Genomic DNA, 55603 nt, shown 5'->3' on the forward strand with positions numbered 1-55603 from the left:
CGGCGCCGCGCACTTCGCACGGGCGCGCCACCCTGCCCTCGCCAGGAGCCCGGCGCCACCACGGGGTGGCCCGGCCGACCGGGACCCACACCACCGGCGGACCGCGTCAGGGGAACGCCGGGCGCGAAGACGGACGCGCCCCGCCCCGGGAGTCAAGTCGTGTGGGGCGGAGCGTGGTTGGGCGGGTCAGGCCACGGAGGCGATCCGCATCTTGATGTCGTCCGGGGACAGGGTGCCCTTCGCCGTGACGTGGTCGCCCGAGGACTCGCCGCGCAGGCGGCGGCCGATCCACGGGACGAGGTACTCACGGGCCCAGTGGACGTCGTCGCGGCGGATGTCCAGGGTGCCCCGGGGCGGCAGCGGCGGCCACGGCTGCTCCGGGTCGGCCGGCACCTCCAGGCCGAGGGCCTGACCCGCGCGCAGCGCCACGCGCGTGTGCCCCTCGGGCGAGAGGTGGAGCCGGTCGTCGTCCCAGGCCCTGCGGTCCTGCACGGACTTCAGGGACCACAGGTCGAGCACGGGGCAGCCGTACCGGTCGGCGATGGCGCGGACGTGCCCGTTGTACGTGGCGATCTTGCCCCGCAGATGCTTGAGCACGGGGACGCCACGGGTGTCGAAGCCGGTCGTCACCATCACCGTGCCGGCCACCTCGGCCAGCCGCGACACGGCCCGCTCGAAGCGCTCGGCCACCTCGTCCGGGTCGGTGCCGGGGCGGATGATGTCGTTGCCGCCCGCGCAGAAGGAGACCAGGTCCGGGGCCAGTTCGACGGCCCGTGGGAGCTGGTCCTGCACGATCTGGTCGAGCAGCTTCCCGCGGACCGCGAGATTGGTGTACTTGAAGTCGCCCTCGGGACGCCGGTCGGCGAGCAGGACCGCGAAACGGTCGGCCCAGCCGACGAAGGCTCCGTCGGGCCCGGGGTCGCCGACGCCCTCGGTGAAGCTGTCCCCCACCGCCACGTACGACCCGATCATTGATCTGTTGTCATTCTTCGAATCGTCTGCCACGTCGGACCATGATTCACCTTTGGATGTGACCTACGCGACCGTAAGGCGGGGTTGACGAACGGTGAGAAGTGACACTCCTAAATAATTTGCCATTCGGGAATACGGCGCTTTCGGAGATCGACGCTCAGACGCGGCGCAGCCGGAGGACCGTCGCGTCCAGGTCGCCCTGGAGTCGCGTGCGCAGCCCGTGGTGCAGCAGGACGGCACCCCGGTGCACTTCACCCGTTTCACGGCATTCGTAGGACGCCGTCGGGTCGAGTCCGCGCAGCCGCAGCGCCGGCACCGGCTCACCGTAGCTCTGCGCCTGGAGCCAGGCGAGGACCACCGTCTCGTCACCCCGGACGTACTGGACGGCACTCAGCCCGCCGGCCGGGGGCCGCAGCCGGTACAGGTCGCCGTGCTGGACGACGGGGCGGATCTCCTTGTAGAGGGCGACCCACTCACGCGCCTCGGCCAGCTCCTCGGCGGTCCACCCGGTGAGGTCGCCGCCGACCCCGAGCACGCCCGCCATGGCGCTGACGAAGCGGAACCGCAGGGAGCTGACCCGGCCGTTGAGCTGGGTGTTCGGACTGTCGGTGACCCAGGCGGCCATGACCCGGGCGGGGTGGATCTGGGTGAAGCCGTGCTGGATGGCGAGCCGGTCGAGCGGGTCGGTGTTGTCGGAGGTCCACACCTGGTCGGTGCGGCTCAGCACGCCGAGGTCGATCCGGCCGCCGCCGCCCGAGCAGGACTCGAAGGCGACCTGCGGGTGGGCCGCGCGCAGCCGGTCCAGCAGCGCGTACAGGGCGCGGACGTGGTCCACCCACAGGCGCTGCGGGTACGGCTCGCCGGGCCAGCCCGCGTCGGTGAAGCAGCGGTTGAAGTCCCACTTCACATAGTCGATCGGCGCGCTGGAGAGCAGCGTGTCCAACTGCTCCCAGAGGTAGTCCTGGACGTCCTCGCGGGCGAGGTTGAGCACGAGCTGGTTGCGCAGCTCCGTCCGCTTCCGCCCCGGCTGGAACTGCACCCAGTCGGGGTGCGCGCGGTACAGGTCGCTGTCGGCGTTGACCATCTCCGGCTCGACCCAGATGCCGAACTGCATACCGAGGCCGTGCACCCGGTCGGCCAGCGGCTTCAGGCCCCGCGGGAAGCGGTCGGGGTTCGGGGTCCAGTCGCCGAGCCCGGCGTGGTCGCTGGTGCGGGCGCCGAACCAGCCGTCGTCCACCACGAACAGCTCCACGCCGATCTCGGCGGCCCGGTGGGCGAGCGCGAGCTGCTGCTCCTCGGAGATGTCGAAGTTCGTCGCCTCCCAGGAGTTGAACAGCACCGGCCGGTCCCGGCCGGCGTCCGGGACGACGTGCGCGCGCTGGTAGGCGTGCCAGGTGCGGCTGGCACCGCCGAAGCCTCCGTCGCTCCACAGGCCGGCGAAGACCGGGGTGGTGTACGACTCCCCCGGCTGGAGGAGCAGCAGGCCCGAGTCGTCGTGGCCGGCACCGCCCGTGATCTGCACGCGTGCGTCCGGAAGTTGGGCGACCGCGATGCGCCAGGAGCCGGACCAGCCGAGCGCGCAGCCGTAGACCTCGCCGTGCTCCTCGGTGGCGTCGGTGTCGAGCGCGACCCAGGGCAGGTGCTGGTGACCGGTGTGGCCGCGGCGGCTGCCGATGACCTTCTCGCCGTAGGTGAGGGGGGCCGCGGTGAGCAGGGACTCGGCGGCCCAGCGGCCGTGCAGCTGCGACAGCCGCCAGCCCTCGCGGTCGGGCAGGGTCCAGGTGGCCGCGTCGGCGCGCAGCAGCTCCACGCGCGCGTGCGAGCCGTTCGCCACGGTGACCCACCGCTCGACGACGTCACCGCGCATCCGGTAGTGCAGGGTGACGGCGATGCCGTCGTCGTCGAAGCGCAGCCGCAGTTCGTCGCCCTCGGTCTCGTGCGCCCGGAACCTCCACTCCGTGCCGCGACGCTCGTCGGTCCGCAGGGACAGGGCGGGGCGGACGAAGCGCGGGCCGCCCTCGACGGGGTACTCCTCGCGCCCGTCGAGCGGGGACTCGAAGGGCCAGTAGCCGGGCAGCGGGTCCTGGGCCAGGGCCACCGCGTCCGCGAGGGTGACGCGCGGCCCCCAGTGCAGGTGGAGCAGTTCGTCCGCGTCGGTGAGATGCAGGGCGTAGCTACTGGTGGGCCCCGACAGGAGCCAGGTACGACCGTCTTCGGCGATGTCCACCACGTGTGACCTCACAGGTGCCAACAGATCCGCTCAAGTGCCAACATCATCAGGGGACGCAGCCCCTGGTGACAATGCCTGTGGACAACTCCTTGCCCGAGGAAACCGATGTCGTATGGTCGACGGAGCGCCCGCCGCGAACAGCGACGGCGGGGTCCTACCGGGAGGAGCCCCCGTGACGCAGCAGATCCCGTCGACCGAGCCGGAGCTGGCCGGAGTGCGCAATTTCCGCGACGTGGGCGGGCTGCCGGCCGCGGACGGACGGCGGGTGCGCCACGGGGTGCTGTTCCGCAGCGGGCATCTGGCGCACGCGACGGAGGACGACGCGGCCTTCCTCGCCTCCCTGGGCCTGCACACGATCTTCGACTTCCGCAACGCCGCCGACCACAAGCTGGAGGGCCCGGACGTCGAGCTCCCCGGCGTGCGGAACGTGAACCTGCCGCTGAGCGATCCTGCGGACGGCGCCGAGTTCTGGAAGATGGTCCGCGACGGCGACCTCGACCAGTTGCGCGGCATCCTCGCCGACGGCAAGGGTGCGGCCCGGATGATCGCCTCGTACCGGTCGATCGTCAAGGAGCGCACCGCCGAGCACTCCCGGGTGCTGCACGCGCTCGCCGAGGACAGCGTGCCCGCCCTGATGCACTGCGCGGCGGGCAAGGACCGCGCGGGCATCTCCATAGCCGTGACACTCCTCGCGGTGGGCGTGGAGCGTGAGGCGATCGTCACGGACTACCTGGAGTCCAACGCCAAGCACCGGCGCTACAAGGTCCGCCGCAGCGGCAGCGCGGAGACCGCGTACACCCCGGAGATCATGGAACTGCTCAGCCCGCTCTTCGACGCCCGGGCCGAGTACCTCCAGGCGGCGTTCGAGACCATCGAGCAGACCTGGGGCGGGGTGGACACCTACCTGACGCAGGGCCTGGGGCTCACTGCCGCGGCCAGGGACCGGCTCCGCGAGCGCCTGCTGGACTGAACGGCCACGGCCCTCCCCGGCGGGATCCCGGTCAGCTCTTCGCCCCTACCGCGAACAGCAGGTAGAGGAAGCCGGCCAGGACATGGCCGAGGGCGATGTAGATGATCAGGCGAACCCACAGGGCACGGGGGAACTTGGTCTCGAGGTTGCTCATGGCAGCTCTCCGGTCAGCGGCCCCAGGCACAGCGTGGCCGTGGGACTCTGCAGCAGGGTGTGGACGAACAGCAGCTCGACGCCGTCCTGGTTCTCGGCGGCGAGGCGGTGCGGGGTGAGCGAGTCGAAGTGCGCGCTGTCACCGGGCGCGAGCAGGTGCACGGTGTCCCCGAGGCGCAGCCGCAGCCGGCCACTGAGGACGTGGAGCCACTCCTCGCCCGGGTGGACCCGCACGATGTCGCCCTGCGAGCCGTACGGCACGCGCACGCGCAGGGCCTGCATGCCGCGGCCGGGCGCCCCCGCCTGGAAGTATGTCCAGCCGCCCGCACGGGTCGGCTCCATGTCGCCGGCCCTGATGACCGCGTCCCGGTCGGCGACCGTCTCACCCAGCAGTTCGGATACGGTCGTACCGTAGATGCGGGCGAGGGACAGCAGCATCGGCAGCGACGGCTGCCGCTGTCCCGTCTCCAGCCGGGACAGATGGGCCGGTGAGAGTCCGGCGGCGCGGGCCGCGGCCTCCAGGGTGAGGCCGGTGCGTCGGCGCAGTCCGCGCAGCTGTGGCGCCACGGCGGGCAGCTCGTCGCCCGGGCCCGCCGGTGGCGCGGCGTCTGAGGCGTTCATGCCTCCATTCAGCCCGAATCTTGCCTGGTTGGCAATTTTCTTGCCCGTGAGGCAAAAAGCAAGGTCCCGACTCCTGGCCTGCTACGATCGAACCCAAGTTTTGAACGCGTTCAAAATAGGGGGATGTCATGCAGCACGGCGCCACACCCGACGGAGCCGACACACCCGCCGCCCTGCTCGGTCCCGTCTCGTTCGGGCTGGGTCTCGCCGCCGCGGCCGGCCTGTGGCCGCCGCTCACGTTCTACCTGTTCCCCGTGATGCTCATCTGCGGCGCACTCGCCTTCGCCCTCGGCCTGGCGGGGATCCACTACGCCTTCCGCGGCATCGGCAGGATGTGGATGGCCGCCACCGGGGCACTCCTGGGGGCGCTCGGCTTCGCCTGGCCCGTCTTCCTGTTCACACAGGTCTACTGGATGTGACCGCCTGACGGGCCCGCGTCCCGCCCCGAGCCGTGCCGGTGCGGGACCCGGGCGCGGGCGGCCGGGTCAGCGATTGGCCACGGCCTGTTTGATGAGGGTCTTGCCGAAGTCCCACATCAGGCCGCCGCCGCTGTGCGCGTCGTCCATCACCGCGGTGAAGGCGTCCACGAACCGGTCGACGTCCGCCTCGTCGATGATCAGCGGCGGGATCAGCTTGATCACCTCCAGGTGGTCGCCGGAGACCTGGGTGAGGATCCGGTGCTTCTGCAGCAGCGGTACGACGACCATCTGGGCGAACAGCCCCTTGCGGGCGGCCTGGAGCATGGTCCAGCGGCTGCGCAGCTTCAGCGAGGACGGCCTGCCGAACTCGATGCCGATCATCAGACCCCGGCCGCGGACGTCGGCGAGCAGCTCGTACCTGGCGATCAGCGCGGTCAGCCGGGACTTCAGCAGCTCGCCGGTCCTGCGTACGCCCGCGACGATCTGCTCGTTCTCCATGACCGACAGGACGGCGAGTCCGCACGCCATCGCCTGGGCGTTGGAACCGAAGCTCGCCGAGTGGACCAGTACGCGGTCCATGGACGAGTAGACCTTCCTGAAGATCCAGTCCTTGCCGAGCGTGGCGCCGACGGGGACGTAGCCGCCGGACAGGGCCTTGGCCACGCACACCAGGTCGGGTTCTACGCCTTCCTCGTGCTGGTAGGCGTAGAAGTCACCGGTGCGGCCGAGACCGGTCTGCACCTCGTCGGCGATGAGCAGCGCCCTGTGCTTGTGCAACAGCTCCTGGGCGGACCGCAGATAGCCGGGCGGGGCCTCGTGCACCCCCTTGCCCTGGATCGGCTCCACGATCAGGGCGGCCACGTCGCCCTTCATCAACTCCCGCGCCAGGGCGTCGAGATCACCGAGCGGTACGGCGGTGTCCGGCAGCAGCGGGGCGAAGCCGTCGCGGAAGCCGCTCTCCCCGTTGACCGACAGGGAGCCGGTGGTCAGGCCGTGGAAGGCGTGGTCGCAGTAGAGGACACGGGGCTTGCCGGTGGCGTACCGGGCGAACTTCAGGGCCGTCTCGACGGCCTCCGTACCGCTGTTGCCGAAGAACACCCGGTCCAGGTGCGGGCTGTGGGCGAGGAGCCGTTCGGCGAGCAGACCGGGCAGCGGCTGGCAGTCGAAGCGGGTGAGGTCGGCGAGGTCCAGGTCGAGGACGTCGTGCAGCGCCTTGCGGACGACCGGGTGGTGGCGGCCCAGGCCCATCACCCCGAACCCGGCGAGCATGTCCAGGTGGTCGTTGCCGTCCGCGTCGAAGAAGTGGGCGCCCTCGGCCCGCTCGTAGACCTTGTCGAAGCCGATGGTGTGCAGCATGCGCGGGAGCTGCGGGTTGAGGTACCTGGTGTGCAGCTCGTAGCGTTCGGCTCCGCGCTCGGCGAGCAGGGCGCCGAGGTCGAACTCCGTGGTCATTCACTCTCCTTGGCTGTGCCGTCCGCATCCTTGACGGCCAGGCTTGCGCTGATCCGCCCCGCGATCTCGACGGGCGTGAGACCGATGTCGGCCAGCACCTCGCTCCGCTTGGCGTGTGCGAGGAACTGCTCCGGAATGCCGAACCGGCGTACCGGCACGTCCACGTCGGCGTCGCCCAGGGCCAGCGCCACGGCCGAACCGACGCCCGCGGAGCGGCTGTTGTCCTCCACCACGGCCACCAGCCGGTGCTCGGCGGCGAGGCCCGGCAGCGAGGGGTCGACGGGCTTGACCCAACGGGGGTCCACCACCGTGCAGTTGATGCCGCGCGCCTCGAGGAGGTCGGCGGCCTGCAGGCACACCGGCGCCATCACGCCGACGGCGACCAGCAGCACCTCGGGGAGTTCGGCCCGGTGCAGCACGTCCATTCCGCCGACCCGGTCGAGCGCCGGGACCGCGGGGCCGACCGACTCCTTCGGGAAGCGGACCAGGGTGGGCGCGTCGTCCACGGCGACGGCCTCGCGCAGCTCGGCACGCAGCTGGTCGGCGTCGCGCGGCGCGGCGATCCTGAGGCCGGGGACGACCTGCAGCACCGACATGTCCCACATGCCGTTGTGGGAGGCTCCGTCGGCGCCGGTGACGCCGGCCCGGTCGAGGACGAAGGTGACCCCGCAGCGGTGCAGGGCGACGTCCATCAGCAGCTGGTCGAAGGCACGGTTGAGGAAGGTGGCGTAGACGGCGACGACCGGGTGCAGCCCGCCGGTGGCGAGGCCGGCCGCGGAGACGGCCGCGTGCTGCTCGGCGATGCCCACGTCCCACACCCGGTCCGGGAAACGCTCGGCGAACTTGCCGAGACCGACCGGATGGAGCATGGCCGCGGTGATGGCGACGACGTCGTCCCGTTCCTCGCCGATCGACACGATCTCGTCGCCGAACACCGAAGTCCAGGACGGGCCGCCTGCGGGGGCGAGGGGCTCGCAGGTCAGCGGGTCCATCGCGCCGACGGTGTGGAAGTGGTCCTCCTCGTCGGCGAGGGCGGGCTCGTAGCCGCGGCCCTTCTCGGTGAGGCAGTGGACCAGGACGGGGCCGTGGAAGCGTTTCGCGCGGCGCAGCGCCGACTCGACGGCCCTGATGTCGTGGCCGTCGATCGGGCCGACGTACTTCAGGCCCAGGTCCTCGAACATGCCCTGCGGGGCGAAGGCGTCCTTGAAGCCCTTCTTCGCGCCGTGCAGGGACTCGTAGACCGTGTTCCCGACGACCGGGGTGCGCAGCAGCACACCCTTGCCCCAGGCGAGGACCTTCTCGTAGCCGTCGGTGGTGCGCAGGGTGGCCAGGTGGTTGGCGAGACCGCCGATGGTCGGGGCGTAGGAGCGTTCGTTGTCGTTGACGACGATGATCAGCGGGCGGTCCTTGGCGGCCGCGATGTTGTTCAGCGCCTCCCAGGCCATGCCGCCGGTCAGGGCGCCGTCGCCGATGACGGCGACCACATGGCCCTTCTCCCCCTGCACCTGGTTGGCCTTGGCGAGACCGTCGGCCCAGCCGAGCGCGGTGGAGGCGTGGCTGTTCTCGATGACGTCGTGCTCGGACTCCTCGCGCGAGGGGTAGCCGGACAGCCCGCCCTTGCCGCGCAGCTTGGAGAAGTCCTGACGCCCGGTCAGCAGCTTGTGGACGTACGACTGGTGGCCGGTGTCCCACAGGATGCGGTCGACGGGGGACTCGAAGACCCGGTGGAGCGCGACCGTCAGTTCCACCACCCCCAGATTGGGCCCGAGGTGACCACCGGTCCTCGCCACCGCGTGCACCAGGAACTCACGTATTTCCTCGGACAGTTCACCGAGTTCCGCCTCGGACAGCGCCTTCAGGTCGCGTGGTCCCCGGATGCTCTCCAGAATGGTCACGCTGGGCCCCCTCTCGGTCCGTGCCGTGCTTGATCAACTCACTTCGTCTGCGGGACTCGTCCGCTCGGCGAGCTTCATGGCCTCCTCGATCAGGGTCTCGACGATCTTCGACTCGGGCACGGTCTTGATGACCTCGCCCTTCACGAAGATCTGCCCCTTTCCGTTGCCCGAGGCAACTCCGAGGTCGGCTTCGCGGGCCTCGCCCGGGCCGTTCACCACGCACCCCATCACCGCGACCCTGAGCGGCACCTCCATGCCGTCCAGGCCCGCCGTGACCTCCTCGGCGAGCTTGTAGACGTCGACCTGGGCCCGGCCGCAGGACGGACAGGAGACGATCTCCAGCCGCCGCTGCCTGAGGCCGAGCGACTGAAGGATCTGGATGCCGACCTTGACCTCCTCCACGGGCGGCGCGCTCAGGGAGACGCGGATCGTGTCGCCGATGCCCCGGGACAGCAGGGCCCCGAAGGCCACGGCCGACTTGATCGTGCCCTGGAACGCGGGACCGGCCTCCGTCACACCGAGGTGGAGCGGGTAGTCGCAGGCGTCGGCGAGCTGCCGGTAGGCCTCGATCATCACGACCGGGTCGTTGTGCTTGACGGAGATCTTGATGTCGCGGAAGTCGTGCTCCTCGAAGAGCGACGCCTCCCACAGCGCGGACTCGACCAGCGCCTCCGGGGTGGCCCTGCCGTACTTCTGGAGCAACCGCCGGTCCAGGGAACCGGCGTTGACCCCGATCCGGATCGGCGTGCCGTGGTCCTTGGCGGCGCGCGCGATCTCCTTCACCTGGTCGTCGAACTTCTTGATGTTGCCCGGGTTGACCCGGACCGCGGCGCAGCCGGCCTCGATCGCCGCGAAGACGTACTTCGGCTGGAAGTGGATGTCCGCGATCACCGGGATCTGCGACTTGCGGGCGATGGTGGCGAGGGCGTCCGCGTCGTCCTGCGTGGGGCAGGCGACACGGACGATCTGGCAGCCGGACGCGGTGAGTTCGGCGATCTGCTGCAGGGTGGCGCCGATGTCCGACGTACGGGTCGTGGTCATCGACTGCACCGACACCGGGGCTCCGCCCCCGACCGCCACCGGCCCGACGTGGATCTGCCGCGACCGCCGTCGCGGTGCGACCGGCCGGGCCGGTACCTCGGGAACGCCCAAGGGAACGGCGGTCATCGCGTCACTCCCGGTTTCCGGAGACGGTCTCGCGCATGGCCCGCAGCGACTCCTTCAGGGAGCCCATGGTGGCGAGGACCGCGGTGGGCTCGTAGCCGCAGTGCGCCATGCAGTTGGCGCAGCGCGGGTCCTTGCCGCGGCCGTACTTGTCCCAGTCCGTCTTCTCGATGAGTTCCCGGTACGTCGGCACGTACCCGTCGCTCATCAGGTAGCAGGGGCGCTGCCAGCCGAAGAGCGAGTAGTTCGGGATCGCCCACGCGGTGCACGGGAAGTCGACCTTGCCCTCGAGGAAGTCCAGGAAGAGCGGGGAGTGGTTGAGCCGCCACTTCCTGCGGTTGCCGCCCGCGAAGGCCTTCTTGAACAGCTCCCGGGTCTGCTCCACGCCGAGGAAGTGCTCCTGGTCGGGAGCCTTCTCGTAGGCGTAGGCGGGCGAGATCATCATCTCGTCGACCTTCAGGTCGTCGTTGAGGAAGTTGAGCACCTCGATGATGGTCTGCGGGGTGTCGGTGTTGAAGAAGGTGGAGTTGGTGGTCACCCGGAAGCCGCGCCGCTTGGCCTCCTTGATGGCCTCCACCGCCTCGTCGAACACCCCCTCCTTGGCGACGGACTCGTCGTGCCGTTCACGCAGCCCGTCGATGTGCACGGCGAAGGCGAAGTAGGGAGAGGGCTTGAATTTGTCCATCTTCTTGCGCAACAGCATCGCGTTGGTGCACAGGAAGACGTACTTCCGCCTGGCCACCAACTGGCGCACGATCTCGTCGATCTGAGGATGCATCAGAGGCTCGCCGCCGGCGATGGAGACCATCGGCGCACCGGACTCCAGCACCGCGCCCACGGCCTGGGCGACGGGCATGCGCTGCTTGAGCACGCCGGCCGGGTGCTGGATCTTGCCGCAGCCCTCGCACTTGAGGTTGCAGGCGAAGAGCGGTTCCAGCTCGACGATCAGCGGAAACTTGTCGCGCCTGCGGAGCTTTTGTTCCGCGAGGTACGTAGCGACCTTGATGGACTGACGCAACGGCATGGCCATCTGGCTCACCTCCGGGGGAGCAGCAAAGAACGGTGCCATTCAAAAAATGCGGGAAGAACGGATCGAAGAACGCGGAGGGCAGATATTCCACCGCGCACCGTGCCGATCCGGACGAGTTCGTGTTCCGGGGCGTCCACGACCACCCGTACGGCGGCGACCGGGCGCTCACCGGCGCGGACGGCGGTCAGCAGCGTGGCCGCCGACTCCATGTCGACCGCGATCGCGCCGGTCGCGAGCAGGTCGGACCGCTCATGGCCGCGCACGACGTGGTCGGAGCCGGTGAGCGGGCCGGTGTGGACGGTGCGTCCGGGCAGCAGGCGCACGAGTTCCTTGACGAGCAGTTCGGTGCCCACGCAGGGCACGGCGCCGGGCGGATACCGGGTCTCCTCGGCGACCACCAGGTCACCGGGGTGCATGCCGGGGGCGAGCCCGGCGCAGAAGCCGGTGGCCAGCACGGCCGCGTCGGCGAGCGCCGGGACCGCGAGCCGCCGGGTGACGGAGCGTTCCGCCGCGCGGGGGCCCATGCCCGTGCGGAGGAAGGTGACCGGCCCGTCCGCCCCGCTCCTGTCACCCGTGCGCAGGGCGAGGTGCTCGATGCCGAGCGCGCAGGCGATCAGCAGCGGGGCCGGTGCGGGCTGGGTGCTCAAGTCAGCGCCCCTTCCCCTCGGCGGCGCGCTTCCCGGCGAGGAGGCCGCGTTCGAAGGGATCACCGTGCAGGTACCGGCCGAGCGCTGTGAGCGGGAACACCTGCCGGTACAGGTGGTAGTTGATGGAGAAGTCCCAGGGGAAGCCGGTGCCGGTGAAGTACGGCTCGTCCCAGGTGCCGTCCTCCCGCTGGGTCTCGGCCAGCCACTGGACGCCGCGCTCCACGGCCTTGGAGTCCTGCTCCCCCGCCGCCAGCAGTGCCATCAGCGCCCACGCGGTCTGTGAGGCGGTGGAGGCGCCGCGGCCGCTCCACTCCTTGACGTACTTGTAGGAGCGCAGGTCCTCGCCCCAGCCGCCGTCGTCGTTCTGCACGCTCTCCAGCCAGGCCACGGCACGCCGGATCGCCGGGTGCGAGCCGGGCAGCCCGGCCGCGGTGAGCGCGGGGACCACCGAACCGGTGCCGTAGACGTAGTTGACGCCCCAGCGGCCGAACCACGAGCCGTCCGGCTCCTGTTCGGCGAGCAGCCAGTCGATGCCGCGCCGGGTCCGCGGGTCGTGCGCCAGGCCCTCGGCGGCGAGCATCTCCACGACGTGCGCGGTGACGTCGGCCGACGGCGGGTCGATGACCTCGCCGAAGTCGCAGAACGGCAGCCGGTTCGGGAACGGGCTGGTGTTGTCGACGTCGAAGGCACCCCACGCGCCGTTCTTCGACTGCATCCCCAGGTTCCAGCGCACGGCACGGCCGATCGCGTGGTCCACCCGTTCGGGGTCGTGGTGCCTGATCCGGCGCAGCGCGAGGGAGACCTCGGCGGTGTCGTCGATGTCGGGGTAGTTGTCGTTGTGGAACTCGAACGCCCAGCCGCCCGGCGGGAGTCCGGGACGGCGTACGGCCCAGTCGCCGGGACGGACGATCTCCTCGCCGAGCATCCAGTCGGCCGCCTTGACCAGTTGCGGATGGTCCACGGGGAGCCCCGCGTCCACGAGGGCGATGGCGGCGAGGCAGGTGTCCCACACTGGCGACTGGCAGGCCTCGATCATCCGGGCGCCGTCCTCACGCCACACGGCGAAACGGTCCAGCGAGGCAAGTCCCTCACGCATCACGGGATGTTCGAGGTCGTAGCCGAGCAGGTGCAGGGCGATGACCGAGTACACGGCCGGGGGCTGGATGCCGCCCCAGCAGCCGTCGTTCTCCTGCCGCTCGATGATCCAGCGGGCGGCGGAGTTCATCGCGGCCCTGCGCAGCCGCCGCGGGACGACCTTGCGCAACTGGTGCAGGGCCCGGTCCAGCCGCTGGAAGGCGCCGTCCCAACTCGCCACCGGGGCGAACGGCTTGGGCGGGTTGGGGTGCGCGGGGTCGGTGTGCAGCTCGTCGAGCGGGAAGGGCGCCGGGCGCACCGGGCGCTTGGCCGAGACGACGGTCAGCGGGACGATGGTCTGGCGGGCCCAGCATCCGAAGTCGTAGATGTTGAGCGGCATCCAGGTCGGGAAGTAGATGAGCTCCGGCGGGAGTTCGGGCAGGTCCTCCCACTTCCACCAGCCGAACAGGGCGAGCCAGATCCGGGTGAAGACACGGGAGGCGGCGATACCGCCGCGCTCGCGGATCCAGGTCGAGGCCTTCTCCATGTGCGCCGCGTCGGGCGCGTCGCCGGCCAGCCGCAGGGCGACGTACGCCTCGATGGTCGTGGACAGTTCGCCGGGCCCGCCGTAGAAGGTGGCCCAGGTGCCGTCCTCGCGCTGCTCGCCCCGGATGAACTTCGCGGCGGCCTGCGTGGTCCGCTCGTCCCGGATGCCCAGGAACTGGCGCAGCAGCAGGTCCTCGGCGTCCATGGTGACGTTGGTCTCCAGGTCGCCCTTCCACCAGCCCTGGGCGTCCTGCCGCGCGAGCAGGAAGTCGGTGGCGCGCCGTGCGGCGCGTGCGGCGGCTTCTTGAACTACCCCGGCCGTCTCGGGGGTGGTGATGGTGGTGTCGCTGGCCGCGGCAGCGCGGGACGGCACAGTCGCCCCGGTACTTCCGTCGGTCGTCGCTGTCATGGCTTCCCCTTCGTGCAGTCGTGCGAGTCGTGCTGCTGTGGGTCCGCCGTCGGCCGGTGTCCTCAGGTCGATCCTCGGACACCGGCCGGCGACTACGCGAGGCGTGTTCGGCCGATAGTGATCATCTCTTCCGTACGACGACGAAGTCGGCGAGCGCCGTGAAGGAGTCGCGCACCCGCCCGGGCATGTCGACGGCGTCGAGGGCCTCGATGGCGACGGTGTGCTGACGGCGCGCCTCCTCGGCCGTCCACTCGCGGCCGCCGGCCTGCTCGATGAGAGCCGCACGGGCCGCGAACTCCTCCTCGGAGAAGTTCTCGAAGTCGCTGCTCTTGGCGTCCGCGGCGAGGATCTCGCCCAGCTGCTCGGAGGCGGCGCCGCCGGCCGCGAGCGCGGCCACGACCGGCAGGGACTTCTTGCGCTGGCGCAGGTCGCTCCAGGTCTGCTTGCCGGTGGCCTCCGGGTCGCCCCAGATGCCGAGCAGGTCGTCGATCGCCTGGAAGGCGAGGCCGAGGTGGTAGCCGTACTTCTCCAGCGCGTCGGCGGTGGCGTCGTCCGCGCCGCCGAGGACCGCGCCGATGGAGCTGGAGGCAGCGAGCAGCGCGCCGGTCTTGTTGCCCTCCATCTCCAGGCACTCCTCGACGCTGACCCGGTCGCGGTGCTCGTAGGAGATGTCCTGCGCCTGACCGTCGATCAGGGCGCGGGTGGCGGTGGTGAGCCGGCGGGTGGCGCGGCCGGCCTCGACGGTGCCGAGCTCCAGCAGGATCTCGTTGGCGAGGGCGAACAGGGCGTCGCCGACCAGGATGGCCTGGGCGGGGCCGTGCACCTTCCAGACGGTGTCGCGGTGCCGGCGCTGCTCGTCGCCGTCCATCAGGTCGTCGTGCAGCAGGGAGAAGTTGTGGACGAGTTCGACGGCGACGGCGCCGGGGACGCCCACCTCGGGCCCGGCACCGGTGACCTCTGCGGAGAGCACCGCGAGCGCGGGACGCACCGCCTTGCCGCCGTCCCCGTCGGCCGGGTTGCCGGCGGCGTCGATCCAGCCGAAGTGGTAGGCGGCGACGGTGTCCATCGGAGACGCCAGCCGGTCGACGGCCGCACGCAGGACCGGAGTGGCCAGGGTGCGGCCGCGCTCCAGCAACGCGGTCACGTCCACCGCGGCCCGTGGAGCGGGCGTCGAGGCCGGGGGCACAGTGGGCACAGTCTCTCCTCTTGTTGCGGTACCGGGGGTGCGGGGGCCTGCCACCGGCTCCTGGTCGAGCATCAGGCCGCCTCCTCGAACTCGAAGAGATGGCGGGGGCGGGGCCGGCCCAGGGCGCTGAGCGCGGCGTCGGCCGCGCTCACTCCACTGCGGACCGCACTCTCCATGGTCGCGGGCCACCCGGTGGCGGTCCACGCTCCGGCCAGGTACAGGCCGGGTGCCTTGGTGCGGGCGCCGGGCCGCAGCCGTCCGACGCCGGGGGTGGGGGCGAACGTGGCCGTGCGCTCCCGGGTCACGAAGAAGTCCTTCACCACGGCGCCGCGGGTACCCGGGATCAGCCGCTCCAGCTCGGGCAGATAGCGCTCGCGGAGGTCGGCGACCGGGAGGTCGATCTCCTCCTGCGCGGCCGACTGGGACAGCGCGAGGTACTGGCCCTCGCCGAGCCCGGAGGCGTGGGTACGGTCGAAGACCCACTGCACGGGCGTGCCGAGGGCCGCGAAGAAGGGGCGGGCGAGCACCGTGCGGTCGTAGACGACATGGACGTTGAGGATCGGCGCGGTGCCGATCCCGAGCAGCTGCTCGGGCGCGTCGAGGGCGCCGGGCGGCAGCAGGTCGTGGGCCTCGCGCTGGGGTACGGCGAGGACGACGGCGTCCGTGTCGATGCGCTCGCCGGGAACCTGAACGCTCCAGGTGCCGTTCTCGTTTATGAAGACGGAGGTGACGCGTGTACGGACCTCGGTACGCACGCCCGCGGAGTCGAGCGCCTTGCGGGCCAGCCGGTCGTGCAGTTCGCCCAGCGGGACGCGGGCCCAGCCGATGTCGGCCGCGCCCGGGTCGGACAGCAGACCGGTCTTGAACACCATCGCGGCGAGCCCCAGCGAGGCGTCGCCCGCGACCGCGTTGAGGGTGGCGACCCCGACCAGGTCCCACAGGGCCTCGACGGCGCGCGCCGACTGGCCGTGCGCGGCCAGCCAGCTGCCGAAGTCCTGGGTGTCCAGGGCCGGATCGGCGAGGTCGAGCCCCTTCAGCGCGAGCGCGGCACGCCCGACCGCGGCGCGCTCGGCGAGCGAGAGGTGCGGATAGGCGGCCAGGCTGCGCCCCAGGTGGAGGGGGACGGGCAGCGGGTCGCGCCGCAGCCGGCCGAGCCGTCTGCCCTCGGGCTTGGCGACGTCGACGACGGGCACGTCCAGGCGGTCCTGCAGCGGTGCCAGCGCGGCTCCCTGGATCCGGTCGAGGAACCAGCGGTAGGCGGTGCAGCAGCGCAGGTACACGTGCTGGCCGTTGTCGACGGTCAGTTCGCCGCGCTGGAAGGAGAAGGCGAGGCCGCCCAGCCTGGGCCTGCCTTCGAGCAGGGTGACGCGGACGCCCGCGTCGGCGAGCGCGAGCGCCGTGGTGATCCCGGCGAGTCCGCCGCCGACGACGACGGCGTGGCGGCCTGCGGCGCCCTCTGGTTCCCCGGTGCCGTGCGCCTGTGCGGGGCCTGAGCCTTCGCTCATGGTGCGTCCTTCCGTGCCACGCGCTCCGCGGGCAGGGCCGTGCTTCGTCTGCGGCTCCGTCGTGGCTGCTCGCGCCCGCGCGGCGGCAGCCACATGTCCGATTCAGCCCCGCGCCCCCTCGGGGCGCTGCGGGCCGGCTCGGCGTACAGAGTGAACGGTGCACGCTCCGCCGTCGCAGTCAGGGACGCCACGCCGCAGCGAAGGGTTGCCCGGTGCGTGTCCCCTGGTTCGGTGAGGTCCATCAGACGCGCCTCCTGACGGACCGGGAGGAGACATGGCGCCGGGTGTCCAGACCGGACAGGCCGCGCACGGCGACATAGGCCTTCTCGCGTCCGGGCAGCGAGACCCGGCCGCGCAGCACGGCCTCCGGGTCCCGCTCGATGCGGTCCAGCAGCCGGCGGTAGATGCCGGCCATCGCGGCCACACAGGCGCCGCTGCGCCGGTCGAGCATGGGGAGCAGCCGGTAGCCCTCGGCGAAAAGGGCGCGGGCCCGTCGCACTTCGAAGTGCACGAGGCCCGCGAAGTCGGAGCCCTCCGGGGGTGTCGGCCCGTCGAACCCGGCCGAACAGCCGAACTTGGCGAGGTCGTCGGCGGGCAGGTAGGTACGGCCGCCGGCCGCGTCCTCGCGGACGTCCCTGAGGATGTTGGTCAGCTGCAGGGCGAGGCCCAGCGTGTCGGCGTACTCGGACGCGCGTTCGGCGCCGCGGGCTCCCGGTTCGGTGCCGAACACGCCGAGCGAGAGGCGGCCGATGGCACCGGCGACACACCGGCAGTAGACCTTCAGCTCGTCCCAGGTCTCGTAGGTCTCGCCGCGCACGTCCATCTGGACGCCGTCGATCAGCTCGTCCAGGCCGCCGAGCGGGATCGGGAAAGCGCGTGCGGCATGGGCGAGAGCGACCGCGACCGGATCGGTGTCGTCCTCCTCCACCTCGCCCTCCCGGACCCGGGCGAGCAGTGCCCTGGTGTCCTCGAGCCGCTTCAGCTTCACGTCGCCGGCCAGGTCGCCGTCGCCGATGTCGTCCACGCGCCGGGAGAAGGCGTACAGCGCCGACATGGCGCGGCGCTTGGGCGTGGGCAGCAGGCGGATGCCGTAGGCGAAGTTGCGTGCCTGCTGTCCGGTGACGGTTTCGCAGTAGCTGTAGGCGGCGAGTACCGGTGCGGACACGTGCGACGGAGAATCCACGGTCCGGATCACCCCTCTCCTCGCAGGATCACGCCCGCCTCACGCAGCAACTGGACCTTGCCGGGTCTGGGCGGGCCGGGAAGTACGTCGTATTCGGCGGCGGCGATCGCCCTGATCGCCGCCCTTCCCCCTGCCACGAACCCCGCGAGCAGCAGCTTCAACCTGCCGTGGACGCTACCCACCAGGGGGGCGCCTTCATTCAGCAGATCGCGGGCGCGTTGTGCTTCGTATGCAACCAGGGCGCGCACCGATGCGCTCGCGGTTTTCGCGGAGAGATCCGATTCCTGCACGTGAAAGCGCTTCATGTCCGCGGCCGGGAGGTAGATCCGGTCACGGCCGAGGTCCTCGGCGACGTCCTGGAGGTGTTCCACGATCTGCAGCGCGGTGCAGATCGCGTCGGACAGCCGGATCCGCTCGGGGGTCGCGGTGCCGGTGACGGCGAGGACGAGGCGGCCGACGGGGTTGGCGGACAGCTCGCAGTAGGCGAGGAGGTCGTCGTAGGTCTCGTACCGGGTGACGAGCTGGTCCTGGCGGTTGGCGGCGATCAGGCCGAGGAAGGGCTCGGGGGTGAGGGAGCGGCGGCGGACGGTGGGCTGGAGCCGGCGCAGCAGCGGGTGGCGCGGGGTGCCGTCGAAGACACGGCGCAGATCGGCCTCGAACGCGTCGAGGAGGGCCAGTCGGTCCTCGGACCCGGCGGGCGACACGCCGAGCACCCGGGCGTCGGCGCCGCCGGGGGCGAGGTCGCCGTCGCCGATGTCGTCGACCAGGCGGGCGAAACCGTAGACGGCCATGAGGTCGTCGCGCCAGGTCCTGGGCAGGAAGAAGGGGGCCACGGGAAAGTTCTCGCTCGTGGCCTTGTCCAGAGTGGCGCGTACCGGATCCGGCGCCGTATCGGTGGCCGTCATCGGGCGCTGCCCGGGGCGGGGACGGCACATGCTGCGTTGAGCTGGGGAGTTTCCGTAGCCATTGCCGTCACATCTCCCGTTCTACACTGCCGACCCAATACACACTATTTCGGACACGCCGCCCGGCAATGCGCGGGGTCGCCCTGGCGCAGGGTGTCGCGCATTATCGCCCCACTTGCCGCTTTCCGGCACTGGTACAGCTTACGTTGTACAACGCAGCAAGGTCCGTCGGGGTGTCCTGCACATCACAACAACACACCGATTGGCTCCAAGATTCCCAGCGCGAACCGGAGTTGACGGTTCCTTTGCAGACGCGGGACCCCGCCGGACGGCTTCCGGCGGGGCCCTGGCCGAACCGGGCTACTTGCCCGTGAACTTCTCGTACTCCTTCAGAACCTCTTCGGTCGGTCCGTCCATGCGCAGCTCGCCGCGCTCCAGCCACAGGACGCGGTTGCAGGTGTCCCGGATCGACTTGTTGTTGTGACTGACCAGAAACACCGTGCCGGCCTCCTTGCGCAGTTCCCGGATGCGTTCCTCGGAGCGCTTCTGGAACTTGCGGTCACCGGTGGCCAGGGCCTCGTCGATCATGAGGACGTCGTGGTCCTTGGCGGCGGCGATGGAGAACCGCAGCCGGGCCGCCATACCGGAGGAGTACGTGCGCATCGGCAGGGTGATGAAGTCGCCCTTCTCGTTGATCCCGGAGAAGTCGACGATGTCCTCGTAGCGCTCCTTGATCTGCTCCCGGGACATGCCCATGGCGAGACCGCCCAGGATCACGTTCCGCTCGCCGGTCAGGTCGTTCATCAGGGCCGCGTTGACGCCGAGCAGCGAGGGCTGGCCGTCGGTGTAGACCTTGCCCTGCTCGGCGGGCAGCAGTCCGGCGATGGCCCGCAGCAGCGTCGACTTGCCGGAGCCGTTGGAACCGATCAGGCCGATGGCCTCACCTCGGTAGGCGACGAAGGACACACCGCGCACGGCGTGCACCTTGCGCACCCCGCGCTCCTCGCCGCGCTTGAGGATCCGGCTCAGGGCCGCCGTCGCGCTGCCCTTGCCGGTCTTGGCGCCGTTGACGCGGTAGACGATGTGCAGGTCGTCCGCGATGACAGTGGGGCGAAGCTCCCCGGTGGTCCGCTCAGCCACGGCCGTACCTCTCCTCCGCCTTCCAGAAGTACACGAAGCCACCGGCGAAGGCGACCACCGCCCAGAACAGCGCGATGGCCCAGACGTGGGGCGGCAGGTTCGCGGCGCCGTAGCCGTCGATCAGCGCGTAGCGCATCAGGTCCATGTAGACGGCGGCCGGGTTGACCTGGAGCAGCCGGACCGCGATCTCCGAGCGGCCCTCCATCATCTTGTTGATGGAGAACATGACGCCGGAGGTGTACATCCAGGTGCGCAGGATGAACGGCATCAGCTGGGCCAGGTCCGGGGTCTTGGCGCCCATCCGGGCCACGATCAGCGCGAGCCCGGTGTTGAACAGGAACTGCAGCGCCAGCACCGGCACGATCAGCAGCCAGGCCGGGCTCGGATAGCTGCCGAAGCCGATCGCCACGACGAACATCACGATCATCGAGAAGAGCAGCTGCTGCAGCTGCTGCAGCGAGAAGGAGATGGGCAGCGAGGCGCGCGGGAAGTGCAGGGCGCGCACCAGACCGAGGTTGCCGGAGATCGCACGGACGCCCGACATCACCGAGCTCTGTGTGAAGGTGAACACGAACACGCCCGTGACCAGGAACGGGATGTACACGTCCTGGGACAGGCCACGGCTCGCGTGCAGGATCACGCCGAAGATGAAGTAGTACACGCCCGCGTTGAGCAGCGGCGTCGCCACCTGCCACAGCTGGCCGAGCTTGGCCTGGCTGTACTGCGCCGTCAGCTTCGCCTGGGAAAAGGCGAGGATGAAGTGACGCCGCCCCCACAGCTGGCGGACGTACTCGGCCAGAGAGGGCCGGGCGCCGCTCACGGCGAGCCCGTACTTGGCGGCGAGCTGCGCCGCCGTCAGCCCCTCGTCGGGCGACGGTATCGCGCTCACCGCGACACCGCCGTCATGCGTTGTGTGACTCACGAGTGGAAATCCGGAACTCTCTAGGTAAGAAGCTTGCTCTTCAGGTAAGAGCAAGCTTCTCAGATCACCGGAGGACGGCCCAGCCGGGTCAGCCGCCACACCGTGCGCCAGCGCATGGGACGGCGCGGGCCACACGGCGTGGTCCAGCCCTCCCTGAAGCCGCCGAACCACGCCCGCAGGGCCGGCCGGGAGGGGCGGCGCAGCAGCGTGAGCAGCATCCAGACGCCGAGGTAGACGGGGACCAGGGGGGCGGGGAGATTGCGGCGGGCGAGCCACACGCGGTTGCGGGCGACCATGCGGTGGTAGACCGCGTGCCGCGAGGGGGCGGTCGTCGGGTGGTACAGCACCATGTCGGACCGGTAGTCGATCATCCAGCCGGCGTCCAGGGCCCGCCAGGCCAGGTCGGTCTCCTCGTGGGCGTAGAAGAACTCGTCCGGCAGGCCGCCGACCTCGGCGAAGACCCGGGTGCGGACGGCGTTGGCGCCACCGAGGAAGGTGGTGACCCGCGAGGAGCGCATCGGGTCGGAGGCGCGCAGCCGGGGCACATGGCGGCGCTGGGTCTCGCCGGTCTCCGGGTCGGCGATGCGGAAGCTGACGATGCCGAGCTCCGGGTCGGCGGCGAAGGCCTCCCGGCACAGCTGGGCGGTGTCGTGGCGGGCGAGCAGCCCGTCGTCGTCGAGGAAGAGCAATATGTCGACATCGCGACCGCTGGGCCCGAAGGCCTCCACGCCGACGTTGCGGCCACCGGGGATGCCCAGGTTCTCGGGCAGCTCTATCGTCCGCACGCCGTCGGGTACGTCCGGGACGGGCGAGCCGTTGCCGACCACGACCACCTCGACGCGGTCGCCGTCCTGCTTGGCGACCGAGTCGAGCAGGGCCCGCAGCTCCTCGGGCCGGTTGCCCATGGTGATGATGACGGCGCCGACCCGCATGGCCGTGCTCACTTCAGCCTGCTGGAGGCGAGGATGGACACCAGGTGCAGCAGGGTCTGCAGCAGGGCGATGCCGGCCAGCACCGCGACGCCCAGCCGGGAGAGGAACAGGTCGCCGCGCACCTGGTCGGCGACCGCCAGCACCAGGATGAGCAGGGACGCCTCGATGCCGAGGATCAGCCGGTGGAACTTCAGCATCGCGGCGGCCCTGCGGGCCAGCGCCATGCCGGAGGAGCGCATCTCGGAGGCGGCCTCCTTGACCGGCGGCTTGCCGGCCTGGTGCCGGGCGACGCCGACCAGGTCGGTCTCGGCCTTGACGAGGATCGCGCCGAGCGCGGCCAGCGTGCCGAGGAAGGCCCACAGCCAGTCGATGCGGCCGCCGCCCCACAGGTCGGCGGCGCGCAGCCCGAAGCCCACGAGCACGGCGGCGTCGGTCAGGTAGGCGCCGACCCGGTCCAGGTAGACGCCGTTCAGCGAGTACTGCTTCTTCCAGCGCGCGATCTCGCCGTCGACGCAGTCCAGCAGCAGGTACATCTGGACGCAGACCACGCCGAGCACGGCGCCCCAGATCCCCGGCACCAGGAGTGCCGGGGCCGCGAGCACGCCGAAGACGGTCATCAGGTACGTGAGCTGGTTGGGCGTGACCCTGGTGTTCACCAGGTAGCGGTCGACCCGCAGGGACACCTCGCGCATGTAGAGGCGTCCCATCCAGTGCTCACCGCTGCGCCGGTCCTTCACCCCCGCGGGGTGGACGACCGGACGGAGTTCAGCTACCGATGGCCTTGACATAGTCGGCGTAGATGTCCTTGATCTGGTTCGTCTTGAGGTCGAGGTGTTCGAGGATCGTGTAGCGGCCGGGGCGGGTCTCCGGGGCGAACTCGACCACGCGGACGAACTCGTCCACGCTGAAGCCGATCTCCTCCGGCAGCACGGGAAGCCCGTGCCGACGCAGTACCTCGCCCGTGTGGACGGCCTCCTCGTGGGCCCCGCGCAGGTACATCGCGAAGGCCGCGCCGAGCCCGCACTGTTCGCCGTGGGCGGCCGCCCGCTTGGGGAACAGCAGGTCGAAGGCGTGGTTGATCTCGTGGCAGGAGCCCGAGGAGGGGCGGGAGTCGCCGGAGATCGACATCGAGATGCCGCTGAGGACCAGCGCCTCGGCGAGCACCTGGAGGAAGCCGTTGTCGCCGATGCCGCCGGGGTGGCGCAGGACCGCCTCGCCGGCCTGGCGGGCCATGGCAGCGGCGAGACCGTCGATCTTCTCGCCGTTGACACGGTTGGACAGCTCCCAGTCCGCGACCGCGTTGATGTTGGAGATCGCGTCGCCGATGCCGGCCCGGACGAAGCGGGCCGGGGCCTCGCGGATCACGTCCAGGTCGATGACGACCGCGATCGGGTTGGGCACGCCGTAGGAGCCGCGTCCCGCGTCGTTGTCGAGCGTGGCGACCGGCGAGCACAGGCCGTCGTGCGCGAGGTTCGTCGGCACGGCGACCAGGGGCAGGCCGATGCGCGCCGCGGCGAACTTGGCGCAGTCGATGATCTTGCCGCCGCCGAGCCCGACCACCGCGTCGTAGTGGCCGGACTTCATCTCGCCGGCCAGCCGGATGGCGTCGTCGAGGGTGCCGCCGCCGACCTCGTACCAGCTGGCGCCGGGCAGCGAGGGGGCGATGCGTTCGCGCAGCCTGGCGCCGGAGCCGCCGCTGACGGCGACGGCCAGCCGGCCGGACTGCGCGATGCGCTCGTCGGCGAGGACACAGGCCAGGTCGTCCAGGGCACCCGGGCGGATGTCCACGACGACCGGCGAGGGAATGAGCCGGGTCAGTAGCGGCACGCGATCTCCCGTCCCCTGGCGAGGTCGTCGTGGTTGTCGATCTCGACCCACTGGACGTCGCCGATCGGCGCCACGTCGATCCGGAAGCCGCGGTTGACGAGCTCCTGGTACCCGTGCTCGTAGAACTGCTGCGGGTCCGTCTCCCAGACCGTCTTCAGCGCGTCGGCCAGTTCGGGGGCGGCGTCGCCCTCGATCAGGGTGACGCCGATGTACTCGCCGGTGGCCTCGGCGGGGTCCATCAGCTTGGTGATCTTCGTCATGCCCTTCTCGGGGTCGACGACGACCTTCATCTCCTCGTCGGCCAGGCTCTTCACCGTGTCCAGGGCGAGGATGATCCGCTTGCCCTCGCCGCGCGCGGCGAGCAGGGTCTTCTCGACGGAGACCGGGTGGACGGTGTCGCCGTTGGCGAGGATCACGCCGTCCTTGAGGGCGTCACGTCCGCACCACAGGGAGTAGGCGTTGTTCCACTCCTCGGCCTTGTCGTTGTCGATCAGGGTGAGCTTGAGGCCGTACTTCCGCTCCAGGGCCGCCTTGCGCTCGTAGACGGCCTCCTTGCGGTAGCCGACGATGATCGCGACCTCGGTCAGGCCGACCTCGGCGAAGTTGGCGAGGGTGAGGTCCAGCACGGTCGGTTCGCCCTCTATGCCCGCGGGCCCCACCGGCACCAGCGCCTTGGGCAGGGTGTCGGTGTAGGGGCGCAGACGCCGTCCGGCGCCGGCCGCCAGCACGAGGCCGATCATGCGGGTTCTCCTTCGTCGTGTACGGCGGGCGCCCCAGCGGACACCCAGAAGCGGATGCTCTCGACGAGCACCACGAGGGCGACGGCCACGGCGAGCACCGTGAGCGCGACCGTGAACTGCGAGGCGGTGAGCGCCGCGGCCAGGACCGTGACGAGCAGCGTCCGCCCCTCGTGCCCCCCGATGGAGCGCACCAGCCAGGCCGGGGGCGCTCCGGCGTTGCCGCGGATGCGGTACACCGTGTCGTAGTGATGGTAGGCGACGGCGGCCACCAGGCCGAAAGCCGCCGGGAGGGCGCCGTTCACCCCTGCTTTGCTCGCGAGGACCAGGACAGTGCCGTATTCGGCCGCGCGGAAGAGCGGCGGGACCAGCCAGTCCAGAGGGCCCTTGAGGGGGCCCCGCAGCGCCTGTCCCGCGGTGCTCGCGTAGACGACGGCACCGGCGACGGGTGCCCAGGTCACCCCGGAGAAGAGAGACACCGCGAGGACGGCGGTGCCGGCCAGGGCCACGACCGGCGGAGTGCCGAGGCGGGCCCGGGTGGCCCGCGCCACGAGCGAGGCGAGCGGGCCGTTGTCGGCGAGGTCCGCCAGCGCCTGCGCCGCCCGGTCCGTGCGCGTCGCCTTCCGCGTCACCGAGCGCAGCACCCGCCCGGCCGTGGTGTACGTCGCCGCGAAGGCGCACCCGGCGAGCAGCACGTAGAAGGTGATGCGGGGGGTCGTTGCCGCCGTCAGGACCGCTATCAGCGCCCAGCGCTCACCGATCGGCAGCACGATCATCCGGCGCACCCACACCGTCCAGCCGACGCTGTCCAGCTTGTCGGAGAGGGCGGCGGTGGGGCTGGTGTTGGCGGTGGCGTCGTGGTTGGCCTCGTTGAAGGAGAAGTCGACCACGTGCCGGCAGGTCTGCAGGACCATCGCGCCGAGCGCGAGGGCCCACACGTCGTCGTGGCCGCCGCGGGCCGCGCCGAGGGCGAGTCCGGCGTAGTAGGCGTACTCCTTGGCCCGGTCGAAGGTGGCGTCGAGCCAGGCGCCGAGGGTGGAGTACTTCAGGGCGTAGCGGGCGAGCTGGCCGTCGGTGCAGTCCAGCACGAAGGAGGCGATCAGCAGCACACCGGCGGCGACGAATCCGCCCCGGGTGCCGGTCGCCGCGCAGCCCGCCGCGATCAGGGCGGTGAGCAGCGAGGCCGTGGTGACCTGGTTCGGGGTCAGGCCCCGGCGGGCGCACCAGCGGGCGATGTAGCGCGAGTAAGGGCTGATGAAGAAGGTGGTGAAGAAGCCGTCGCGGGACTTCACGGCCGACTTCAGGCGTACGGCCTCGTCGTCGACGGCGGCGACCGACTGGCGTGCCTCGTTGCGGGCCTGCGGGTCGGCGGGGACGGCGGCGACCAGGCTGCCGAGCTCAGGCCGGTGCACCTCGCAGCCGTCGCTGCCGAGGGCGGTGACGATGCGGTCGGCGAGGCTGTCCACGGCCAGCGCGGTGCCGCCGCCGGCGGAGGTCTCGCGGGCCACCGCGCGGGTCAGCGCCTGCCGGGCGGCCGGCTGGGCGGTGACGGCGCCGGGCACGGCGCAGAGCGGGAAGCGCGGGTCGGTCAGGCCGAGGCGGAGGGCGTGCCGGTGGCCGACGAAGCGGGCGTCGACCAGGGCCACGCGGTCACCGGCCGGAGCGGCGGCGAGCAGGGTCTCGGCCTCGGCCTCGTCCGCCGCCACCCGGACGTCGAAGCCGAGCGACCGCAGATCGTTCTCGAGGGACGATCCGGGGACCGGCTGACCGGAGACGATGGCGGTCGACAACCGAACTCACTCCCTGGGTGCCGACGCGCGGGCGCCGGTCTCTCACGTGATGGGGCGCCCTGCCTGCGGCACCCGGGCGGCATGTCGGCAGAGGCTATCGGATGGGCGGGAACCCTTGTTCACCGGCCGTTCACGGCCCGGTCCACGGGGGCTGCCCCGGCCTTTGCCGCGATCATCATCGGGGATCGGGGGCCCGGCCCACAAACCGTCGGGCGCAGACCCGGGCAACCGGGACAGGCGGACGGGCCGCATAGGCTGGACGACCATGACGTGGCTGATCACCGGCGGGGCCGGATACATCGGGGCGCATGTGGCACGGGCCATGGCCGGCGCCGAGGAGAGCGTCGTGGCGCTGGACGACCTGTCGGCGGCGGTGCCCGGGCGGCTCCCGGCGGACGTCCCGCTCGTCCGGGGCTCGACACTGGACGGCGAGCTGCTGGAGAGGGTCTTCGCGGAGTACGGCGTCACGGGCGTCGTCCACCTCGCGGCGCGCAAGCAGGTCGCCGAGTCGGTGGCGCAGCCCACCCGCTACTACCGGGAGAACGTCGGCGGACTGGCCACACTCCTGGACGCGGTCGCCCGGGCGGGCGTCCGGCGGCTCGTGTTCTCCTCGTCGGCGGCGGTGTACGGCAACCCGGACGTGGACCTGATCACCGAGGACACCCCGTGCGCGCCGGTGAACCCCTACGGCGAGACCAAGCTGGCCGGGGAGTGGCTGGTGCGGGCGGCCGGAAAGGCACACGGGATCTCCACGGTGTGCCTGCGGTACTTCAACGTGGCGGGCGCCGCGGCACCCGAGCTCGCGGACACGGGCGTGTTCAACGTCGTGCCGATGGTCTTCGACCGGCTCACCCGCGACGAGGCTCCGCGGATCTTCGGTGACGACTACCCGACGCCGGACGGCACCTGCATCAGGGACTACATCCATGTGGCCGACCTCGCGGAGGCCCATCTCGCGGCGGCGCGCCGACTCGCGGGCGGGGGCCCGTACGGCGATCTGACGCTGAACATCGGGCGGGGCGAGGGCGTCTCGGTGCGCGAACTGGTCACGCTGATCGGAGAGGTCACCGGGGACCGCCGGGAGCCGGTGGTGGAGGGGCGCCGGCCGGGGGACGCGCCCCGCGCGGTCGCCTCGGCCGAACGAGCCGCCGAGCAGCTGGGCTGGCGGGCCGGGCGCGGGGTGCGCGAGATGGTGGAGTCGGCCTGGCAGGGCTGGCGGCTGCACCACGGCGCCTGAGCCGCGCAGCCGACCCGCACCCACCCTGACCTGCGGAACGTTTCCGCAGGTCAGGGCACATGACAACGGTGTTCAGTGCCGCGTTGCCCCATACCCCCCACCCGTAGTTCACTTGGCCCTGCCGTACGGACCACGGAAAGGGCGGTTGCCATGGGGGCAGGGCACGACCACGGGCACGCGCACAGCCATGCGCCGGCCACGGGTACGGCCGCGGCCGCGTACCGGGGCAGGTTGCGCATCGCGCTGGGCATCACGCTCACGATCATGGTGGTGGAGATCGTCGGCGGTCTGGCCGCCGACTCGCTCGCGCTGATCGCGGACGCGGCGCACATGGCGACCGACGCGGTGGGCCTCGGCATGGCCCTGCTCGCGATCCGCTTCGCGAACCGCCCGGCGAGCGCCAACCGCACCTTCGGCTACGCACGCGCCGAGATCCTGGCCGCGCTGGCCAACTGTGTGCTGCTGCTCGGGGTCGGCGGATACGTGCTGTACGAGGCCGTCGAGCGGTTCATGACGCCCGCGCAGACCCGCGGCGGCCTGATGGTCGTGTTCGGCCTCATCGGCCTGGTCGCGAACTCCGTCTCGCTGACCCTGCTGATGCGCGGCCAGAAGGAGAGCCTGAACGTGCGCGGCGCCTTCCTGGAGGTCGCCGCGGACGCGCTGGGCTCGTTCGCGGTGCTGGTCTCGGCCGTGGTGATCCTGACCACCGGCTGGCAGGGCGCCGACCCGGTCGCCTCGCTGCTCATCGGCGTGATGATCGTGCCCCGGACGCTGAAGCTGCTGCGCGAGACGCTGGACGTGCTGCTGGAGTCGGCGCCGAGGGGCGTCGACATGGCCGAGGTGCGGGCGCACATCCTGGCGCTGGACGGCGTGGAGGACGTACACGATCTGCACGCCTGGACGATCACCTCCGGCATGCCGGTGCTGTCGGCGCACGTGGTGGTCAGCTCCGAGGTGCTCAGCGCGGTCGGCCACGAGAAGCTGCTGCACGAGCTGCAGGGCTGCCTCGGCGATCACTTCGACGTGGAGCACTGCACCTTCCAGCTGGAGCCCGGCGGCCACGCGGAGCACGAGGCACGGCTCTGCCACTGATCGAACGCACACACGTTCGACACCCGCCCCGGACGGTTCTCTCCTCTCCTGGCCGGGCACGATGATCTACCGGGTCCGGGTTCCGGTGCCACGCCGCGCGCGGACGTGCGGGGAAGTGCCGGGAGTGCCGGATTCGTACGGCAGACTTGGGGTGCGAAAGACCGAAGCGAAGGATGGGTATGCCGATCACACCTGCCACCGCGACGCACAGCTCGTCGAATGGCACCGCAGAGGCGATTTTGCTGGAACTGGTCGACGAGAAGGGTGTGACGATCGGTACGGCGGAGAAGCTCGCCGCCCACCAGCCGCCGGGACAGCTGCACCGCGCCTTCTCGGTGTTCCTCTTCGACGAGCAGGGCAGGCTGCTGCTCCAGCAGCGGGCGCTCGGCAAATACCACTCCCCCGGCGTGTGGTCCAACACCTGCTGCGGCCACCCCTATCCGGGTGAGGCGCCGTTCGCCGCCGCCGCCCGGCGCACGTTCGAGGAGCTGGGCGTGTCCCCCTCGCTGCTCGCGGAGGCGGGCACGGTGCGCTACAACCACCCGGACCCGGCCTCGGGCCTGGTCGAGCAGGAGTACAACCACCTGTTCGTGGGTCTGGTGCAGGCACCGCTCGACCCCGACGCGGAGGAGGTCGGCCGGACGGCCTTCGTGACGGCGGACGAGCTGGCCGAACGGCATGCGCGCGACCCGTTCTCGGCCTGGTTCATGACCGTCCTGGACGCGGCCCGCCCGGCGATCAGGGAACTGACGGGCCCGACCGCGGGCTGGTGAGCGCTCCCACCGGGGCACCGGGGCCTGCGGTGCCGCGGCGGACCCGCGGGCTCGGGCGTGCTACGGCAGACCCACGGGCTTGAGCGGCAGGGCGGCCCAGATCACCTTGCCGCCGCTCGCGGTGTGCGCCACGTCGACCGTCCCGCCCGCCTCCCGCGCCACCTCGCGGACCAGGAGCAGGCCCCGGCCGCCGGTCTGGCCGTGGTCGGCCTCCAGCGCGGTCGGGCGGTAGGGATGGTTGTCCTCCACCGACACCCGCACCCACTCGGCTCCCACGGCGACCTCCACGGCCAGCGTCGGCGACAGCAGCGCCGCGTGCCGGACCGCGTTGGTGACCAGTTCGGAGACGATCAGCAGCAGGCCGTACACCAGCTCGTCGGAGACCGGTACGCCCTGGCGCAGCAGCAGGTCCCGTACGGCGTGCCGGGCCTGCGGGACCGAGGCGTCCACCGCGGCGGCGGTGAACCGCCAGACGCCCTCGTACGGCAGTGGATCGGGCGGCCGCTCGGCGCCCCCCGCTGGGCGCGGGTCGTCCCCGCGCCCGTGGTTGTCCATCGTCCGGTCGCCACCCTCGCGCTCGATTGTCACCACACGTCGAGTGTTGGTAACGATCCGCTCCTGCCCGAAGGCCTGAACACAAGTCAGCGGGTATCGAACGGTTTCTGACCGAGTGCGTATGACACGGTCACGTGTGGGACTGTTCCTGTCGCCCGGACGCCGCTTCGCGAACTAGTCAGGTGGTACGGGTTTGGTCGGCCCCTGGTCCGAGACGAGCCCGACGACACGCCGCCCGCCGTAGCCGGTGGCCACGAGGCCGAGGCCGTCGAAGAGCAGGGCGAGCGAGAAGAAGGCTCCGATCACGTACTGGCTGCTGCTCGGCCAGGAGCCGAGGACCAGGATCCCGAGCAGCAGGTCGAAGGCGCCGAGCAGCAGCGTCCAGCCCAGCTGCGGTCCGCGCACGACCAGGCCGCCGACCAGCCGGAAGAGGCCGGCGGAGAGGAACAGCAGCGCCGCGAACATGGTGAGCGCGGCGGCAGTGGCGTGCGGCAGCCGGATGACGACGACGCCGGCCGCGATGTTCAGGGCGGCGACGATGACACCGAGCCAGAAGAAACTGGTGCCACGGGCCTGCACGGCGTGCACCAGTCCGACGATCCCGCCGATCAGCAGCAGCCAGCCGAACAGCAGCATCGAGGTGAGCGTGACCGCGGCCGTGTAGAGGAGTCCGGCGATCCCGCCGAGCACGAGGATCACACCGAGCACGGCGAGCAGGCCGAAGCCGCGGTGGAGTCTCGTGGCGCTGTCGGCGCGCTTGCCGGCCTTGGTCATCGCCGCCTCCCCGGTTGGCCCGCTTTGCCGGGTTCTCAACTGTTCTGTCCCCGCTGGGCGGGGTTCGGTAACGCCCGCGCCCCGGCGCATCGGCCCCGGCCTTGGTCGAGACGGCTCCGGTGCATACCATCCGGGCCATGGAGCCCCAGCTGTCGCACCACGTCGAAGACGCCGTCGCCACCGTCGTCATCCGCAACCCGGCCAAGCGCAACGCCATGACCGCCGCGATGTGGCGGGCGCTGCCACCGCTGCTGGAGTCGTTCGCGCGGGAGGGGGGTGTGCGGGCGCTGGTCCTGACCGGGGAGGGCCGGACCTTCTGTGCGGGCGCGGACATCAGCACGCTCCAGGGCTCCCCGGAGGAGGCACAGCGACTCGCCGTGGCGGCCGAGGAGGCGCTGGCCGCGTTCCCCAAGCCGACCGTGGCCGCCGTGCGCGGGCACTGCGTGGGCGGCGGGGCGCAGCTCGCGGCGGCCTGCGATCTGCGGCTGGCGGAGGAGGGCGCGCTGTTCGGGGTGACTCCGGCGCGGCTCGGCATCGTCTATCCGGCCTCCTCGACCCGCCGGCTGGTGTCGCTGGTGGGACCGGCCACCGCCAAGTACCTGCTGTTCACCGCCGAGTTGATCGACGCCGGGCGGGCGCTCGGCACCGGGCTGGTGGACGAGGTGCTGCCGGAGGGCGAACTGGACAAGCGGGTCGCGGAGTTGACCCGGGTGCTGGTCTCCCGCTCCCAGCTCACTCAGGCCGCGGCCAAGGAGTTCGCCGGCGGCCGGTCCGACCGGGACGCCCACTGGGCCGAGCGGGCCCGCGGCAACCCCGACACCGCGGAGGGGGTCGCCGCGTTCCTGGAGCGCCGGCAGCCGCGCTTCACCTGGAGCGTGTCCGCGTCCGGCTGAACCGCCCGCCCGCGCGCAGTTCCCCGACGAGGTGCTCGGGTGCCTTCTGCGGGGAACCGGCGTCGTAGGGCGGCTGGGGGTCGTACTCGGTCATCAGCTGGATCGCCTGGGCGTGTTCGTCGCCCGCGATCCGGCCGGCCAGGGTGAGCGCCATGTCGATACCGGCGGAGACCCCCGCCGCCGTGACGTACTTGCCGTCGGTCACGACCCGCTCGCCCGTCGGTTCCGCGCCGAACTCCTTCAACAGGTCCAGTGCGGCCCAGTGGCTGGTCGCCCGGCGGTCGCGGAGCAGCCCCGCGGCGGCGAGCAGCAGCGAGCCCGAACAGACCGAGGTCGTCCACGTGCTCGCCGCGTCGGCCCTGCGCAGCCAGTCCAGCAGGGCCGGGTTCTCCAGCTGGTCCCTGGTGCCGGGACCGCCCGCGACCACCAGGAGGTCGGGACCGGGCACCTCGTCCAGCGCCTTGTCCGCGGTGACGGCGAGAAAGCCGGTGCCGGTGCGTACGGGGCCGGGCCGCTCGGCGACGAAGGTGAGCCGCGCGTCCGGGAGCCGGCTGAGGATCTCGTAGGGTCCGACGACGTCCAGGGCGGTGAAGCGGTCGTAGACCACCAGGGCGATCTGCATCGTGTGTCCTTCCGGTGGGGTCACCGTCAAGCGGAGCAGTGATCAAAGCGACTGGACGAGCACCGCCGGGTCCGGTCCCCGGCAACGGGCTCAGTGGGCGAGGGCGGGGCGGAAGCGGCGGCGGTACTCGGCCGGGGCCGTGCCGAGCACCCTGACGAACGCGCGGCGCATGGCCTCGGGGGTGCCGTAGCCGCTGGCGCGGGCGACCTCCTCGATGCCGTCGCCGGTGTCCTCCAGCAGGCGGCGGGCGTGTTCGAGGCGGACCCGGTCGACGTAGCGGCCGGGTGTCATGCCGGTCTCCTCCCGGAAGGCGCGCGCGAAGTGGCGCGGCGACAGGCGGGCACGGGCGGCGAGCGACTCCACGGTCAGGTCACCGGCGGGGTGCTCGCTGATCCACCGCTGGACCTCCCGCAGTGGCTCGCGCCGGGCGGTCTGGGCGGCCAGCTGGGCGCTGAACTGGGCCTGGTTGCCGGGCCGGCGCAGGAACACCACCAGGCGGCGGGCGACGGCGAGGGCGACGTCCCGGTCGAGGTCCTCCTCGACCAGGGCGAGGGCCAGGTCGATTCCGGAGGTCACCCCGGCCGAGGTGGCGACGTGGCCGTCCCGGACGTAGATGGGCTCCGGGTCCACGGCGACGGCCGGGTGGTCGCGGGCGAGCGTGTCGCAGTACGCCCAGTGGGTCGTGGCCCGTCGGCCGTCGAGCAGACCGGCAGCGGCGAGCAGGATGGCGCCCGTGCACACCGACACCAGACGCGACGCGCGCGGTCCGTGGGCGCGCAGCCAGGCGACGAGCCGCGGGTCCGGGCGCCGCGTGCCCTCGCCGCCGGGCACGAGCAGGGTGTGCGGATCGGGGGCCGTCGTGAGCGCCTCGTCCGGTACGAGGGTCAGGCCGCTGGAGGTGGTCACCGGGCGACCGTCCAGGGAGGCCGTGCGGACTTGGTACGTGCCCGGGCTGTGCTTGTCGGCGCCGGCGAAGACCTCGAGCGGACCGGTGACGTCGAGGCTCTGGACGCCGTCGAAGAGGACGAAGAGGAGCGTGCGCTGCGGCATGCCCTCGATTCTTCGCCGACGTGCGCGTGGCCGCAATGACGTGTTTCCCACCTTTTCTGCCACGGCCGGGCATGGGAGCCGAACGGGTGAGGTACCCGCCCGTCAGTCGACCTGCAGGAGGAGATTTCCGTGTTCGCTGCCCTCGCAGACGTGCTGCGCCAGATCGGCGGCGCCGTCGCCACGGTGGTCACGCTGCCCTTCCGGGCGGTCGCCCGGTTGTTCGGCGGAGCCTCGTCGTCCGCACACGGCGGCCGTGCCTGACCCGGCCCCGACTTCCCGCCACGAGCCGCCCTGATCCCCGGTTGTCGGTGTCACCTGCCACAATTGCCGCGCAACCTCAGTGGAGAAGGCGGTACGGGATCGTGACGACACCCGGATCCATCGAAGCAGGATCCATCGAAGGCAGGATCGCCGAGGAGCTCGGCGTACGGGAGCGGCAGGTGAAGGCCGCGGTGGAACTGCTCGACGGCGGTTCGACCGTGCCCTTCATCGCCCGCTACCGCAAGGAAGCGACCGAGATGCTCGACGACGCGCAGCTGCGCACGCTCGAGGAGCGGCTGCGCTACCTGCGGGAGCTGGAGGAGCGGCGGACCGCGGTCCTGGAGTCGGTGCGCGAGCAGGGCAAGCTCACCGCGGAGCTGGAGGCGCGGATCCGCGGCGCCGAGACCAAGGCGCGGCTGGAGGACATCTACCTGCCCTACAAGCCCAAGCGGCGGACCAAGGCGCAGATCGCGCGCGAGGCCGGTCTCGAACCGCTGGCGGAGGGCCTGCTGGGCGACCCGACGGTGGAGCCGCAGGCGGCCGCCGCCGCGTTCGTGGACGCCGACAAGGGCGTCGCCGACCCGCAGGCCGCGCTGGAGGGCGCGCGGGCGATCCTCGCCGAGCGGTTCTCGGAGGACGCCGACCTGATCGGCGAGCTGCGCGAGCGCATGTGGGTGCGCGGACGGCTGGCCGCGAAGGTGCGGGAGGGCAAGGAGGAAGCGGGCGCCAAGTTCGCCGACTACTTCGACTTCGCCGAGCCGTTCACCGAACTGCCCTCGCACCGGATCCTCGCGATGCTGCGCGGCGAGAAGGAGGAGGTCCTGGACCTGGTCCTGGAGCCGGAGGAGGCCACGGAGGGCCCGTCGTCGTACGAGGGCATCGTCGCGCACCGGTTCGGGGTCGCCGACCGGGGCCGCCCGGCCGACAAGTGGCTGCAGGACACGGTCCGCTGGGCCTGGCGCACCCGCATCCTGGTCCACCTCGGCATCGACCTGCGCCTGAGGCTGCGCACGGCCGCCGAGGACGAGGCGGTGAACGTCTTCGCGGCGAACCTTCGCGACCTGCTGCTGGCCGCCCCGGCCGGCACGCGCGCGACGCTGGGCCTGGACCCGGGTTTCCGTACGGGCGTGAAGGTCGCGGTGGTCGACGCCACCGGCAAGGTCGTCGCCACGGACGTGATCCACCCGCACGTCCCGGCCAACAAGTGGGACGAGGCGATCGCCAAGCTGGCCCGGCTCGCCAAGGAGCACGCGGTCGAGCTGGTCGCGATCGGCAACGGCACCGCCTCCCGCGAGACCGACAAGCTCGCCGGTGAACTGATCACCAGGCACCCGGAGTTGAAGCTCACCAAGGTGATGGTGTCCGAGGCGGGCGCGTCGGTGTACTCGGCGTCGCCGTACGCCTCGCAGGAGCTGCCCGACATGGACGTGTCGCTGCGCGGCGCGGTCTCCATCGCCCGGCGCCTGCAGGACCCGCTGGCCGAGCTGGTGAAGATCGACCCGAAGTCCATCGGCGTCGGCCAGTACCAGCACGACCTGTCCGAGGCGAAGCTGTCCCGCTCGCTGGACGCGGTGGTCGAGGACTGTGTGAACGGCGTCGGCGTGGACGTCAACACCGCGTCCGTGCCGCTGCTCGCGCGGGTCTCGGGCATCTCCTCGGGCCTCGCCGAGAACATCGTGGCGCACCGGGACGCCAACGGTCCCTTCACCTCCCGCGCGGAGCTGAAGAAGGTGGCACGGCTCGGTCCCAAGGCGTACGAGCAGTGCGCGGGCTTCCTGCGCATCCGCGGCGGCGACGACCCGCTGGACGCCTCCAGCGTGCACCCCGAGTCCTACCCGGTGGTCCGGCGCATGGTGAAGACCACCGGCCAGGAGGTGGCCTCCCTCGTCGGCAACACCGGTGTGCTGCGTTCGCTGCGGCCCGCCGACTTCGTGGACGACACCTTCGGTCTGCCGACCGTGACGGACATCCTGAAGGAGCTGGAGAAGCCCGGGCGCGATCCGCGTCCCGCCTTCAGGACGGCCACCTTCAAGGAGGGCGTGGAGAAGATCTCCGACCTGTCCGCCGGGATGATCCTGGAGGGCGTGGTGACCAACGTGGCCGCCTTCGGCGCGTTCGTGGACGTGGGCGTGCACCAGGACGGCCTGGTGCACGTGTCGGCGATGTCCAGGACGTTCGTCAAGGACCCGCGCGACGTCGCCAAGCCCGGTGACATCGTGAAGGTGAAGGTCCTGGACGTGGACATCCCGCGCAAGCGGATCGCGCTGACCCTGCGCCTGGACGACGAGGCCGCCGCGCAGGGCCAGGGCGGTGGCCGCCAGCAGCGCGGCGGCGGCGCGCGTCCGCCGCAGCAGCGGCAGGGCGGCGGTCAGGGCCGGCGCGAGGGCCGCGGCGGCGACCGGGGCGGGCGTCATGCCCCGCCGCCGGCCAACAGCGCGATGGCCGACGCGCTGCGCCGGGCGGGCCTGCTCGACCCGAAGAAGCGCTGACCCCGCGGGGGCCCGGCCCCTTCTCCCCGGTCGCCCGGCCAGGCGCCCTCCTCGGCGGAGGGCGCCTCCGTCCGGCATCTGGAATTCGGTGGACCGTGATCACCCGGTCGGCAGACTGGGCTCATGACGGATCCCGAGGCAGACCTGCTGGTGTATCTCCAGGACGCCCGTGACGTGCTGCTGTGGAAGCTGGACGGCCTGCAGGAGTACGACATCCGGCGTCCGCTGACGCCCACCGGCACGAACCTGCTGGGCCTGGTCAAGCACCTGGCCGGCGCCGAGGCCCTGTATTTCGGCGTGACCTTCGGCCGGCCCTTCGCCGGTACGCCCTTGTGGTTCACCGGTGACGCCGAGCCGGACGCGGACCTGTGGGCGCGGGCGGACGAGTCCCGCGAGGACGTCGTCGACCTGTACCGGCGGGCCTGCGCCCACTCGGACGAGACCATCGCGGCGCTCCCCCTGGACGCGCTCGGCCGGGTGCCGGGCGCGCCGACGGAGATCACGCTGCACCGGGTCCTGACCCACATGGTCGCCGAGACCCAGCGGCACGCCGGACACGCCGACATCGTGCGGGAACTGATCGACGGGACGGTGGGACAGCGCCCCGACGGGCTCAACGTCGCCCCGCACGACCCCGGGCACGCCGGCCGGGTCGAGCGGGCGGCGAAGGAGGCCGCGGCGCGCCGGGGTTAGCGCTCGGTCACCTTGCCGTCGGCGACCTCCAGGCGGCGCGTCACCCGGACCGCGTCCAGCATGCGGCGGTCGTGGGTGACCAGGAGCAGGGTGCCCTCGTAGGCGTCGAGGGCCTGTTCCAGTTGCTCGATGGCGGGCAGGTCGAGGTGGTTGGTGGGCTCGTCCAGGACCAGGAGGTTGACGCCCCGGCCCTGGAGGAGGGCCAGGGCGGCGCGGGTGCGCTCACCCGGGGAGAGCGTCGCGGCCGGGCGCAGGACGTGGTCGGACTTCAGGCCGAACTTGGCCAGCAGGGTGCGGACCTCGACCGGCTCGGTGTCCGGGACGGCCGCGCGGAAGGCGTCGAGCAGGCTCTCGGTGCCGTGGAAGAGTCCCCGGGCCTGGTCGACCTCGCCGACCAGGACGCCCGACCCGAGCGCGGCGTGTCCGGCGTCGAGCGGGATCCGGCCGAGCAGCGCGCCGAGCAGGGTGGACTTGCCGGCGCCGTTGGCCCCGGTGACCGCGACCCGGTCCGCCCAGTCGATCTGCAGGGTGACCGGGCCGAAGGTGAAGTCGCCGTGCCGCACCTCGGCGTCGCGCAGGGTCGCGACGACCGCGCCGGAGCGCGGGGCGGACGCGATCTCCATGCGCAGCTCCCACTCCTTGCGGGGCTCCTCGACCACCTCCAGGCGCTCGATCATGCGCTGGGTCTGCCGCGCCTTGGCGGCCTGCTTCTCACTGGCCTCGCTGCGGAACTTGCGGCCGATCTTGTCGTTGTCGTTGCCCGACTTGCGCCGGGCGTTCTTCACGCCCTTGTCCATCCAGGCCCGCTGCATCTGCGCACGGTCCTGGAGGGCGGACTTCTTGTCGGCGTACTCCTCGTAGTCCTCGCGGGCGTGCCGCCGGGCGACGTCCCGTTCCTCCAGGTAGGCCTCGTAGCCGCCGCCGTAGAGGTTGATCTGCCGCTGGGCCAGGTCGAGTTCGAGGACCTTGGTGACCGTCCGGGTGAGGAACTCGCGGTCGTGGCTGACGACGACCGTGCCGGCGCGCAGACCGGTGACGAAGCGTTCCAGGCGCTCGAGGCCGTCGAGGTCGAGGTCGTTGGTCGGCTCGTCCAGCAGGAAGACGTCGTACCGGGACAGCAGGAGCGAGGCGAGGCCGGCGCGGGCCGCCTGGCCGCCGGACAGCGCGGTCATCGGCTGGTCCAGGTCCACGGCGAGGCCGAGGGTGTCGGCGACCTCCTCCGCGCGCTCCTCCAGGTCGGCGCCGCCGAGGCCGAGCCAGCGCTCCAGGGCGGTCGCGTAGGCGTCGTCGGCGCCGGGCGCGCCGTCGACCAGGGCCTGGGTGGCCTCGTCCATGACGCACTGTGCCTCGGCCACACCGGTGCGGCGGGCCAGGAACCGCCGCACGGTCTCCCCCGGCCTGCGCTCCGGCTCCTGCGGCAGATGGCCGACGGTCGCGGTCGGCGGGGACAGGCGCAGCTCGCCCTGTTCGGGCGGGGCGAGTCCGGCGAGCAGCTTCAGCAGGGTGGACTTGCCCGCGCCGTTGGCACCGACGAGACCGATCACGTCGCCGGGCGCGACGACGAGGTCCAGCCCGGAGAAGAGGGAACGGTCGCCGTGCCCGGCGGCGAGGTTCTTGGCGACGAGGGTGGCAGTCATCAGGACGCCGATCCTAACGGCCCCGGCACCCGCGGATCAGCTCTGCTTCCGTGCGCCGGTGACCGGTGCCGCGAGCACGCCTCCCGTCGTACGGGCGACGACGTACGCCTCCCCCCTGACCGCCCGCGGGTCCAGCGGGACGCGGTGCCGGCCGGGCTCGAGGACACCGTCGAACACCTCGCGGGTGTGGGTGCGGTAGAGCCGGTCGAGGCGGTACGCGGTGATCCGCACCCGGCACGCCGAGGTCACCTCGACCTCCGCGGCACGGCCGGGGGCGGCCAGCCCGGCGAGCCGGCGCTGCGGGAGGGGACTGCGGTCCAGGGCGTGCTCGATCTGGGCGACGAGCAGCGGCACGATCGGGGCCAGGCCGTCCACCCGGGCGACGTCGGCCCCGGCGCGCTCGAAGGCCCCCAGTACGGCGGCTCGTGCGGCCTCGCCGACCGCGCGGCCGAAGGCGACCGCGCCGTAACCGCGCAGTTCCTCGGCGGTGACCTCCCGGACGTCCTGGATGATGTCGGCCCCGATGCCGATGGCGCGCAGCGCGGCGGCCAGCCTGGCCAGGACCGCGACCCGGGCGCCGATCAGCAGCACCCGCCGACGGGGCGGGCCCTCGTTCAGGGAGGTCAGGGCGGCGCGGTACTCGGGGCCGCGGAAGCGGAACGGCCCTATGCCGTGGTAGCCGTTCAGCTCCAGGTCGGCGCGCTCGTCCGTCTGCCAGGCGAAGTCCCGCCAGACGTAGTCCTCGCCGTCGCGTTCGATGACGGCGGTGACCGCTCCGCAGGCCAGGTCCGCGCACTCGGGGCAGCCGTAGATGACGAACCGGCCGTCCGGGAGCGGCGGTTCGGCCTCCAGCAGGAGCGCGCGCACCTGCTCGGTGAAGATGGCGGGCGGTACGTCCGAGGCCAGCGGGGAGACGGCGTCCAGGTCGGACAGCCGGAACAGCAGCGGACGGCCGTCCACGACGAAGTCCACGAAGTCGCGGTGTACCTGGTACCCGCCGTCGGCGAGCACACCGCCGGCGCGGATCGCCGGAGTCAGGCCGAAGGTCGCGTATGCGGCAGACATGCTGTGAGTATCCCCACACCGGCACGGATGTGAGCGCAGCATGACAGAGTCGGCCGGACAGGGCCTATCGTCCTGGGCGTGGACAGCGAGCCGAGTGACGAAGTGATCGTGGTCGGGAGCGGGGTCGCCGGGCTGACGACGGCCGTGGTGCTGGCCGAGTCCGGGCGGCGGGTGCGGGTGTGGACGCGGGAGCCCGCCGAGCGCACCACCTCGGCGGTCGCCGGCGGGCTGTGGTGGCCGTACCGCATCGAACCCAAACCCCTGGTCGGCGCGTGGGCGCTCGCGTCCCTCGCCGTGTACGGGGAACTGGCGGACCGGCCGCAGGAGACGGGCGTACGCCTGGTCGACGGCGTACACCGCGGGAGCCGGCTGGACGAACTGGGCGCCTGGGCGGGCCGGGTGCCGGGGCTGCGGGCCGTGGCCGGCGGTCTCGCGGCCCGGCTGCCGGTGATCGACATGCCGGTGCATCTGGCGTGGCTGCGGGAGCGGCTCGCGAAGGCCGGAGGGGTGGTGGAGACGCGCGAGGTGACCGACCTCGCCGCGGTACCCGCGCCGGTCGTCGTCAACTGCGCGGGTCTCGGCGCGCGTTCGCTGGTGCCGGACCCGGCGGTGCGTCCGGTGCGCGGGCAGCTGGTCGTCGTGGAGAACCCGGGGATCGCGACCTGGTGCACCGCGGCCGGCCACTCCCGCGACACCTCCACCTACTTCATCCCGCAGCCGGGCGGACTGCTGCTCGGCGGTACGGCGGAGGAGGACGACTGGTCCCTTGAGCCGGATCCGGCCACGGCCGCGGCGATCGTGTCCCGGTGCGCGGCGGTCCGGCCGGAGATCGCCGGCGCCCGGGTCCTGGCCCACCGCGTGGGCCTGCGCCCGGCCCGCGAGGCGGTACGCCTGGAGCGGCAGCCCCTGCCGGACGGCCGCGCGCTGGTCCACAACTACGGCCACGGCGGGGCCGGGGTCACGGTGGCGTGGGGGTGTGCGCGGGAGGCGGCCGGGCTGGCGTTTCCGGCCGCCTGACGGACGGTTACCGGTGAACTCCTGTGTGGCAGAGGGCTTCACGGCGGCACGCGGGCTCATGACGGCCGAATGGCGATCGTGTGACGGCAGGGGCCGTGGACAGGTCAGAGGCCAGAGGGACTGAATAGGCTCCGAACAGAGTTCTCCGAAGGGCCGTTCCGAACGGCCCTGAAGTCCCGACGACTTGGAGCTGACGTGCACCGCAGAATCATCGCGCCGGGCGCACTGGCGGCGGCCTCCCTCCTGCTGGCGATCCCGGCATCGGCCGCGAGCTACTCCCCCGGCGCGCCGGGCATCGGCGACCCCTACTACCCGTACTACGGCAACGGCGGCTACGACGTCTCGCACTACGACCTGAGGCTGCGCTACGAGCCGAAGACGGACGAGCTGCAGGGCACCGCCACCATCTCGGCGCGGACCACGCAGGATCTGTCCAGCTTCGACCTGGACTTCCTGCTGGACGTGAGCGAGGTACGGGTCAACGGCGCCAAGACCGCCTTCACCACCTCCGGGCAGCACGAGCTGGTGATCACGCCGAAGACCCCGCTCGCCAAGGACACACCGGTCACAGTCGTCGTCCGCTACAGCGGGGTGCCGTCGACGAAGAGCGCGTACGGCTTCAACACCTGGCACCGCACGCCGGACGGCGCGGTGGCGGCCGACGAGCCCGAGGCCGCCTGGTGGTGGTTCCCGAGCAACGACCACCCGAGCGACAAGGCCACCTACGACGTCTCGGTGGCCGTGCCGGACGGCACCCAGGCCCTCTCCAACGGCGCGCTGCAGTCGACGAGTTCGCGGCTGGGCTGGACCCGCTACAACTGGCGGCAGAACAAGCCGCAGGCGACCTATCTGGCCACTCTCGCCATCGGCAGGTTCGACATCACGACCAGCACCTCCGAGGGCGGGGTGCCCGTCATCAACGCCTACAGCAAGGACCTCGGCGACAACGACGGTGCCGCACGGGCGAGCGTGGAGCGCACCGGGGAGCTCGTCGACTGGCTGAGCGGCTACTTCGGTCCCTACCCGTTCAGCACCGCCGGCGGCTATGTGCCGAACACCACCACCGGGTACGCGCTGGAGACGCAGACCCGCGTCTACTACAGCCCGAAGCAGTTCGCGAACGGCTCCAACACCTCGGTGGTCGTGCATGAACTGGCCCACCAGTGGTACGGCGACGACGTGTCGCTGAAGGGCTGGAAGGACATCTGGATCAACGAGGGCTTCGCCCGGTACGCGCAGTGGCTGTGGTCGGAGCACGAGGGCGAGGGCACCACACAGGAACTCGCCGACTACGTGTACGCCTCCCACCCGGCCGACGACGCGTTCTGGACGGTGAAGCCCGGTGACCCGGGCCCGGACGACCAGTTCGACATCGCCGTCTACGACCGCGGGGCGCTCGCGATCCAGGCGCTGCGCAACGAGGTCGGTGACGACGCGTTCTTCCGCATCCTGAAGGGCTGGCCGCGGGAGCACGCGTACGGCAACGCCTCGGTGGGCGACTTCGAGAAGTACGCCGAGCAGGTGTCCGGCAAGCCCCTCGCGGCGCTCTTCGACACCTGGCTGTTCCAGCCGTCGAAGCCGGCCGCGCCCGCGGCTCGCGCCCTGGTGAAGACGGGTACGGCCGTCGGGCGGCCGAAGTCGTGGCAGAAGATCGAGGCGACGAACGACATCCACGACACGCACGGGCACTGACCGGCGGACTGTCTAGGGTCTCGGCTCCGCCGCCGTCTTCAGCAGTTCGTCCCGGCCCATCGACTCCGCTCGGGAGGCCGGGACGGTGCAGGCGTACGCGCCCGCGACCGCGCCGTAGCGGGCGCAGACCCACGGCGGCTCGCCCATGAGGCGGCCGTAGAGGAACGCGGCGGCGAAGGCGTCGCCCGCGCCGTTGGAGTCCACCACCGGCGCGGGCGGCAGCGCCGCGGGCACATGGGTCAGCTCGCCGTCGGCCAGCAGATGGGCGCCCGCGGCCCCGGCGGTGGCGACGACCACCTCGGCCCGGCCCCGCTCGGCGATGCGCCGCATCGTCCGCTCGGGGTCGGGCAGCGCGGTGGCGGACAGGAAGACGACGTCCGCGGCGTGGGCGAACGGCTCGTGGTAGCCGTTGTCCCCGTCCCAGTCGTGCAGATCGGTGGACAGGGGTACGCCCGTCGCGGCCAGCACCGGCAGGGCCTCGGCGCACGGCTGGGTGATCGTCACGTGCACGTGCCGGCTCGCTCCGGCCAGCATGCGCAGCATCTCCGGTGGGAAGCGGTCTCCGGGGCGGGTGCGGCTGGTGTCGTACAGGGACAGGCGGCGGCCGTCGGGGCCGACGAGGTTGACCGCCCGCTTGGTGCCGGCGGGCTGCGGCAGTGCCGTCAGGCCGACGCCGTGCTCGCGGTGCAGCGCGCGCACGAGGTCGCCCTCGGGGTCGTCGCCGACGAAGTCGGCGTGGTGGGTGCGCAGGCCGAGTGCGGCGAGGCCCAGCGCGACGAAGTCGCCGGTCTGTCCGGCCCGGGTGCGGATCCCGGAGTCGATCATGTAGCTGTCGGCGTACGGGAGGGGCAGTTCGGGTACGTGGATGATCGTGTCCACGCCGGCTCCGCCCAGCACCAGAACGTCCGTCGCCGGGGTGTGCGTACTCATCCGCCGCCCTCTCCGTGGTCGTACACCGTCACCCGGATCCCTCGCTCGACCAGCCGCTCGGTGACGAGCGGCTCGATGCGGGACCACGTGCCGCCCGCCAGGCCGCAGCCTATGCGGGGCATGTGCACGGACGCACCGAGTCCGATCACTTCGTCGGCGAGGCGGGCGAGGGCGGTGCCGATCGCCTCGTAGCGGACCGGGACGCCCTTGCTGCCCTTCCTGATGCCGCGCTGGCCGATCATGTTGGCCACCCACACGTACGGCTCGACCCGGACCAACTGGACCGCACCCAGGCCGAAGTCGTTGCCGGCCCGATCGCGGTGCCAGGCGCGGTACGCCTTCTCCGGCTCGGGCCAGCGGCGCGAGAGCGCGAGCACGAAGCCCTTCCCCCAGCCGCCGATGTCGTTGCAGACATGGGCGATCACCTTGACGCCCTTGACCGACGGCACGGTGGCGTCACCCCGGACATACGTGATCTCCGACATGACGCCACCGTAGGTGATGCCACTGACAGTGACTCAGGGCTTTTCCCGGACCGCTACTTCGTGAGCTCGGACAGCTCCCGGTCGGTGTTCTGCGACACCCGGCGGCGTACGCCGAACCAGCCCGCGACCAGCATGACGGCGATCACCGGAATCAGCAGGATGGTCTTCCTGCCGACCTCGGGGTCGTTCCACATCATGCCGAGGCAGACCAGCAGGAACGCGATCGTGGCGATCTCGGTGACCGGGCTGAACTTCAGCTGGAAGTGCGGCCGGGTCGTGAGGCCCGCGCGGGCACGGCGGACGAAGATCATGTGGCAGAGCATGATGATCACCCAGGTGCTGATGATGCCGAGGGAGGCGACGTTCAGCACGATCTCGAAGGCCTGGCTGGGCACCAGGTAGTTCAGCCCGACGCCGAGCACGCAGACCGCGCAGGTCAGCAGGATGCCGCCGTAGGGCACCTGGTTGCGGTTCATGCGGGCGGTGAACTTGGGGGCGGAGCCCGCCATCGCCATGGAGCGCAGGATGCGGCCGGTGGAGTACAGGCCGGAGTTCAGCGAGGACATGGCGGCGGTCAGCACGACCAGGTTCATCACGTCACCGGCCGCCGGGACGCCGATCTTCGACAGGACCGTGACGAACGGGCTCTCGTCGGCGGAGTACACGGAGCCGGGCAGCAGCAGGGCGAGCAGGACGACGGAGCCGACGTAGAACAGGCCCACACGCCACATGATCGAGTTCACCGCGCGCGGCACGACCTTCTCCGGCTCGGCGGTCTCACCGGCGGCGACGCCGACCAGCTCCAGGGCGGCGTAGGCGAAGATCACGCCCTGCATGACGAGGACGACCGGCATCGCGCCGTGCGGGAAGAGCCCGCCGTGGTCGCTGATGACGCTCAGGCCGGGGGTGTGGCCGCCGACCTTGTGCTGGGTGGCGAGCAGGAAAATGCTGATCAGCATGAAGCCGACGATGGTGGCGACCTTGATGATCGCGAACCAGAACTCCATCTCGCCGAAGATCTTCACCGAGATCAGGTTCACGGCCAGGACCACCGCCAGGGCGATCAGGGCGAGCACCCACTGGGGGATGGTGGTGAACATGGACCAGTAGTGCGTGTAGAGCGCGATCGCGGTGATGTCGGCGATACCCGTGGTCGACCAGTTCAGGAAGTACATCCAGCCGGCGACGTAGGCGCCCTTCTCGCCGAGGAACTCACGCGCGTAGGACACGAAGGACCCGGACGACGGGCGGTACAGGACCAGCTCGCCCAGGGCCCGGACGACGAAGAAGGCGAAGACGCCGCAGACCAGGTAGGCCAGGGCGAGCGCCGGGCCCGCGTTGTGCAGGCGGCCACCGGCGCCCAGGAGGAGTCCGGTGCCGATGGCGCCACCGATGGCGATCATGTTGACGTGGCGGGCCTTGAGGTCCTTGCTGTAACCGGCGTCGCCCGCGTCCGCGGGCGTCCCGGCCACCTCGGGATGGTGGGTGGCCTGCACCGATTCCACGGTGTCCTTGCTGCTCACGGGTGGTTCCACTTCCTGGTGCGCCCGGACCTCGTGGGTCCGGGGGTCGTGCAGGGATCGGCCCGCACCACCCTGTTGAGTCGCGGTACAGACCAAGGCAGCACCTTCCCAGAAAGATCCGCCGGTACGCGGTGGTCCACGTCACACAGCGTTACTTCTCACACGATCCACTCGGAGTTCGCACGGTGTTCACCCGAGGTCTCACACCATGGGTGAGACAGCGATACTGCTGCACATGACGACCGAACTCGGAGAGACGCCCCTCACCATCGACGAGCTGGCCGCCAGGACGGGCGTCACGGTCCGCACCGTCCGCTTCTACGGCAGCAAGGGTCTGCTGCCGCCACCGGCGATCGGTCCGCGACGGGTGGGGCAGTACGGGCCCGAGCACGTGGCGCGGCTGGCCCTGATCGAGGAGTTGCAGCAGCAGGGCATGACCCTGTCGGCGATCGAGCGGTACCTTCGGCAGCTGCCCGCCGACCTCACCCCGCACGACCTGGCCATCCACCGGGCGGTGGTCGCGTCCTGGGCGCCGGACACGGTGGACACGGTGTCGCGGCGGGAACTGGAGCGCCGGGCGGGACGGCCGCTCGCCCCCGGGGACCTGGAGCGGCTGGGGGCGATGAACGTCGTCATGGAGGCGGAGGGCGACACCTACCGGGTGGACTCGGGGCTGTTGCGGCTCGGGGTCCAGCTTCTGGACGTACCGCTGTCGCACGAGGCGATCCTCGCGGCGCGCAAAGTGCTCACCGAGCACTCGCGCGCCGCCGCCCATGAGCTCGCCCAGCTCTTCCGGGGCGAGGTGGCGGAGCGTGACGCCCGGGACGTGAAGTCCCTGTCGGCGCACATGCACCCCTGGGTGGTGCAGGCGCTGCTGACGACGTTCCAGCGTTCGCTGCGGGAAGAGCTGAGCGGGTGGGTCACCGGGTCAGGAACGGACTGAGTCGCTGAACGGCTCCCCCTTGCCGGCCTTCTCCACGAGCAGCGCCGGCGGGGTGAAGCGCTCGCCGTAGGCCTCGGCGAGTTCCCGCGCGCGGGCCACGAATCCGGGCAGACCCCCTTCGTAGCCGTTGATGTACTGCAGGACTCCGCCCGTCCAGCCGGGGAAGCCGATGCCGAGGATCGAGCCGATGTTGGCGTCGGCGACCGAGGTCAGGACGCCCTCCTCCAGGAGGCGTACGGTGTCGAGCGCCTCGGCGAAGAGCATCCGCTCCTGCATGTCCCGGAACGGGATCTCGTACCCGGGCCGGGTGAAGTGCTCGCGCAGGCCCGGCCAGAGTCCGGCCCGCCTGCCGTCCTCCGTGTAGTCGTAGAAACCGGCGCCGCCGCTGCGGCCGGGGCGGCCGAACTCGTCGACCATGCGGTCGACGACCGCCTCCGCCGGGTGCGGGGTCCAGGTGCCGCCGGCCTCCTCCACGGCCCGCTTCGTCTCGCCCCGGATCTTGCGCGGGAGGGTGAGGGTCAGCTCGTCCATGAGGGAGAGGACCTTGGCGGGGTAGCCGGCCTGGGCGGCGGCCTGTTCCACGGACGCGGGCTCGATGCCCTCGCCGACCATGGCGACGCCCTCGTTGATGAAGTGGCCGATCACCCGGGAGGTGAAGAACCCGCGCGAGTCGTTGACGACGATCGGCGTCTTGTTGATCTGCCGGACCAGGTCGAAGGCCCGGGCGAGGGCCTCGTCGCCGGTGCGCTCGCCCTTGATGATCTCCACCAGCGGCATCTTGTCCACGGGCGAGAAGAAGTGCAGCCCGATGAAGTCGGCCTGGCGCTCCACACCCTCGGCGAGCGTGGTGATGGGCAGGGTGGAGGTGTTGGAGCACAGCAGCGCGTCCGGGGCGACGACGGACTCGATCTCCTGGAACACCTTGTGCTTGAGCGCGGTGTCCTCGAAGACGGCCTCGATGACCGCGTCGCAGCCCGCGAGGTCGGCCGCCTCGGCGGTGGGGGTGATCCGGGCGAGCAGCGCGTCCGCCTTCTCCTGGCTGGTACGGCCCTTGGCGACGGCCTTGGCGCACAGCGTCTCGGAGTAGCCCTTGCCCTTGGTCGCCGCTTCCAGCGAGACGTCCTTCAGGACGACCTCGATGCCCGCGCGGGCGCAGGAGTACGCGATTCCCGCTCCCATCATGCCGGCGCCGAGGACGGCGACCTTGCGGACCTGGCGGGGCGCGATGCCCCCCGGCCGGTTGGCGCCGGAGTTGACGGCCTGGAGGTCGAAGAAGAACGCCTGGATCATGTTCTTGGCGGTCTGCCCGGTGACCAGCTCGGTGAAGTAGCGGGTCTCGATGGTGATCGCGGTCTCGAAGTCGACCTGGGAGCCCTCGACGGCCGCGGACATGATGTTGCGCGGGGCCGGGTACGGCGCGCCGTTCGTCTGCTTGCGCAGATTGGCCGGGAACGCGGGCAGGTTGGCGGCGAACTTCGGGTTCGCGGGGGTGCCGCCCGGGATCCGGTGGCCGGGGACGTCCCAGGGCTGGTGCGACTCGGGGTGGGCGTCGATGAAGGCGCGGGCCCTGGCGATCATCTCCTCGGGCGTCGCGGCCACCTCGTGGACCAGGCCGTTGTCGAGGGCGCGGCGCGGGCTGTACTGGGTGCCCTGCAGCAGCACCTTCAGCAGCGCGTCCGTGATGCCCATGAGGCGCACCGTGCGGGTGACGCCGCCGCCCGCGGGCAGCAGGCCGAGGGTGACCTCGGGCAGGCCGATCTTGGAGCCGGGGGCGTCCAGGGCGATGCGGTGGTGGGAGGCGAGCGCGATCTCGTAACCGCCGCCGAGGGCCGCGCCGTTGATCGCGGCGACGACCGGCTTGCCGAGCGTCTCGATGCGGCGCAGCGCGGTCTTGATCTCGGTCGCGGTGTCGAAGACCCGCTGGGCGTCCTCGGGACCTGCCTTGATCATGTCCTTGAGGTCGCCGCCCGCGAAGAAGGTCTTCTTGGCGGAGGTGTAGATGATGCCGCGGATGGAGTCCTTCTCGGCCTCCGCGCGCGCGGCGATCGCCGTGATGGAGGCCCGGAACGCCTGGTTCATGGTGTTCGCGGACTGGTGCGGGTCGTCCAGGACGAGGGTGACGACACCGGTGTCGTCCTGCTCCCAGCGGATGGTGGTGCTCTCGGTCATGACAGTCGTCTTTCGTAGAGGTCCGGTGATTCCGCGGGAGTTCAGACGCGCTCGACGATCGTGGCGATGCCCATACCGCCGCCGACGCACAGGGTGGCGAGGCCGTAGCGCTTGTCCTGGCGCTCCAGTTCGTCCACGAGGCTGCCGAGGATCATCGCGCCGGTCGCGCCGAGCGGGTGGCCGAGGGCGATGGCGCCGCCGTTGACGTTGACCTTGTCCAGGGACAGGCCCATGTCCTTGACGAAGCGCAGCACGACCGCGGCGAACGCCTCGTTGATCTCGACCAGGTCGATGTCGTCGATGGTGAGGCCGGCCTTCGCCAGGGCCTTGCGGGTGGCGGGGGCGGGCCCGGTGAGCATGATGGTCGGCTCGGAGCCGGAGACGGCGGCGGAGACGATCCGGGCGCGGGGGGTGAGGCCGTAGCGCTCGCCGACCTCCCCGGAGCCGATCGCGACGAGCGAGGCGCCGTCCACGATGCCGGAGGAGTTGCCCGCGTGGTGGACGTGGTCGATCTTCTCCACCCAGTGGTACTTCTGCAGCGCGACCGCGTCGAAGCCGCCGAGTTCGCCGATGTCCGCGAACGACGGCTTGAGCTTCGCCAGGGAGTCCGCGGTGGTGCCGGGGCGCACGTGCTCGTCGTGGTCGAGGACGACCAGGCCGCTGCGGTCCCTCACGGGGACGACGGAGCGGTCGAAGCGGCCTTCCTTCCAGGCCGTGGCCGCACGCTCCTGGGACAGGGCCGCGTACTCGTCGACGTCCCTGCGGGAGAAGCCCTCGATGGTGGCGATCAGGTCGGCGCCGATGCCCTGCGGCACGAAGTTCACGGCGAGGTTGGTCATCGGGTCGTTGAACCAGGCGCCGCCGTCGGAGGCCATCGGCACCCGGGACATGGACTCCACACCGCCCGCGAGGACCAGGTCCTCCCAGCCGGAACGGACCTTCGCGGCGGCCAGGTTGACGGCCTCCAGGCCCGAGGCGCAGAAGCGGTTCTCCTGCACGCCCGCGACCGTGTCCGGCAGTCCGGCGGCGACCGCGGCGATCCGGGCGATGTCGGAGCCCTGGTCGCCGACCGGTCCGACGACGCCGAGCACGATGTCGTCGATCGCGGCCGGGTCGAGGCCGGGGAAGCGGTCGCGGATCTCGTGGATGAGCCCGACGACCAGGTCGATGGGCTTCGTGCCGTGCAGGGCGCCGTTCGCCTTGCCGCGGCCGCGCGGGGTGCGGATCGCGTCGTACACGTACGCTTCGGTGCTCACTGGTGTGCCTTTCGGGAGGGTGGGCCGAGCGGGTGGGCCGGGTCAGTCGGCGTCGGGGGCCGGGACGTCGTTCAGGGGTGCGCGTGTCCCCCAGTCCCGCGCCACCGCCTCCGTGTCGGCACCCGGCAGGGCGGGGCCGGTACGGACGGACGTGGGGGTGGCGGAGAAGCGGGGGGCGGGAGCGGGCTGGGTGAGGCCGGCGTGCTCGGTAAAGGTGCCGCGGGCGGCCAGGTGCGGGTGGTGCGGGGCCTCGCGCAGGGACAGCACGGGGGCCACACAGGCGTCGGTTCCCTCGAACACCGCCGTCCACTCGTCGCGGGTGCGGGACTTGAAGCGGGCGGCGACGCGCTCGCGCAGCTCGTCCCAGCGGGTGAGGTCGTGGTGGGCGGATGCCAGGTCGTCCAGGCCGATCAGGCGCAGGAACTCCGCGTAGAACCGCCCCTCCAGGGCACCGACCGCCATGTACTGCCCGTCGGCGGTCTCGTAGGTGCCGTAGTAGGGGCAGCCGCCGTCGAGGAGGTTGGCGCCACGCCGGTCCTGCCAGCCCCCGGCCGCGAGCATGCCGTGGATCATCGCGGACAGGTGGGCCGTGCCGTCGACGATGGCGGCGTCGACCACCTGGCCGCTGCCGGTCGCGCGCGCGTGGTGCAGGGCGGCGAGGACGCCGACCACCAGGTAGAGGGAGCCGCCCGCGTAGTCGCCGAGCAGGTTGGCGGGGAAGACGGGCGGCTCGTCCGGCCGGCCGGTCATGCCGAGGGTGCCGGTGAGCGCGATGTAGGCCACGTCGTGGCCCGCGCGGTCGGCGAGGGGGCCGTCCTGCCCCCAGCCGGTCATGCGGCCGTAGACCAGGCGGGCGTTGCGGGCGTGGCAGTCCTCGGGGCCGACGCCGAGGCGCTCGGCGACACCCGGGCGGTAGCCCTCGAGGAGGATGTCCGCCCGCTCGGCGAGGTCCAGCACGCGCGCGGGGCCGTCCGGCGCCTTCAGGTCGATCACGATCGAGCGCTTGTTGCGGTTGGTGACGTCGTACGCGGGGTCGATCCCGAGGCCGGGGCCGCCCGGGCGGTCCACCCGGACCACGTCGGCGCCCAGGTCGGCCAGGAGCATGCCGGCGAACGGGCCGGGCCCGATGCCGGCCAGCTCGACCACGCGCACACCGCGGAGCGGGCCCGTGCCCGGCCCCGCCGGCGTCCCTGCCGTCGTCATGCGTCCAGCCCCCAGCCTGTATGACACAACCGATGTAACACCGGTGATGCTAAGAACACGTTCCACCGGACACAAGACCTAACGAGCAAGCGCTTAGTCAAGTGCCCGGCTCCGTGCGGTTCACCCGGGAGAGTGAGAGGCGCGTGCGCCGCGGCCTGCGCCGGGCGCCCCAGGAGACGTGCCGCGGACGACACCGTCGCGTACGGGTGCGAAGGCGCGCGCTTTCTCCCGCTTCGTCAGGGCGTTCCTGGCTGTGGCCACCGCTGCCTCCGGGCTGGTCGTCTTCACTCGTCCTCCTCACGCTAGCCTCAGCCACCGACAGCGGCGCGGGCTGCGGGACCAAGGGGTGTCATGAGCAGGCTGAACAGGACGGATCGTCCCTATGACCTCGTGCTCTTCGGAGCCACCGGCTTCGTCGGCACCCTCACGGCGGAGTATCTCGCCGCGCACGCGCCGCACGAGCTGCGCTGGGCGGTGGCGGGCCGCGACGAGGGGAAGCTGGAGCGGCTGCGCCGGCGTCTGCCCGGCGGCGCGGACATCGGCGTCCTGCGGGCCGACGTGAGCGAACCCGCGAGCCTGCGCGCCCTCGCCGAGCACGCGCGCGTAGTCGCCACGACCGTCGGGCCGTACGTGCTGTACGGCGAGGAGCTGGTCGCCGCCTGCGCGGACGCCGGGACCGACTACCTGGACCTGACCGGCGAGCCGGAGTTCGTGGACCTGATGTACGTCCGGCACGACACGCGCGCGCGGGAGACGGGCGCGCGCCTGGTGCACGCCTGCGGCTTCGACTCCGTGCCCCACGACCTGGGCGTGTACTTCACGGTCCGGCAACTGCCGGAAGGGGTGCCGCTGACCGTGGACGGGTACGTGACCGCCGACGCGGCCTTCTCCGGCGGCACCCTCGCCTCGGCGCTCAACCAGTTCGCCCGCGGCCGACAGCTGCTGGCCGCGGCACGCGAGCGGGGCCGGCACGAGCCGCGGCTGATGGGACGCCGGGTCACGGCGCCGACGGGCGCGCCCCGGTTCGCCGCGGAGGTCGGCGCGTGGGCACTGCCGTTGCCGACCGTCGATCCGCAGATCGTGCGCCGCTCGGCGAAGGCCCTGGAGCGGTACGGCCCCGACTTCCGCTACCGGCATTACGCGGCGGTGCGGCGCCTGCCGGTCGCGCTCGGCTCGGTCGCCGCCGTCGGCACGGTGCTGGCGGCCGCCCAACTACCGCCCGCGCGGCGCTGGTTGTCGGGCCGGCTGCGGCCGGGGGACGGGCCGAGCGCTCAGAAGCGGGCGAGGAGCCGGTTCGCGGTGCGGTTCGTCGGCGAGGGCGGCGGGCGGCGCGTGTTCACCGAGGTCTCGGGTGGCGACCCCGGCTACGACGAGACGGCGAAGATGCTCGCCGAGGCGGCCCTGTGCCTGGCCTTCGACGACCTCCCGCCGACGGCCGGGCAGGTCACCACCGCGCAGGCGATGGGCGACGCCCTGACCGAGCGGCTGCGCGCCGCGGGGATCACCTTCCGGGTCGCGGCCGTCGACCCGGGTGCCTCCTCCCGCGTTTGAGACTTTCACCGCCGGCAACCGCCGGTCATCCGCGTCCGCTGCCGGAAAAGTCTCACAGGGTTCTTCAATGAAACGATGGAGGCCCAGGCCGCGGAGCCGGAGGAGGCGGGAAGGCATCATGAAGTTCGTGCTCGAAGTGACCGTGGACGAGGGGGCGTCGGCGCAGGACCGCGCCGGTGAGCTGGGGCGCATCCTGCGCTACTGGGGCGGGAACCTCCGTCACTACGCCCTCGAAGCGGGGGACGGCTCGGCCGTCCACGACTCGGCGTATCAGGAGGTCGGAGCCTGGCGCGTCGTCGCCTCCTGAGCACCGCCCGTGGCGTCCTGTGCCGCCTCCCGCAGCGCGCGGCGGCACAGGGCGTCCGCCCGGCGCGTGGTCTCCGGCAGCCGGTAGCGCGGGGTCAGGGCCAGGGTGTGGGCCACGGCGTTGTCCAGGCTCACCCGGTGGCCGACGGAGACGAAGACCGGTTTGACCCCGTCCCGCGTGCGCAGCGCGCGGCCGACCTCCTCGGTCCCCGCGAGCAGCGGAGCCGAACCGCCCCGCCGCGGACCGGGCTCGTCGTACGTGAAGGTGAACGGGTTCTTCGCGACGCCGATGACCGGCAGGCCGGTGAGCACGCCGAGGTGACTCGCGAGACCGAAGCGGCGCGGATGGGCCAGCCCGTAGCCGTCGCACACGACCAGGCCGGGCAGGCAGGGCAGCCGGTCCAGGGCGGCCCGCACGGTGGGGATCTCGCGGAAGGCGAGCAGGCCGGGGACGTACGGGAAGGAGACCCGGCCGACGGCCGTCGCCTCGGCCACCACGTCCAGGGTGGCCGCGTCCAGCACGACGGCCGCCGCGGCGACGAGGTCGAGCTCGTCGTCGTAGGCGACGTCCACCCCGGTGACCCGGCCCGTCCCGGGCTCCGGTCCGCGCTCGCCGAGCAGCACCCGCCCGCGCAGTTCGTCCTGTACGGCGCGGGCCTCGTCCTCGGTCGCGGGCCAGCCCGCGGGTACGCCTACGGTCGTCATGGTGACGTCGACTGTACGGGCCCGAGGGCGGATTGCCGGAGCCGGGGTAGGCTCGCGATCATGTTCGTTCTGGACCTGACCTACACCGCACCCCTCGACGCCGTGGACGCGCTGCTGCCGGACCACGTGGCGTGGCTGGAGGAGCAGTACGAGAAGGGCTTCTTCCTCGCCTCCGGGCGCAAGGACCCCAGGGACGGCGGGGTGATCCTCGCCGTCGCCGAGGACCGCGCCCGGATCGAGGAGGTCGTGGCGGTCGACCCGTTCGTCGTCGGCGGCGTGTGCGCGTACCGCATCACGGAGTTCGTCGCCACGAAGACGGCTCCGGAGCTGGCCCGCCACCGGCAGACACTGGACTGATCCTCGCCGGTCATCCCTTCTTGGCGTTCAGCGCGCGCTGCAGCTGGTCCTTGTTCATGTTCGAACGGCCTTCGATGCCGCGCTGCTTCGCCTCGTTGTACAGCTGGTCGCGGGTCGGGCCCTGGGAGCCGGCCCGGTTGCCCGACCGCTGACCGCCGCGCCTGCCGGACGACATGTCCTGCGTCGAGCTGCGGCTCGCGGTCCTGGACTCGCCGGACCGGGCGCGTTCCTTGTTGACCGTCCGCGCGGCGATCTCCTTGGCGCGACCGGCGCTCTCGCCCCGGTCCTGCGCGCTCTTCTTGATGTGCTCGTACTGACGCTCGCGCTTGGAGCTGGAACCGGCGGGCATGACCGCTCCCTTCGTCTCGTTTCCCGTGCGGGACGAGTACCCGGGTTCCGGGCTCCTACCTCAGCGTTCCAGCCGCGCCACCCTCCCCTGCTCGCCGGCCGCCCAGCAGCTGAGGTCGGGCGTGCAGTCCACGGTGTCGTACGAGCCGGTGTCGATCGTGCGCCAGGTGCGACCGGCGTCGGTGGTGAGGTCGGTGCCGGTGGGGCCGACGGCGAGTGCGGCGGTGCGGCTGTGCGGCAGCCAGGCGGCCCCGGAACGGTAGGCGGGCGGCGGTGTCGCGGCCGGGGTCCAGGTGCGGCCGCCGTCGGCGGTGACCGCGGCGGCCTGCGGCGAGGCCTGGTCGGGGCGGTAGTCGCCGCCGACGGCGAGGCCGTGGGCGCGGTCACGGAAGGCGAGCGCGAAGACGCCCCTGGCGGGATCGCCGGCCGGCACCGGCGTGCCGGTGGCCGTCCAGGTCAGTCCGCGGTCGGCGGAGTGCAGCACGCGCGCGTGGGCGCCGCCGCCGGTGGCCAGCCAGACGTCCTTCGGGCCCGAGGTGACCAGGCACTGGCCGCTCGCGGCGAAACCCGCCTCACCGTCCAGGGCGGGCGGCATGCCGTCCGCAGGCAGAACCCGCCAGGAGCGGCCGCCGTCGCTCGTGGACAGGATGCGGAACCTGCCGTCCACGGGGTCGCTCATCGCGAGGCCGTGCCGGCGGTCGAAGAAGGCCAGGCAGTCGTAGAACGCCTTCGGGTCGGTGTTGCGGAAGGACTCCGTCCAGGTCGCCCCGCCGTCGTCGGTGCGGTAGACGCGGGACGTCTCGCCCTCGCCGATGGCCAGCACGACGGCGCGCCGCGCGTCGAACGCCTCGACGTCCCGGAACTGCAGGTCCCCCGCACCCGGCGGGGAGACGTTCCGCCAGCTCGCTCCGCCGTCCGTGGTGCGCAGCACGGTGCCGGCGGTGCCGGCCAGCCAGGCGGTGTGCCGGTCGACGGCCGCGAGGCCCCGGAAGCGGACCTGCGGGGTGCCCGGGTCCTTCGCCGCCCAGTGCAGACCGCCCTGCCCGAGGGGCCCGGCCTCGGCCGCCGGGACGGTCAGCGCGGCCAGTGCCGCTCCGCAGGCCACCCCCGCCGCCACCAGTCTACTCGTGCGTCCCCTGCGTCGCGTGCTCCCCAAGCGCCTCATGCCGGGCGAAGCTAGTCCACCGGTCCGGCGCCGTCCAGAGGCCAACTGCCGGTCGTCGCGGGCGAAACCACCGGTCCCGAGCGGTGCATGAACGCGGTGACCGAGGTCACTCGTCCCTCCTGTGCACGGATCGGCCGGATCCGTCGTCTCTTCCATTGCCGGGTGCCGCACACCCGGGCGTAGTCCAGCCGTCACGAGGGAGCAAGGCGTTGTCCACCGTCATCGAGCAGCCCGTAGAGGCCCGTCTCGTCGCCGCCGCACCGCGCATGCCGAGCATTCCCGCCACGCTGCGCTACGACCGACGCGATCCGTTCGCCGTCGTCATGACCTTCCCGGCCCCGGCCACCCTCGAAGGGGTCGACGTGTGCTGGACGTTCTCCCGCGAGCTGCTCTCGGCCGGTCTGCAGGGGCCCGAGGGCCACGGCGACGTCCGGGTGCGGCCGTACGGCTACGACCGCACCGTGCTGGAGTTCCACGCCCCCGAGGGCACCGCGATCGTGCACGTGCGCTCGGGCGAGATCCGGCGCTTCCTGGAGGCGACGAGCGCGCTGGTGCCCGTCGGCCTCGAACACCTCCAGCTCGACCTGGACCACGGCCTGGCCGAACTGATGCGGGACGCCTGCTGAGGGCCACGCCCGCGTGAAGCCGCGGGTGCGGCCACGCGTATGTGATGCCCGGGTGCGCGGCGACACCGGCAGGGGCAGTGCGGACCCGCCGGCCGGGCGCCACGCGCGCGTGGCGGGCGCGTTCAGCTCGTCGTACGCGTGAGCAGCGAGTTCAGCTCGCCGTAGTCGTATCCGTCGGCCAGCGCCCCGTAGGTCCCCGTCTCCAGCAGCTCCCTCGTGGCGCGGCGGACCAGGGCGTGGGCGGCCTGGGCGAGTCCGGCGCCCGCGCTGATCCGGGCCACACCGAGGGCGGCCAGGTCGGCGACGGACGGCGCGCCGGGGAAGACCATCACGTTGACCGGGCCGTCGACGCCCGCGACCAGCTCCTTCACCGTCCCCGGGTCGACGGCCCCGGGGACGAAGATCCCGTCGGCGCCCGCGGCGCGGAAGGCCGCGGCCCGTTCCAGGGTGACGTCCACTCCCCCGGCGCCGCGCAGG

54 protein-coding genes (1 of these 54 running past the window's edge) are annotated in these 55603 nt (G+C 71.9%); 16 read left to right on the forward strand and 38 right to left on the reverse strand.

Going from position 1 to position 55603, the window contains the following annotated elements; genetic code table 11:
- Nucleotides 1-186: 186 nt before the first annotated feature.
- Together AB0D93_RS20870 and AB0D93_RS20875 are read right to left on the reverse strand one after the other, a co-directional pair.
- Entirely contained in the window at nt 187-972 is a 786-nt protein-coding gene (locus AB0D93_RS20870; RefSeq protein ID WP_362121308.1) for an SGNH/GDSL hydrolase family protein, read from the reverse strand.
- A 157-nt stretch (nt 973-1129) separates the two neighbouring features.
- Entirely contained in the window at nt 1130-3202 is a 2073-nt protein-coding gene (locus tag AB0D93_RS20875) for an alpha-galactosidase (protein ID WP_362121520.1), read from the reverse strand.
- A 172-nt stretch (nt 3203-3374) separates the two neighbouring features.
- On the opposite strand from AB0D93_RS20875, the gene AB0D93_RS20880 reads away from it, so the two are divergent.
- Complete coding sequence (locus AB0D93_RS20880; RefSeq protein WP_362121310.1) at nt 3375-4172, forward strand: tyrosine-protein phosphatase; 798 nt, start codon at nt 3375-3377, stop codon at nt 4170-4172.
- A gap of 31 nt (nt 4173-4203) precedes the next feature.
- Here the strand turns inward: AB0D93_RS20880 and AB0D93_RS20885 are convergent, their stop codons facing one another.
- Entirely contained in the window at nt 4204-4326 is a 123-nt protein-coding gene (locus AB0D93_RS20885; RefSeq protein ID WP_362121313.1) for a DUF6126 family protein, read from the reverse strand.
- Nucleotides 4323-4946: an XRE family transcriptional regulator gene (locus AB0D93_RS20890; RefSeq protein WP_362121315.1), complete on the reverse strand. Its 624-nt coding sequence runs from the start codon at nt 4944-4946 to the stop codon at nt 4323-4325. Before AB0D93_RS20890 ends, AB0D93_RS20885 begins: the two co-directional genes overlap by 4 nt.
- Nucleotides 4947-5074: 128 nt before the next feature.
- Here AB0D93_RS20890 and AB0D93_RS20895 point away from each other — a divergent pair, with 128 nt between their 5' ends.
- On the forward strand, nt 5075-5365 hold the full coding sequence (locus AB0D93_RS20895) for a hypothetical protein (RefSeq protein WP_362121317.1): 291 nt from the start codon (nt 5075-5077) through the stop codon (nt 5363-5365).
- Between the two features lie 66 nt (nt 5366-5431).
- On the opposite strand, the gene AB0D93_RS20900 is transcribed toward AB0D93_RS20895, so the two are convergent.
- The 18 genes from AB0D93_RS20900 to AB0D93_RS20985 form a co-directional block, all read right to left on the reverse strand.
- Nucleotides 5432-6817: an aspartate aminotransferase family protein gene (locus tag AB0D93_RS20900; RefSeq protein ID WP_362121319.1), complete on the reverse strand. Its 1386-nt coding sequence runs from the start codon at nt 6815-6817 to the stop codon at nt 5432-5434.
- On the reverse strand, nt 6814-8712 hold the full coding sequence (gene dxs, locus AB0D93_RS20905) for a 1-deoxy-D-xylulose-5-phosphate synthase (protein ID WP_362121321.1): 1899 nt from the start codon (nt 8710-8712) through the stop codon (nt 6814-6816). Before dxs ends, AB0D93_RS20900 begins: the two co-directional genes overlap by 4 nt.
- Before the next feature lie 33 nt (nt 8713-8745).
- The gene (gene ispG / locus AB0D93_RS20910; RefSeq protein ID WP_362121323.1) at nt 8746-9879 is read right to left on the reverse strand and encodes a flavodoxin-dependent (E)-4-hydroxy-3-methylbut-2-enyl-diphosphate synthase; all 1134 of its coding nucleotides are present in this window, start codon (nt 9877-9879) and stop codon (nt 8746-8748) included.
- A gap of 4 nt (nt 9880-9883) precedes the next feature.
- Complete coding sequence (hpnH, locus tag AB0D93_RS20915; RefSeq protein WP_362121325.1) at nt 9884-10906, reverse strand: adenosyl-hopene transferase HpnH; 1023 nt, start codon at nt 10904-10906, stop codon at nt 9884-9886.
- 5 nt (nt 10907-10911) lie between these two features.
- On the reverse strand, nt 10912-11553 hold the full coding sequence (locus AB0D93_RS20920; RefSeq protein WP_362121327.1) for a 1-hydroxy-2-methyl-2-butenyl 4-diphosphate reductase: 642 nt from the start codon (nt 11551-11553) through the stop codon (nt 10912-10914).
- A 1-nt stretch (nt 11554) separates the two neighbouring features.
- Nucleotides 11555-13582, reverse strand: coding sequence for a squalene--hopene cyclase (shc, locus tag AB0D93_RS20925; RefSeq protein ID WP_362121329.1), 2028 nt, complete (start codon nt 13580-13582; stop codon nt 11555-11557).
- 121 nt (nt 13583-13703) lie between these two features.
- Nucleotides 13704-14768 (reverse strand): polyprenyl synthetase family protein, encoded by a 1065-nt coding sequence (locus AB0D93_RS20930; protein ID WP_362121522.1) that lies wholly within the window; start codon nt 14766-14768, stop codon nt 13704-13706.
- 71 nt (nt 14769-14839) lie between these two features.
- Nucleotides 14840-16273, reverse strand: a complete 1434-nt coding sequence (gene hpnE, locus AB0D93_RS20935) for a hydroxysqualene dehydroxylase HpnE (RefSeq protein ID WP_362121331.1) — start codon at nt 16271-16273, stop codon at nt 14840-14842.
- On the reverse strand, nt 16270-16515 hold the full coding sequence (locus AB0D93_RS20940) for a DUF6380 family protein (RefSeq protein WP_362121333.1): 246 nt from the start codon (nt 16513-16515) through the stop codon (nt 16270-16272). The genes hpnE and AB0D93_RS20940 overlap by 4 nt, the downstream gene beginning before the upstream one ends.
- Nucleotides 16515-17468: a presqualene diphosphate synthase HpnD gene (gene hpnD / locus AB0D93_RS20945; RefSeq protein ID WP_362121335.1), complete on the reverse strand. Its 954-nt coding sequence runs from the start codon at nt 17466-17468 to the stop codon at nt 16515-16517. The genes AB0D93_RS20940 and hpnD overlap by 1 nt, the downstream gene beginning before the upstream one ends.
- Nucleotides 17465-18361: a squalene synthase HpnC gene (gene hpnC, locus AB0D93_RS20950; protein ID WP_362121337.1), complete on the reverse strand. Its 897-nt coding sequence runs from the start codon at nt 18359-18361 to the stop codon at nt 17465-17467. The genes hpnD and hpnC overlap by 4 nt, the downstream gene beginning before the upstream one ends.
- Nucleotides 18362-18721: 360 nt before the next feature.
- Nucleotides 18722-19501: an ABC transporter ATP-binding protein gene (locus AB0D93_RS20955; RefSeq protein WP_362121339.1), complete on the reverse strand. Its 780-nt coding sequence runs from the start codon at nt 19499-19501 to the stop codon at nt 18722-18724.
- Nucleotides 19494-20423 (reverse strand): ABC transporter permease, encoded by a 930-nt coding sequence (locus AB0D93_RS20960; protein WP_362121341.1) that lies wholly within the window; start codon nt 20421-20423, stop codon nt 19494-19496. The genes AB0D93_RS20955 and AB0D93_RS20960 overlap by 8 nt, the downstream gene beginning before the upstream one ends.
- A 59-nt stretch (nt 20424-20482) precedes the next feature.
- Nucleotides 20483-21355 (reverse strand): glycosyltransferase, encoded by an 873-nt coding sequence (locus AB0D93_RS20965; RefSeq protein ID WP_362121524.1) that lies wholly within the window; start codon nt 21353-21355, stop codon nt 20483-20485.
- An 8-nt stretch (nt 21356-21363) separates the two neighbouring features.
- Entirely contained in the window at nt 21364-22143 is a 780-nt protein-coding gene (locus AB0D93_RS20970; RefSeq protein ID WP_362121343.1) for a CDP-alcohol phosphatidyltransferase family protein, read from the reverse strand.
- Nucleotides 22121-23182 (reverse strand): iron-containing alcohol dehydrogenase family protein, encoded by a 1062-nt coding sequence (locus AB0D93_RS20975; RefSeq protein WP_362121345.1) that lies wholly within the window; start codon nt 23180-23182, stop codon nt 22121-22123. The genes AB0D93_RS20970 and AB0D93_RS20975 overlap by 23 nt, the downstream gene beginning before the upstream one ends.
- Nucleotides 23170-23922 (reverse strand): phosphocholine cytidylyltransferase family protein, encoded by a 753-nt coding sequence (locus AB0D93_RS20980; RefSeq protein WP_362121347.1) that lies wholly within the window; start codon nt 23920-23922, stop codon nt 23170-23172. The genes AB0D93_RS20975 and AB0D93_RS20980 overlap by 13 nt, the downstream gene beginning before the upstream one ends.
- Nucleotides 23919-25709, reverse strand: coding sequence for a DUF5941 domain-containing protein (locus AB0D93_RS20985; RefSeq protein WP_362121349.1), 1791 nt, complete (start codon nt 25707-25709; stop codon nt 23919-23921). The genes AB0D93_RS20980 and AB0D93_RS20985 overlap by 4 nt, the downstream gene beginning before the upstream one ends.
- 265 nt (nt 25710-25974) lie before the next feature.
- Between AB0D93_RS20985 and galE the strand changes: the two genes are divergently transcribed.
- From galE to idi, 3 genes are all read left to right on the forward strand, one after another.
- Nucleotides 25975-26946 (forward strand): UDP-glucose 4-epimerase GalE, encoded by a 972-nt coding sequence (galE, locus tag AB0D93_RS20990; RefSeq protein WP_362121351.1) that lies wholly within the window; start codon nt 25975-25977, stop codon nt 26944-26946.
- A gap of 150 nt (nt 26947-27096) precedes the next feature.
- Nucleotides 27097-28038, forward strand: coding sequence for a cation diffusion facilitator family transporter (locus AB0D93_RS20995; protein WP_362121353.1), 942 nt, complete (start codon nt 27097-27099; stop codon nt 28036-28038).
- A gap of 179 nt (nt 28039-28217) precedes the next feature.
- Entirely contained in the window at nt 28218-28811 is a 594-nt protein-coding gene (gene idi / locus AB0D93_RS21000) for an isopentenyl-diphosphate Delta-isomerase (protein ID WP_362121355.1), read from the forward strand.
- A gap of 60 nt (nt 28812-28871) precedes the next feature.
- Here idi and AB0D93_RS21005 read toward each other — a convergent pair whose 3' ends face one another.
- Both AB0D93_RS21005 and AB0D93_RS21010 read right to left on the reverse strand, forming a co-directional pair.
- Complete coding sequence (locus AB0D93_RS21005) at nt 28872-29366, reverse strand: ATP-binding protein (RefSeq protein ID WP_362121525.1); 495 nt, start codon at nt 29364-29366, stop codon at nt 28872-28874.
- Between the two features lie 174 nt (nt 29367-29540).
- Nucleotides 29541-30140, reverse strand: coding sequence for a DUF308 domain-containing protein (locus AB0D93_RS21010; RefSeq protein WP_362121357.1), 600 nt, complete (start codon nt 30138-30140; stop codon nt 29541-29543).
- A gap of 137 nt (nt 30141-30277) precedes the next feature.
- On the opposite strand from AB0D93_RS21010, the gene AB0D93_RS21015 reads away from it, so the two are divergent.
- Nucleotides 30278-31033 carry an enoyl-CoA hydratase/isomerase family protein gene (locus AB0D93_RS21015; protein ID WP_362121359.1) on the forward strand — a complete coding sequence of 252 codons (756 nt, stop codon included), beginning with the start codon at nt 30278-30280 and terminating at the stop codon, nt 31031-31033.
- On the opposite strand, the gene AB0D93_RS21020 is transcribed toward AB0D93_RS21015, so the two are convergent.
- Complete coding sequence (locus AB0D93_RS21020) at nt 31005-31655, reverse strand: DJ-1/PfpI family protein (protein WP_362121360.1); 651 nt, start codon at nt 31653-31655, stop codon at nt 31005-31007. The genes AB0D93_RS21015 and AB0D93_RS21020 overlap by 29 nt on opposite strands.
- A gap of 90 nt (nt 31656-31745) precedes the next feature.
- Entirely contained in the window at nt 31746-32705 is a 960-nt protein-coding gene (locus AB0D93_RS21025; RefSeq protein WP_362121362.1) for a GlxA family transcriptional regulator, read from the reverse strand.
- Between the two features lie 129 nt (nt 32706-32834).
- Here AB0D93_RS21025 and AB0D93_RS21030 point away from each other — a divergent pair, with 129 nt between their 5' ends.
- The 3 genes from AB0D93_RS21030 to AB0D93_RS21040 all read left to right on the forward strand — a co-directional run bounded on the left by AB0D93_RS21030 (nt 32835) and on the right by AB0D93_RS21040 (nt 36148).
- Complete coding sequence (locus tag AB0D93_RS21030) at nt 32835-32966, forward strand: LPFR motif small protein (protein WP_362121364.1); 132 nt, start codon at nt 32835-32837, stop codon at nt 32964-32966.
- Between the two features lie 101 nt (nt 32967-33067).
- Nucleotides 33068-35455: a Tex family protein gene (locus tag AB0D93_RS21035; RefSeq protein WP_362121366.1), complete on the forward strand. Its 2388-nt coding sequence runs from the start codon at nt 33068-33070 to the stop codon at nt 35453-35455.
- A 123-nt stretch (nt 35456-35578) separates the two neighbouring features.
- The gene (locus AB0D93_RS21040; RefSeq protein ID WP_362121368.1) at nt 35579-36148 is read left to right on the forward strand and encodes a DinB family protein; all 570 of its coding nucleotides are present in this window, start codon (nt 35579-35581) and stop codon (nt 36146-36148) included.
- Here AB0D93_RS21040 and AB0D93_RS21045 read toward each other — a convergent pair.
- Together AB0D93_RS21045 and AB0D93_RS21050 are read right to left on the reverse strand one after the other, a co-directional pair.
- Complete coding sequence (locus AB0D93_RS21045; RefSeq protein ID WP_362121369.1) at nt 36145-37785, reverse strand: ABC-F family ATP-binding cassette domain-containing protein; 1641 nt, start codon at nt 37783-37785, stop codon at nt 36145-36147. The two genes, AB0D93_RS21040 and AB0D93_RS21045, sit on opposite strands and share 4 nt — an antisense overlap.
- 36 nt (nt 37786-37821) lie before the next feature.
- Nucleotides 37822-38850, reverse strand: a complete 1029-nt coding sequence (locus AB0D93_RS21050) for an oxidoreductase (RefSeq protein WP_362121371.1) — start codon at nt 38848-38850, stop codon at nt 37822-37824.
- 102 nt (nt 38851-38952) lie between these two features.
- Here AB0D93_RS21050 and AB0D93_RS21055 point away from each other — a divergent pair, with 102 nt between their 5' ends.
- Nucleotides 38953-39867, forward strand: coding sequence for an FAD-dependent oxidoreductase (locus AB0D93_RS21055; RefSeq protein ID WP_362121526.1), 915 nt, complete (start codon nt 38953-38955; stop codon nt 39865-39867).
- 195 nt (nt 39868-40062) lie between these two features.
- Nucleotides 40063-41559: a M1 family metallopeptidase gene (locus AB0D93_RS21060; protein WP_362121373.1), complete on the forward strand. Its 1497-nt coding sequence runs from the start codon at nt 40063-40065 to the stop codon at nt 41557-41559.
- Between the two features lie 12 nt (nt 41560-41571).
- On the opposite strand, the gene AB0D93_RS21065 is transcribed toward AB0D93_RS21060, so the two are convergent.
- Genes AB0D93_RS21065 through AB0D93_RS21075 form a run of 3 tightly spaced genes read right to left on the reverse strand, consistent with a single transcriptional unit; the run spans nt 41572 to nt 44479 of the window.
- Nucleotides 41572-42489, reverse strand: a complete 918-nt coding sequence (locus AB0D93_RS21065) for a PfkB family carbohydrate kinase (protein ID WP_362121375.1) — start codon at nt 42487-42489, stop codon at nt 41572-41574.
- Nucleotides 42486-42974 carry a macro domain-containing protein gene (locus AB0D93_RS21070; RefSeq protein WP_362121377.1) on the reverse strand — a complete coding sequence of 163 codons (489 nt, stop codon included), beginning with the start codon at nt 42972-42974 and terminating at the stop codon, nt 42486-42488. The genes AB0D93_RS21065 and AB0D93_RS21070 overlap by 4 nt, the downstream gene beginning before the upstream one ends.
- A 53-nt stretch (nt 42975-43027) precedes the next feature.
- Nucleotides 43028-44479: an amino acid permease gene (locus AB0D93_RS21075; protein WP_362121527.1), complete on the reverse strand. Its 1452-nt coding sequence runs from the start codon at nt 44477-44479 to the stop codon at nt 43028-43030.
- A 253-nt stretch (nt 44480-44732) separates the two neighbouring features.
- Between AB0D93_RS21075 and AB0D93_RS21080 the strand changes: the two genes are divergently transcribed.
- Nucleotides 44733-45440: a MerR family transcriptional regulator gene (locus AB0D93_RS21080; protein ID WP_362121379.1), complete on the forward strand. Its 708-nt coding sequence runs from the start codon at nt 44733-44735 to the stop codon at nt 45438-45440.
- Here AB0D93_RS21080 and AB0D93_RS21085 read toward each other — a convergent pair.
- The 3 genes from AB0D93_RS21085 to AB0D93_RS21095 are packed head-to-tail and all read right to left on the reverse strand — an operon-like array spanning nt 45426 to nt 50068.
- Nucleotides 45426-47609: a 3-hydroxyacyl-CoA dehydrogenase NAD-binding domain-containing protein gene (locus tag AB0D93_RS21085; RefSeq protein ID WP_362121381.1), complete on the reverse strand. Its 2184-nt coding sequence runs from the start codon at nt 47607-47609 to the stop codon at nt 45426-45428. The two genes, AB0D93_RS21080 and AB0D93_RS21085, sit on opposite strands and share 15 nt — an antisense overlap.
- Nucleotides 47610-47650: 41 nt before the next feature.
- Entirely contained in the window at nt 47651-48865 is a 1215-nt protein-coding gene (locus AB0D93_RS21090) for an acetyl-CoA C-acetyltransferase (protein WP_362121383.1), read from the reverse strand.
- A 42-nt stretch (nt 48866-48907) separates the two neighbouring features.
- Nucleotides 48908-50068 carry a CaiB/BaiF CoA-transferase family protein gene (locus AB0D93_RS21095; RefSeq protein WP_362121385.1) on the reverse strand — a complete coding sequence of 387 codons (1161 nt, stop codon included), beginning with the start codon at nt 50066-50068 and terminating at the stop codon, nt 48908-48910.
- Nucleotides 50069-50419: 351 nt separating this feature from the next.
- Between AB0D93_RS21095 and AB0D93_RS21100 the strand changes: the two genes are divergently transcribed.
- Both AB0D93_RS21100 and AB0D93_RS21105 read left to right on the forward strand, forming a co-directional pair.
- Entirely contained in the window at nt 50420-51619 is a 1200-nt protein-coding gene (locus AB0D93_RS21100) for a saccharopine dehydrogenase NADP-binding domain-containing protein (RefSeq protein ID WP_362121386.1), read from the forward strand.
- Nucleotides 51620-51737: 118 nt separating this feature from the next.
- Nucleotides 51738-51926 carry a hypothetical protein gene (locus AB0D93_RS21105; protein WP_362121388.1) on the forward strand — a complete coding sequence of 63 codons (189 nt, stop codon included), beginning with the start codon at nt 51738-51740 and terminating at the stop codon, nt 51924-51926.
- On the opposite strand, the gene AB0D93_RS21110 is transcribed toward AB0D93_RS21105, so the two are convergent.
- Nucleotides 51890-52630: an endonuclease V gene (locus tag AB0D93_RS21110; RefSeq protein WP_362121390.1), complete on the reverse strand. Its 741-nt coding sequence runs from the start codon at nt 52628-52630 to the stop codon at nt 51890-51892. The two genes, AB0D93_RS21105 and AB0D93_RS21110, sit on opposite strands and share 37 nt — an antisense overlap.
- Before the next feature lie 60 nt (nt 52631-52690).
- Between AB0D93_RS21110 and AB0D93_RS21115 the strand changes: the two genes are divergently transcribed.
- Nucleotides 52691-52987 (forward strand): YciI family protein, encoded by a 297-nt coding sequence (locus AB0D93_RS21115; protein ID WP_362121392.1) that lies wholly within the window; start codon nt 52691-52693, stop codon nt 52985-52987.
- Nucleotides 52988-52997: 10 nt separating this feature from the next.
- Here the strand turns inward: AB0D93_RS21115 and AB0D93_RS21120 are convergent, their stop codons facing one another.
- Complete coding sequence (locus tag AB0D93_RS21120; RefSeq protein WP_362121394.1) at nt 52998-53336, reverse strand: plasmid stabilization protein; 339 nt, start codon at nt 53334-53336, stop codon at nt 52998-53000.
- A 60-nt stretch (nt 53337-53396) separates the two neighbouring features.
- Nucleotides 53397-54500, reverse strand: coding sequence for an oxidoreductase (locus AB0D93_RS21125; RefSeq protein WP_362121396.1), 1104 nt, complete (start codon nt 54498-54500; stop codon nt 53397-53399).
- 209 nt (nt 54501-54709) lie between these two features.
- On the opposite strand from AB0D93_RS21125, the gene AB0D93_RS21130 reads away from it, so the two are divergent.
- Nucleotides 54710-55126: an SsgA family sporulation/cell division regulator gene (locus tag AB0D93_RS21130; RefSeq protein ID WP_362121398.1), complete on the forward strand. Its 417-nt coding sequence runs from the start codon at nt 54710-54712 to the stop codon at nt 55124-55126.
- A gap of 122 nt (nt 55127-55248) precedes the next feature.
- Here the strand turns inward: AB0D93_RS21130 and AB0D93_RS21135 are convergent, their stop codons facing one another.
- Nucleotides 55249-55603: the final stretch of an isocitrate lyase/phosphoenolpyruvate mutase family protein gene (locus AB0D93_RS21135; protein ID WP_362121400.1), read on the reverse strand. The gene runs 482 nt beyond the window's last position; the window shows 355 of its 837 coding nt (coding positions 483-837); the start codon falls outside the window, past its right edge; it ends in the stop codon at nt 55249-55251.

The sequence above is a fragment of the Streptomyces sp. NPDC048191 genome (assembly GCF_040652655.1).
In the GTDB taxonomy this organism is placed as follows: domain Bacteria; phylum Actinomycetota; class Actinomycetes; order Streptomycetales; family Streptomycetaceae; genus Streptomyces.

What these genes read in the sequence shown, in the direction of transcription:
- AB0D93_RS20870 (WP_362121308.1), bottom strand. Translation starts at nt 972, where the DNA reads ATGATCGGGTCGTACGTGGCGGTGGGGGACAGCTTCACCGAGGGCGTC.
- AB0D93_RS20885 (WP_362121313.1), bottom strand. Translation starts at nt 4,326, where the DNA reads ATGAGCAACCTCGAGACCAAGTTCCCCCGTGCCCTGTGGGTTCGCCTG.
- AB0D93_RS20890 (WP_362121315.1), bottom strand. Translation starts at nt 4,946, where the DNA reads ATGAACGCCTCAGACGCCGCGCCACCGGCGGGCCCGGGCGACGAGCTG.
- AB0D93_RS20895 (WP_362121317.1), top strand. Translation starts at nt 5,075, where the DNA reads ATGCAGCACGGCGCCACACCCGACGGAGCCGACACACCCGCCGCCCTG.
- AB0D93_RS20900 (WP_362121319.1), bottom strand. Translation starts at nt 6,817, where the DNA reads ATGACCACGGAGTTCGACCTCGGCGCCCTGCTCGCCGAGCGCGGAGCC.
- ispG (WP_362121323.1), bottom strand. Translation starts at nt 9,879, where the DNA reads ATGACCGCCGTTCCCTTGGGCGTTCCCGAGGTACCGGCCCGGCCGGTC.
- hpnH (WP_362121325.1), bottom strand. Translation starts at nt 10,906, where the DNA reads ATGGCCATGCCGTTGCGTCAGTCCATCAAGGTCGCTACGTACCTCGCG.
- shc (WP_362121329.1), bottom strand. Translation starts at nt 13,582, where the DNA reads ATGACAGCGACGACCGACGGAAGTACCGGGGCGACTGTGCCGTCCCGC.
- hpnE (WP_362121331.1), bottom strand. Translation starts at nt 16,273, where the DNA reads ATGAGCGAAGGCTCAGGCCCCGCACAGGCGCACGGCACCGGGGAACCA.
- AB0D93_RS20940 (WP_362121333.1), bottom strand. Translation starts at nt 16,515, where the DNA reads ATGGACCTCACCGAACCAGGGGACACGCACCGGGCAACCCTTCGCTGC.
- hpnC (WP_362121337.1), bottom strand. Translation starts at nt 18,361, where the DNA reads ATGACGGCCACCGATACGGCGCCGGATCCGGTACGCGCCACTCTGGAC.
- AB0D93_RS20965 (WP_362121524.1), bottom strand. Translation starts at nt 21,355, where the DNA reads ATGCGGGTCGGCGCCGTCATCATCACCATGGGCAACCGGCCCGAGGAG.
- AB0D93_RS20970 (WP_362121343.1), bottom strand. Translation starts at nt 22,143, where the DNA reads ATGTCAAGGCCATCGGTAGCTGAACTCCGTCCGGTCGTCCACCCCGCG.
- AB0D93_RS20980 (WP_362121347.1), bottom strand. Translation starts at nt 23,922, where the DNA reads ATGATCGGCCTCGTGCTGGCGGCCGGCGCCGGACGGCGTCTGCGCCCC.
- galE (WP_362121351.1), top strand. Translation starts at nt 25,975, where the DNA reads ATGACGTGGCTGATCACCGGCGGGGCCGGATACATCGGGGCGCATGTG.
- AB0D93_RS20995 (WP_362121353.1), top strand. Translation starts at nt 27,097, where the DNA reads ATGGGGGCAGGGCACGACCACGGGCACGCGCACAGCCATGCGCCGGCC.
- idi (WP_362121355.1), top strand. Translation starts at nt 28,218, where the DNA reads ATGCCGATCACACCTGCCACCGCGACGCACAGCTCGTCGAATGGCACC.
- AB0D93_RS21005 (WP_362121525.1), bottom strand. Translation starts at nt 29,366, where the DNA reads ATGGACAACCACGGGCGCGGGGACGACCCGCGCCCAGCGGGGGGCGCC.
- AB0D93_RS21010 (WP_362121357.1), bottom strand. Translation starts at nt 30,140, where the DNA reads ATGACCAAGGCCGGCAAGCGCGCCGACAGCGCCACGAGACTCCACCGC.
- AB0D93_RS21015 (WP_362121359.1), top strand. Translation starts at nt 30,278, where the DNA reads ATGGAGCCCCAGCTGTCGCACCACGTCGAAGACGCCGTCGCCACCGTC.
- AB0D93_RS21020 (WP_362121360.1), bottom strand. Translation starts at nt 31,655, where the DNA reads ATGCAGATCGCCCTGGTGGTCTACGACCGCTTCACCGCCCTGGACGTC.
- AB0D93_RS21025 (WP_362121362.1), bottom strand. Translation starts at nt 32,705, where the DNA reads ATGCCGCAGCGCACGCTCCTCTTCGTCCTCTTCGACGGCGTCCAGAGC.
- AB0D93_RS21040 (WP_362121368.1), top strand. Translation starts at nt 35,579, where the DNA reads ATGACGGATCCCGAGGCAGACCTGCTGGTGTATCTCCAGGACGCCCGT.
- AB0D93_RS21045 (WP_362121369.1), bottom strand. Translation starts at nt 37,785, where the DNA reads ATGACTGCCACCCTCGTCGCCAAGAACCTCGCCGCCGGGCACGGCGAC.
- AB0D93_RS21050 (WP_362121371.1), bottom strand. Translation starts at nt 38,850, where the DNA reads ATGTCTGCCGCATACGCGACCTTCGGCCTGACTCCGGCGATCCGCGCC.
- AB0D93_RS21065 (WP_362121375.1), bottom strand. Translation starts at nt 42,489, where the DNA reads ATGAGTACGCACACCCCGGCGACGGACGTTCTGGTGCTGGGCGGAGCC.
- AB0D93_RS21070 (WP_362121377.1), bottom strand. Translation starts at nt 42,974, where the DNA reads ATGTCGGAGATCACGTATGTCCGGGGTGACGCCACCGTGCCGTCGGTC.
- AB0D93_RS21080 (WP_362121379.1), top strand. Translation starts at nt 44,733, where the DNA reads ATGACGACCGAACTCGGAGAGACGCCCCTCACCATCGACGAGCTGGCC.
- AB0D93_RS21085 (WP_362121381.1), bottom strand. Translation starts at nt 47,609, where the DNA reads ATGACCGAGAGCACCACCATCCGCTGGGAGCAGGACGACACCGGTGTC.
- AB0D93_RS21095 (WP_362121385.1), bottom strand. Translation starts at nt 50,068, where the DNA reads ATGACGACGGCAGGGACGCCGGCGGGGCCGGGCACGGGCCCGCTCCGC.
- AB0D93_RS21100 (WP_362121386.1), top strand. Translation starts at nt 50,420, where the DNA reads ATGAGCAGGCTGAACAGGACGGATCGTCCCTATGACCTCGTGCTCTTC.
- AB0D93_RS21105 (WP_362121388.1), top strand. Translation starts at nt 51,738, where the DNA reads ATGAAGTTCGTGCTCGAAGTGACCGTGGACGAGGGGGCGTCGGCGCAG.
- AB0D93_RS21110 (WP_362121390.1), bottom strand. Translation starts at nt 52,630, where the DNA reads ATGACGACCGTAGGCGTACCCGCGGGCTGGCCCGCGACCGAGGACGAG.
- AB0D93_RS21115 (WP_362121392.1), top strand. Translation starts at nt 52,691, where the DNA reads ATGTTCGTTCTGGACCTGACCTACACCGCACCCCTCGACGCCGTGGAC.
- AB0D93_RS21120 (WP_362121394.1), bottom strand. Translation starts at nt 53,336, where the DNA reads ATGCCCGCCGGTTCCAGCTCCAAGCGCGAGCGTCAGTACGAGCACATC.
- AB0D93_RS21125 (WP_362121396.1), bottom strand. Translation starts at nt 54,500, where the DNA reads ATGAGGCGCTTGGGGAGCACGCGACGCAGGGGACGCACGAGTAGACTG.